General features: G+C 39.3%; 51 protein-coding genes and 2 riboswitches (1 of these 53 running past the window's edge). Of the genes, 38 read left to right on the top strand and 13 right to left on the bottom strand.

Translation table 11 applies throughout. From position 1 onward, the window contains the following. The 3 genes from DP73_RS17165 to DP73_RS17155 all read left to right on the top strand — a co-directional run. On the top strand, positions 1 to 471 hold the 3' portion of the coding sequence (locus DP73_RS17165; protein ID WP_034601275.1) for a hypothetical protein. 195 nt of this gene lie to the left of the window's left edge; the window shows 471 of its 666 coding nt (coding positions 196-666); its start codon lies beyond the left edge, outside the window; the stop codon is at positions 469 to 471. Between the two features lie 26 nt (positions 472 to 497). After that, positions 498 to 1136 (top strand): fumarylacetoacetate hydrolase family protein, encoded by a 639-nt coding sequence (locus DP73_RS17160; protein WP_034601135.1) that lies wholly within the window; start codon positions 498 to 500, stop codon positions 1134 to 1136. Positions 1137 to 1392: 256 nt separating this feature from the next. Continuing rightward, complete coding sequence (locus DP73_RS17155; protein WP_034601134.1) at positions 1393 to 2445, top strand: HD-GYP domain-containing protein; 1053 nt, start codon at positions 1393 to 1395, stop codon at positions 2443 to 2445. 32 nt (positions 2446 to 2477) lie between these two features. Here the strand turns inward: DP73_RS17155 and DP73_RS22140 are convergent, their stop codons facing one another. The 5 genes from DP73_RS22140 to DP73_RS17130 all read right to left on the bottom strand — a co-directional run bounded on the left by DP73_RS22140 (position 2478) and on the right by DP73_RS17130 (position 8238). Further along, positions 2478 to 4991 carry an HD domain-containing phosphohydrolase gene (locus tag DP73_RS22140; protein WP_052090796.1) on the bottom strand — a complete coding sequence of 838 codons (2514 nt, stop codon included), beginning with the start codon at positions 4989 to 4991 and terminating at the stop codon, positions 2478 to 2480. 269 nt (positions 4992 to 5260) lie between these two features. Continuing rightward, positions 5261 to 5446, bottom strand: a complete 186-nt coding sequence (locus tag DP73_RS17145; RefSeq protein WP_034601133.1) for a ferredoxin — start codon at positions 5444 to 5446, stop codon at positions 5261 to 5263. A gap of 54 nt (positions 5447 to 5500) precedes the next feature. Further along, positions 5501 to 6310, bottom strand: a complete 810-nt coding sequence (locus DP73_RS17140; protein WP_034601132.1) for a GDSL-type esterase/lipase family protein — start codon at positions 6308 to 6310, stop codon at positions 5501 to 5503. Positions 6311 to 6320: 10 nt separating this feature from the next. After that, positions 6321 to 7334: an ABC transporter permease gene (locus tag DP73_RS17135; protein WP_242865792.1), complete on the bottom strand. Its 1014-nt coding sequence runs from the start codon at positions 7332 to 7334 to the stop codon at positions 6321 to 6323. Continuing rightward, positions 7318 to 8238, bottom strand: a complete 921-nt coding sequence (locus DP73_RS17130; RefSeq protein ID WP_034601131.1) for an ABC transporter ATP-binding protein — start codon at positions 8236 to 8238, stop codon at positions 7318 to 7320. Before DP73_RS17130 ends, DP73_RS17135 begins: the two co-directional genes overlap by 17 nt. Positions 8239 to 8793: 555 nt before the next feature. Here DP73_RS17130 and DP73_RS17125 point away from each other — a divergent pair. The 4 genes from DP73_RS17125 (at position 8794) to DP73_RS17110 (ending at position 12707) form a co-directional block, all read left to right on the top strand. Beyond that, positions 8794 to 9120 (top strand): YnfA family protein, encoded by a 327-nt coding sequence (locus DP73_RS17125; protein ID WP_205623410.1) that lies wholly within the window; start codon positions 8794 to 8796, stop codon positions 9118 to 9120. A gap of 59 nt (positions 9121 to 9179) precedes the next feature. Beyond that, positions 9180 to 10127 (top strand): 2-dehydropantoate 2-reductase, encoded by a 948-nt coding sequence (locus tag DP73_RS17120; protein WP_034601130.1) that lies wholly within the window; start codon positions 9180 to 9182, stop codon positions 10125 to 10127. A gap of 344 nt (positions 10128 to 10471) precedes the next feature. Further along, positions 10472 to 11398 (top strand): arginine deiminase family protein, encoded by a 927-nt coding sequence (locus tag DP73_RS17115; RefSeq protein WP_034601128.1) that lies wholly within the window; start codon positions 10472 to 10474, stop codon positions 11396 to 11398. Between the two features lie 292 nt (positions 11399 to 11690). Continuing rightward, positions 11691 to 12707: a potassium channel family protein gene (locus DP73_RS17110; RefSeq protein ID WP_034601126.1), complete on the top strand. Its 1017-nt coding sequence runs from the start codon at positions 11691 to 11693 to the stop codon at positions 12705 to 12707. A 110-nt stretch (positions 12708 to 12817) separates the two neighbouring features. On the opposite strand, the gene DP73_RS17105 is transcribed toward DP73_RS17110, so the two are convergent. Then, positions 12818 to 13144: a DUF1904 domain-containing protein gene (locus DP73_RS17105; RefSeq protein ID WP_034601124.1), complete on the bottom strand. Its 327-nt coding sequence runs from the start codon at positions 13142 to 13144 to the stop codon at positions 12818 to 12820. A gap of 235 nt (positions 13145 to 13379) precedes the next feature. Between DP73_RS17105 and DP73_RS17100 the strand changes: the two genes are divergently transcribed. From DP73_RS17100 to DP73_RS17065, 8 genes are all read left to right on the top strand, one after another. Further along, positions 13380 to 13790 (top strand): DUF2089 domain-containing protein, encoded by a 411-nt coding sequence (locus DP73_RS17100; protein WP_034601122.1) that lies wholly within the window; start codon positions 13380 to 13382, stop codon positions 13788 to 13790. Positions 13791 to 13846: 56 nt separating this feature from the next. Next, positions 13847 to 14284 carry a hypothetical protein gene (locus DP73_RS17095; RefSeq protein ID WP_034601121.1) on the top strand — a complete coding sequence of 146 codons (438 nt, stop codon included), beginning with the start codon at positions 13847 to 13849 and terminating at the stop codon, positions 14282 to 14284. Continuing rightward, entirely contained in the window at positions 14274 to 14600 is a 327-nt protein-coding gene (locus DP73_RS17090) for a hypothetical protein (protein WP_034601120.1), read from the top strand. Before DP73_RS17095 ends, DP73_RS17090 begins: the two co-directional genes overlap by 11 nt. A 14-nt stretch (positions 14601 to 14614) precedes the next feature. Next, on the top strand, positions 14615 to 14953 hold the full coding sequence (locus tag DP73_RS17085; protein ID WP_034601271.1) for a phage holin family protein: 339 nt from the start codon (positions 14615 to 14617) through the stop codon (positions 14951 to 14953). 286 nt (positions 14954 to 15239) lie between these two features. Then, positions 15240 to 16553 carry an AarF/ABC1/UbiB kinase family protein gene (locus DP73_RS17080; RefSeq protein ID WP_052090793.1) on the top strand — a complete coding sequence of 438 codons (1314 nt, stop codon included), beginning with the start codon at positions 15240 to 15242 and terminating at the stop codon, positions 16551 to 16553. 177 nt (positions 16554 to 16730) lie between these two features. After that, complete coding sequence (locus DP73_RS17075; RefSeq protein WP_034601119.1) at positions 16731 to 17741, top strand: class I SAM-dependent methyltransferase; 1011 nt, start codon at positions 16731 to 16733, stop codon at positions 17739 to 17741. 66 nt (positions 17742 to 17807) lie between these two features. Next, positions 17808 to 18683 (top strand): ATP-binding cassette domain-containing protein, encoded by an 876-nt coding sequence (locus DP73_RS17070; protein WP_034601118.1) that lies wholly within the window; start codon positions 17808 to 17810, stop codon positions 18681 to 18683. 45 nt (positions 18684 to 18728) lie between these two features. Next, on the top strand, positions 18729 to 19535 hold the full coding sequence (locus tag DP73_RS17065) for an ABC transporter permease subunit (RefSeq protein WP_034601117.1): 807 nt from the start codon (positions 18729 to 18731) through the stop codon (positions 19533 to 19535). 90 nt (positions 19536 to 19625) lie between these two features. Here the strand turns inward: DP73_RS17065 and DP73_RS17060 are convergent, their stop codons facing one another. Next, complete coding sequence (locus tag DP73_RS17060) at positions 19626 to 20822, bottom strand: MFS transporter (protein WP_052090791.1); 1197 nt, start codon at positions 20820 to 20822, stop codon at positions 19626 to 19628. Between the two features lie 285 nt (positions 20823 to 21107). Between DP73_RS17060 and mutT the strand changes: the two genes are divergently transcribed. From mutT to ilvN, 4 genes are all read left to right on the top strand, one after another. Further along, positions 21108 to 21488 carry an 8-oxo-dGTP diphosphatase MutT gene (gene mutT / locus DP73_RS17055; RefSeq protein WP_034601116.1) on the top strand — a complete coding sequence of 127 codons (381 nt, stop codon included), beginning with the start codon at positions 21108 to 21110 and terminating at the stop codon, positions 21486 to 21488. A 28-nt stretch (positions 21489 to 21516) separates the two neighbouring features. Further along, complete coding sequence (locus DP73_RS17050; protein WP_034601114.1) at positions 21517 to 22680, top strand: benzoate/H(+) symporter BenE family transporter; 1164 nt, start codon at positions 21517 to 21519, stop codon at positions 22678 to 22680. Positions 22681 to 23151: 471 nt separating this feature from the next. Continuing rightward, a complete protein-coding gene (gene ilvB, locus DP73_RS17045; protein WP_034601111.1) occupies positions 23152 to 24852 on the top strand; it encodes a biosynthetic-type acetolactate synthase large subunit in 1701 nt (566 codons plus the stop codon). Further along, positions 24849 to 25346 (top strand): acetolactate synthase small subunit, encoded by a 498-nt coding sequence (gene ilvN, locus DP73_RS17040; RefSeq protein WP_034601109.1) that lies wholly within the window; start codon positions 24849 to 24851, stop codon positions 25344 to 25346. The genes ilvB and ilvN overlap by 4 nt, the downstream gene beginning before the upstream one ends. Before the next feature lie 106 nt (positions 25347 to 25452). On the opposite strand, the gene DP73_RS17035 is transcribed toward ilvN, so the two are convergent. After that, positions 25453 to 27675, bottom strand: coding sequence for a cell wall-binding repeat-containing protein (locus tag DP73_RS17035; RefSeq protein WP_205623409.1), 2223 nt, complete (start codon positions 27673 to 27675; stop codon positions 25453 to 25455). A gap of 211 nt (positions 27676 to 27886) precedes the next feature. Beyond that, positions 27887 to 28064, top strand: a riboswitch (cobalamin riboswitch). 218 nt (positions 28065 to 28282) lie between these two features. On the opposite strand from DP73_RS17035, the gene DP73_RS17030 reads away from it, so the two are divergent. The 3 genes from DP73_RS17030 to DP73_RS17020 are packed head-to-tail and all read left to right on the top strand — an operon-like array spanning position 28283 to position 33541. Beyond that, positions 28283 to 29656, top strand: coding sequence for a UbiD family decarboxylase (locus DP73_RS17030; RefSeq protein WP_034601107.1), 1374 nt, complete (start codon positions 28283 to 28285; stop codon positions 29654 to 29656). 25 nt (positions 29657 to 29681) lie between these two features. Beyond that, complete coding sequence (locus tag DP73_RS17025; RefSeq protein ID WP_034601106.1) at positions 29682 to 31787, top strand: hydantoinase/oxoprolinase family protein; 2106 nt, start codon at positions 29682 to 29684, stop codon at positions 31785 to 31787. Between the two features lie 2 nt (positions 31788 to 31789). Beyond that, positions 31790 to 33541: a hydantoinase B/oxoprolinase family protein gene (locus DP73_RS17020; protein ID WP_034601104.1), complete on the top strand. Its 1752-nt coding sequence runs from the start codon at positions 31790 to 31792 to the stop codon at positions 33539 to 33541. Here the strand turns inward: DP73_RS17020 and DP73_RS17015 are convergent. Beyond that, the gene (locus tag DP73_RS17015; protein ID WP_052090789.1) at positions 33519 to 34361 is read right to left on the bottom strand and encodes a site-2 protease family protein; all 843 of its coding nucleotides are present in this window, start codon (positions 34359 to 34361) and stop codon (positions 33519 to 33521) included. The genes DP73_RS17020 and DP73_RS17015 overlap by 23 nt on opposite strands. Before the next feature lie 306 nt (positions 34362 to 34667). On the opposite strand from DP73_RS17015, the gene DP73_RS17010 reads away from it, so the two are divergent. The 3 genes from DP73_RS17010 (at position 34668) to aguB (ending at position 37646) form a co-directional block, all read left to right on the top strand. Then, positions 34668 to 34955: a hypothetical protein gene (locus DP73_RS17010; protein WP_034601102.1), complete on the top strand. Its 288-nt coding sequence runs from the start codon at positions 34668 to 34670 to the stop codon at positions 34953 to 34955. A 772-nt stretch (positions 34956 to 35727) separates the two neighbouring features. Next, a complete protein-coding gene (locus DP73_RS17005; RefSeq protein ID WP_034601101.1) occupies positions 35728 to 36771 on the top strand; it encodes an agmatine deiminase family protein in 1044 nt (347 codons plus the stop codon). Beyond that, positions 36768 to 37646 (top strand): N-carbamoylputrescine amidase, encoded by an 879-nt coding sequence (aguB, locus tag DP73_RS17000; protein ID WP_034601099.1) that lies wholly within the window; start codon positions 36768 to 36770, stop codon positions 37644 to 37646. The genes DP73_RS17005 and aguB overlap by 4 nt, the downstream gene beginning before the upstream one ends. A gap of 104 nt (positions 37647 to 37750) precedes the next feature. Here the strand turns inward: aguB and DP73_RS16995 are convergent, their stop codons facing one another. After that, positions 37751 to 38092 (bottom strand): helix-turn-helix transcriptional regulator, encoded by a 342-nt coding sequence (locus DP73_RS16995; RefSeq protein WP_242865791.1) that lies wholly within the window; start codon positions 38090 to 38092, stop codon positions 37751 to 37753. Positions 38093 to 38262: 170 nt separating this feature from the next. On the opposite strand from DP73_RS16995, the gene DP73_RS16990 reads away from it, so the two are divergent. Together DP73_RS16990 and mch are read left to right on the top strand one after the other, a co-directional pair. Next, complete coding sequence (locus DP73_RS16990; protein WP_034601098.1) at positions 38263 to 38634, top strand: response regulator; 372 nt, start codon at positions 38263 to 38265, stop codon at positions 38632 to 38634. Positions 38635 to 38831: 197 nt separating this feature from the next. Continuing rightward, positions 38832 to 39800: a methenyltetrahydromethanopterin cyclohydrolase gene (gene mch, locus DP73_RS16985; protein WP_034601097.1), complete on the top strand. Its 969-nt coding sequence runs from the start codon at positions 38832 to 38834 to the stop codon at positions 39798 to 39800. 126 nt (positions 39801 to 39926) lie between these two features. Then, a riboswitch (cyclic di-AMP (ydaO/yuaA leader) is annotated at positions 39927 to 40074 on the top strand. A gap of 210 nt (positions 40075 to 40284) precedes the next feature. On the opposite strand, the gene DP73_RS16980 is transcribed toward mch, so the two are convergent. Then, entirely contained in the window at positions 40285 to 40866 is a 582-nt protein-coding gene (locus DP73_RS16980; protein ID WP_034601096.1) for a hypothetical protein, read from the bottom strand. A gap of 144 nt (positions 40867 to 41010) precedes the next feature. On the opposite strand from DP73_RS16980, the gene DP73_RS16975 reads away from it, so the two are divergent. The 7 genes from DP73_RS16975 to DP73_RS16945 all read left to right on the top strand — a co-directional run bounded on the left by DP73_RS16975 (position 41011) and on the right by DP73_RS16945 (position 48721). After that, the gene (locus DP73_RS16975; RefSeq protein ID WP_282432699.1) at positions 41011 to 42354 is read left to right on the top strand and encodes a citrate/2-methylcitrate synthase; all 1344 of its coding nucleotides are present in this window, start codon (positions 41011 to 41013) and stop codon (positions 42352 to 42354) included. A gap of 244 nt (positions 42355 to 42598) precedes the next feature. Further along, entirely contained in the window at positions 42599 to 44338 is a 1740-nt protein-coding gene (locus DP73_RS16970; RefSeq protein WP_034601094.1) for a HAMP domain-containing methyl-accepting chemotaxis protein, read from the top strand. Positions 44339 to 44580: 242 nt separating this feature from the next. Then, complete coding sequence (locus tag DP73_RS16965; protein WP_052090786.1) at positions 44581 to 44886, top strand: hypothetical protein; 306 nt, start codon at positions 44581 to 44583, stop codon at positions 44884 to 44886. 215 nt (positions 44887 to 45101) lie between these two features. Then, the gene (locus tag DP73_RS16960) at positions 45102 to 45551 is read left to right on the top strand and encodes a hypothetical protein (RefSeq protein ID WP_034601093.1); all 450 of its coding nucleotides are present in this window, start codon (positions 45102 to 45104) and stop codon (positions 45549 to 45551) included. A 539-nt stretch (positions 45552 to 46090) separates the two neighbouring features. Then, on the top strand, positions 46091 to 46675 hold the full coding sequence (locus DP73_RS16950; RefSeq protein WP_034601091.1) for an accessory gene regulator B family protein: 585 nt from the start codon (positions 46091 to 46093) through the stop codon (positions 46673 to 46675). Positions 46676 to 46684: 9 nt separating this feature from the next. After that, positions 46685 to 46807, top strand: coding sequence for a cyclic lactone autoinducer peptide (locus tag DP73_RS22760; protein WP_081963074.1), 123 nt, complete (start codon positions 46685 to 46687; stop codon positions 46805 to 46807). 102 nt (positions 46808 to 46909) lie between these two features. Beyond that, entirely contained in the window at positions 46910 to 48721 is a 1812-nt protein-coding gene (locus DP73_RS16945) for an ATP-binding protein (protein WP_242865790.1), read from the top strand. Positions 48722 to 48740: 19 nt separating this feature from the next. Here the strand turns inward: DP73_RS16945 and DP73_RS16940 are convergent, their stop codons facing one another. Next, positions 48741 to 51989 (bottom strand): DEAD/DEAH box helicase, encoded by a 3249-nt coding sequence (locus DP73_RS16940; protein WP_034601090.1) that lies wholly within the window; start codon positions 51987 to 51989, stop codon positions 48741 to 48743. A 364-nt stretch (positions 51990 to 52353) separates the two neighbouring features. Here DP73_RS16940 and DP73_RS16935 point away from each other — a divergent pair, with 364 nt between their 5' ends. Beyond that, the gene (locus DP73_RS16935; RefSeq protein ID WP_034601089.1) at positions 52354 to 52959 is read left to right on the top strand and encodes a hypothetical protein; all 606 of its coding nucleotides are present in this window, start codon (positions 52354 to 52356) and stop codon (positions 52957 to 52959) included. A gap of 93 nt (positions 52960 to 53052) precedes the next feature. On the opposite strand, the gene DP73_RS16930 is transcribed toward DP73_RS16935, so the two are convergent. Beyond that, on the bottom strand, positions 53053 to 54210 hold the full coding sequence (locus DP73_RS16930) for an amidohydrolase (RefSeq protein ID WP_034601087.1): 1158 nt from the start codon (positions 54208 to 54210) through the stop codon (positions 53053 to 53055). 206 nt (positions 54211 to 54416) lie between these two features. Here DP73_RS16930 and DP73_RS16925 point away from each other — a divergent pair, with 206 nt between their 5' ends. From DP73_RS16925 to DP73_RS16915, 3 genes are all read left to right on the top strand, one after another. Continuing rightward, a complete protein-coding gene (locus tag DP73_RS16925; protein ID WP_034601085.1) occupies positions 54417 to 55187 on the top strand; it encodes a phosphatase in 771 nt (256 codons plus the stop codon). Positions 55188 to 55559: 372 nt separating this feature from the next. Further along, on the top strand, positions 55560 to 56951 hold the full coding sequence (locus DP73_RS16920) for an aspartate kinase (RefSeq protein WP_034601083.1): 1392 nt from the start codon (positions 55560 to 55562) through the stop codon (positions 56949 to 56951). Positions 56952 to 56968: 17 nt separating this feature from the next. After that, on the top strand, positions 56969 to 57427 hold the full coding sequence (locus DP73_RS16915) for a YbaK/EbsC family protein (protein WP_034601081.1): 459 nt from the start codon (positions 56969 to 56971) through the stop codon (positions 57425 to 57427). The last annotated feature ends 244 nt before the right edge of the window (positions 57428 to 57671 follow it).

Below are 57671 nucleotides of genomic sequence, written 5' to 3'. Positions count from 1 at the left end.
CAAACTAAAGGTATGGATTTAGCGGGTGATGCTCCGAGATCGGAACTTGCAACAGAGAAGGTGCAGCAAGGAAATGCAATAAGTGATACTGCTACCGATGGGAATCAAGGGAGCTTAGACAAAGAGATAACTAAAGAGCAAGTAATCAGTAAGTATCAACCCAAGTTTAACAATTTGCAAAATGCAGCCTTGGGTCGCTTAGATACCTTGTATACTGCTGCAGCTAAGGAATACGAACAACTCCGCAAGGCTGGTACTCTAAACCGGTCAGCATTGGCTCAAAAATATATCCAGGCGGGGACTATGCTTGAGGCTAACGTGGACAACCAATTTTATAGTACTCTTAATGCAATGCAGGCCGAATTAGAGGCTAATAAACTGCCTACTGATGTAATAGCTTCCACTAAGGCAGCTTATGAACAGGCTAAGTCAAATAAAAGAGCACAGCTTTTGTCTAAAGTTCGTAATTAGTGTTAAAAGCACAGCAGGAGGCGGGTATGCAAGAAATAAAAAACATAATTTGTGTTGGTCGCAATTACATTGAACATGCTAAAGAACTTAACAATCCACTTCCTCAAGTTCCGCTATTGTTTACTAAGCCAACCCATTCTCTAGTTGAGGCTAATGGAAGTGAAATAGTACTTCCTGGAGATAGGGGTGAACTTCAATATGAAGTTGAACTTGTATTCCATATTAACAGAAAATATGAGCCGGGAATTAGGCTTGAAGACCTAGTTGACAAAATAGCTGTGGGTATTGATTTTACATTACGTGATGTACAGTCAGAGCTGAAAAAGAAAGGTTATCCCTGGGTGATTGCCAAAGGCTTTAGGAATTCCGCAGTGCTTAGCTCTTGGCACCCTTTCCCAGGTCTAAAAGGGTTGATGGAGGTTGACTTTTCTTTGGAAAGGAATGGAGAAGAAGTTCAACGGGGAAATATTAAAAATATGATTTTTGACTTACAGACTGTTGTAGAGTATACGGCCCAAAATCTTGGACTTGACCATGGGGATATTATTTTTACTGGCACACCGGCAGGAGTGGGGGCCGTCCTTGACCAGGATTTTTTCTCGTTAAAATTAGCTGATCTTGAATTAGGAAGCTGTCTAATAAAACTCTTAAGGATCAACTCTTAAAAGACACCTCAAATAGCCCACGTCTTGAATATTAAGACGTGGGCTATTTGATATTGTGTTTTATGATAAAGTTATTAGACAAAAAGACCTAAAGGAGAATTCAATTACCATTTTTAATCACTAGTACTAATCAGTCTGCAAAAACGAAGTCTTTGCATGAAGGATATTGGAGATTCATGACGAAATACTATAGTGTTTAAGAAAAATGTGTCGATTAACCATGAAATGGTGACTATAAGGAAGAGAGGAAAAGGACTTGCGAGAAATCAGTGTTAAGCGCCTTAAAGAAGGAGATGTGCTAGCAAAAGAGATCTATTCCTCAAGTGGTAAGATACTTCTTGGCAAGGGCGTGGTATTAAAACCTCAGTTTATTGATAGATTAAAGCAAATGGAAATGTATAGTGTTTATATTGAAGACGATTTAACCAGTGATATAATTATTGAAGATGTTATATCGGATAAGCACCGCTTTGAGGCAATGAGTGCCATTGAAAAATCGTGCAAAACAATTCAAGATGACAAGAATAAAGAAATCAATATCAAAGAGGCAGTAAGTAACATTGTCCAAGATATTCTTTTTCAGAGAGAAATAATAATTAGCCTAATGGATATGCGAAACATGGATAATCAAGTTTATGCTCATTCTGTTAACGTCTGTGTATTATCATGTGTATTGGGTAAAGGATTGGGTCTCCCAGTGGAGAAGCTTAATGAGCTTGCTCAAGGTGCCTTGCTCCATGATGTGGGAATTGTGAATTTGCCTGCTGAGATACTTAATAAAAGAAGTAAGCTAACTGATGAGGAAAGAGAATTATATAATAATCATACCACTCAGGGCTATGAGCTGATTCGTAACAAAGCACAAACGAGTATTATTGTTGCTCATATGGCCTATCAACATCACGAATGGACAAATGGCAAAGGATATCCTCGACAATTAAAAGGTACTGCTATTCATCCCTTAGCGGAGATTGTTGCTATAGCGGATTTCTACGATTGTCTGATCCATGGGTCTCCGGGAATTCCCAGAGTATTACCCCATGTTGCTTGCGAAATACTTATGGCTAACGCTGGAGTGCGTTTTCGCAAGGAGCTAATCCATATCTTTTTACAATATATCGCTGCCTATCCTACCGGATACACGGTTAAGCTTAATAACGGAGATACCGGGGTTATTGTCGGACAGAATAAAGGACTACCTATGCGACCAATCGTGCGTGTTTTTGAGGGTAAACATCGCCAAGTGCGGGTTACGGAGTATGATTTAGCAAAAGAGCTAACTTTATTTATTAACTACGTAATTGAATAATTGTTATTGATATACAAATACAGCAGGAGAGCTTATAGCTCTCCTGCTGTATTTGTAGGATTAACTTGAATAAGTGATTCTTCATCTTCATGCAATATGGTCAAAAATTGCTCAACCATTTCAGGGTCAAACTGCTTCCCAGAACAGTTTTTGATTTCCAGAATTGCACTTTCTCTGCTCATTGCCTGCTTATAGTGTCTGGCATGTGTCATAACATCGAAGGAATCTACAATAGCCAGTAATCGTGAAAGCTTAGGAATGGCTTTTCCTATTAAACCTTGGGGGTAGCCAGAGCCATCGTATCTTTCATGATGAGATAAAATCTCAATAGCAACATGAGCTAGGTCAGGCGTCGAGACTGCAATACGATAGCCAATTTCAGAATGGGTTCTCATTATTTCCCATTCGTCTTTGGTTAGTTTATCGGGTTTCATTAAGATAGCCTCGGGTATACCAATTTTTCCGATGTCATGCAGAAGGCTTAATAAAGCTACCTCATCAAGTTCCTCTTGTGAAAGGCCCATTCTTTTACCTATTTGACCACACATTTGCGCAATTCTTTTAGTGTGTTCTTCTGTCTCAATATGTTTAGCATGCAGAGACTGTCCAAGCAAACTTAAAAGCGAATTCTTAGCACTGCGGCTCTCAAGAAGCTTATTGCGGTACATTCGTTCTTCCGCCAACTTTATTACTGAGTTTAAATCGGTATGCAGCCGATCTTTGGTAGCGCGACCCCAAGATAGACTAATTGTGGTTTGATAACCGGATAGATTTGCACACTCATTATTTATCCTCTCAAGTAAGTCATCTACATATTGAGCATCGTTGTCTTTAACAAAAATAAGAAATTCGTTACCGCTCCATCGGGCGGGAACTGCATTGCTGGTACAGCACTTATGAAGTATTACTCCGATATCATGTAGAAGCCGATCCCCTTCAAGGTGTCCAAAGGTATTGTTAATTAATTTGAGTCCATTAATATCCCCCATAATAATCCAATTATTGGAAGATGGGGATTGGTCGGCCTTTTTCATTAGAGATTCGATATAGGTTCGGTTCTTTAACGAGGAGATCATATCTGTTTGGCTTAAATAAAGGTTTTCTTCCTCGAAATTTTTACGCTGAGTTATATCTGTAATAGTACCGATTAAACGCCTTGGATTGTTAAAATCATCATATTTTACGACTTTTCCTCGGCATTGAAGCCATAACCAGTCTCCTGAATTATTTCTTACTCTGTATTCAATACTAAGCCTCTCAGCTTTACTATTCAAACAATCCCTCAAAGCCTCTTTAAAGCGGGGTTTGTCTTCTGGGTGGATTATATTCAGGACTTGATCATAATCTAGGTAGCCATTAAGGTTTTCGTATCCTAAATACAGTAATAAATCAGTGCTGACCTTGAATTTATTCATTAAGAGATCAGTGTCAAAATACCCATCGTTGGTTGCTTCCATAATTAGCCTGAAGCGTTCATCATTGGTTTTAATTTCTTTGTAGTAACAGTCTAATTCATGCAGCATATTATTGGCGCTTATTGCGAGATTTGATATTTCATCTTTGCCGGGTAAAGAGATTCGGTCTTCCATCGTCTTTTGGTTTCTAACAGTATTCATAAATCTATCTAGTTTTTCTATCCGACGAAATACAGAGAATTCTAAAACCAATAGGCAAATCACTGAAATGGTTAGAAAGGTTACACTGAATCCAATACCTGAGTAATGGATAATAGCCAGTCCTTCTCGATATATGGGTCGAGTAGAATTTAATTCCATAATAGCTGAAGAGTTATAGTTGGGATTATCAACTAATGCAAAAGTGGCTATAGAATCTGCTGTCTTTTTAATGTATATAACAGTGTCACCATAGGTGAGCCTTAAATCATTCTGTTTTAGGGCATTTAATAACTCAGAATCTTGAGTGCTATGTAATTTAACGTTAACCTTTAAGATTTTACTAAGATAATCTGTGAAATTTTCATCGATTAACTTGCAAAAGACGATTACTCCATTCGTTGGAACATCCATGTTGGATGTTGTTACAGGTGACATGGAAAAGAAAAATGGTTGTCCGGAAATTACTAATAGTCCTGTAAGGGGAGTAGGGCTTAATAGTAATTTTTTGAAATAATCATTTTTTTGAAAAGTGGCTAAAAATTCTTCTTTAACTGAACTCGCTAACGTTGCATCCATTCCATAAGCTTTTTCAAAAACTTCAACCCCATTAATATTATAAAAACCCATATAATTAACGTTCAAGAAAGCTAAAGTGCTATCTTGTAGGTTTACATCAATATATTTGCTATTACTACCTTCGAGATAGTAGAATGTATCATCCCAATAGGCCCAGTCCTTAACCGTACTTTCTAAGGAACCTTCTTCCCGTTCCATAATTGACATAGCACGGTCAAAATTCTGGCCGACAATTTCATTTTCAGTTTTATCAGCATAGTCCATGAATAGAAATCTAATTAAAAGACCTGAGAATAGTGCTATCAGAAACAGACCTGAAATCGCAATCAGAGAAATCTTATGCCTAACCTTCAATTGAATCACCTCGTGACTTTTCTGAAAAAAGTATTTGTTCTGCTATTTCTTCTACATTTTTCTTTAGATACCTCTTTTTATAGACATTCCATAATATTACTAAGTCTTAAAGGGAGGTTTGGTAAAGTTTGTCGTGATTACTGAAGGGTTAAGTTAGGGGAGCAGAGAATCTCTAAAGATAAAAGAAGTAGGTTTTTAATAGAAATAACCCTAGGTTAACCTAGGGTTTAAGGGGGATAGTCAGTTGTTTTGTTACAGGAGAAGGAGAACTATTCTAAAATTATTGCAGCTACTGGGCAACTCTTAGCGGCTTCTTTAGTTGATTGTTCGGCCTCATCAGGAACCGGATTCTTGTAGGCTTCAGCGATTTCATAATCATTCATTCGGAAAACTTGAGGGCAAATTGCTTCACAAGCACCGCAGCCAATACAGTCAGAACTTACGGTAGCGTACATAAATTCACGATCCTTTCTTATTAATTAGTCTTGTTAAGATAACCTAGAATTTACTTATAATCCTGCAATGATCATTTCCAGAGATCTACTAATTCTATTAGAAATAGCCTGATATCCAGCTGAATTGGGGTGTAGGCCATCTTGAGCTATAAATCTTCCTGTGTTGTACTTAAAAAGATCATAGGTCGGGATGAAAATTGCTTTACCGTCTGTTTCTACTAGCTGTTGAGTATTGAAGTTCCAGCTGTTTAGTAGTTGGGAATCCTCAAGATTTGTTACCTTTTCATAAGGGTTATACAAACCTAAGAAAATAATGGTCGAATTGGGGTTGGATTTTCGCAGTTCCTGGAAGGTTAACTTTAGGTTACTCAAGTATCTATCCAGCCTCACCTTGAATTCGTTTTCTTTATCAAAAGAATTCAGAGTGAGAATACTGCGGATATCGTTACCTCCAATTGAAACTAAGACTATATCTGTATGCGTAAGTTGTTGCTCAAGCCGACGGCTTTGGAGTTGTTCCAGTAATCCGGTGCTTTCCAGTCCATCAATTCCCACATTATCAGCAATAATTTCTTTAGAGGTATTGTTTTTAAGATACTCCGATAAATAGCCTGAAAAACCTTTGCTCTTTTCGTCTCCTGTCCCTTTAGCGACAGAATCTCCTAGGATGAGCATTTGGATAGTGTTTGGATTCTTGGAGCTTGGGGTTAAATCTGTTGTCGATTCAAGGGGTGCTGATTCCGAAGTTGGTTGAGGATTAGCCTGTGTTGTGACGAGGATAGCTTGGTAGAAACCGTTAGCTAGAATAACGAAGCCAACAAAGGCAATCACAAGAATTGAGTACCACATGCTTTTTTTGAACATTTTTTACTCCTTAGACTAAAATGTCTTTTTTTGTGAAGTAGACAAAACTTATTATGATTGAAGCAGAAGCCCATCCCAGCAGAACTAAGATTGAGAAAAGCAAAGTCATACCTTCGATAGGCTGAAAGGATCCTGATAAATAATCTGTCAGTCGTAGATTGACCATGAACATGTAGCGTGTGATTTTCCAATCAGAGAGAAAGTAACTTATAAAGTTACCCGCTACAAGGGTTGACATAATAATCCCGATTGAAGCTGCTGTACTTCTCACTAAGACAGAAATCATAAATGAGATGCTCCCTACAACAAAGGAAACAAAAAAGGCTAAAGAATAAACCATGAGAGTGTAGCGCCACTGGGGAACATTTAGGACTGAAGAAGTGTCTAACTTTCCAGCAACTAGTTTGAAACCAGTCGCCACAGGAGCATTCCATCCTCCGAAGCCAAAGAACAGGCCTGAAATAATTTCGGATAACACAAAAGCAAAAAATAGCACAATAATCTCTAACATAATTAACGTTAAGAACTTACTGAGCAAAACTTTCCATCTTGGTACGTTCCTGACGAGAAGAAGTTTAATAGTTCCGCTAGAGGATTCTCCTGACACCATATCTGAAGCTAACATAATGATAAGAAGAGGTAAGAATAAGAAAATCGATTGTTCCATAAATTTAGTGGTGAATTTTGCCGCGGACTGTTCCAATGGATTAATATCGTTATCAAGATTATATTGCAGTTGTTCTATTCTTACCCTGAGTGCTGACTTATCTTTCTCATCTCTATAAGGACTATCTAACCTGTTTTTGAGCTCGATCAGTTGCTGGTCAGCTATTTTGTGCCAGTCGGTAGTTGCACTAATTCCCATTCTTTGAGAAAGCTGAGTCTTTATTCTTTCAGAGGCATGGTGTTGACCATAAGCAAAAACTGAAATTAGGGCAACGAGTATTGCTATGACAAACAAGAGACGTTTCTTAGAAATCATTTTGATAACTTCATTTTCTATGAGACTAAACAATTTCGTCACCTACCGTTAGGTCTAAAAATAGGTCTTCTAAAGTATTACCCGTTGCAGAACAATAGGTAAGTGCCAACCCCTCAGTAATTAAAAATTCATTGAGTTTAGCAAGGGGATGCGGACCTATGTTAGCACTGATAGTATTTTTCTTTAACTGACTAGCTTGAATATTCCAATGCTCTCTTAAAAGCGAGATTGCCGTCTCAGGATCACTTAATTGCCACTCAATCTTGTCATTATCTTGGAGAAGATCTTGGATATTGGCTGTTTTGACGACACTTCCTTGTTTAATGATCGAGACGATATCACACATTTGCTGTATTTCTAAAAGTATGTGGCTTGAAACAAAAACAGTCATCCCTTCCTCATAGGCAAGTTTTCTGATTAGATTTCTAAACTCAGTAATTCCGGCAGGGTCAAGACCGTTAGTAGGTTCGTCCAGGATCAAGAGTTTTGGTTTTGAAATAATAGCTTGGGCAATACCCAGACGTTGGCGCATACCTAGAGAATAAGTGCTAACTTTGTCATTGACTCGATGTTGAAGCCCAACCATTTCTATAACATCTTTAATACGCTGCTGACTTATAGCTTTATTCATGGCAGCAAATTGAAGCAAGTTTTCCATGCCTGTTAAGTATTGGTACATGTCCGGGCTTTCTATGATGCAGCCGACATTGGATAAGGCTTTGACAAATTCGTGAGCAACAGAGTAGCCGCAGATTTTGACAGATCCTTCAGTAGGCTTTATTAAGCCGACGATCATCCGGATTGTCGTCGTTTTCCCGGCACCATTGGGCCCGAGGAACCCAAAAATTTGGGAAGGATAGAGAGTGAGGTTTATCCCTTTAACGATGTCCTTTCCTTTAATTGTTTTTCTTAAATTGGTCAATTCCAATACTGGTGGTTGCTGCATGATTTCTCCTTCATCAAGTGATTCTTAGCTTCAGATGGAGTTTGCCTAAGAGGAATACTTACTCCATCTGAAGCTTAGAAGAACTTATCCAGGGACGTAGCAGCCGTTATCTCATCCTCACCGCTAAAGTTGTTCTGTGTAGTTTGCGGTTCGGCGAAAGCAACCTGCGCCGTTATGCTTTTCTTTGGAGTAGGCGGCTTGGGCGAAACCCTCACCCGGGTTTCGTCACTGGATGCTTTCGTACTTATAGAAGATGGGAGTCTTACGGCTGGTAGTCATCGGATAAAACTTCTTGTTTGCTTATTTTAGAGAGGAATAGTATTCAGGGCTGATCTTCCTTTTATTATAATTAAAAACTATGTTAATAGGAAGTTTGAGTACTCTTATTTCGAATTTTTGATTGAGTCAATTTGCTTTGTATTAAGCTAAATGATCTATGCAGATAATGATGTTGATTTCACAGAGATAACGTTATATTGTTAAAGTACGACTTCTTTGTGGCACTTAGGCCTCTTTTTAATATGCGGCTACTCAAAAAGGAGGGAGAATATATTCATGCTTCAGGCTGGTTTTCTATTTGTTCTGGCGGGTTTGGCTGAAATAGGCGGAGGCTATTTAGTATGGCTTTGGCTCAAAGAATCTCAGCCTGTTTGGTATGGGGTATTGGGCGGATGCATCCTAATCTTATATGGCATCATACCAACTTTACAAAATTTCCCAAGCTTTGGGAGAGTGTATGCAGCTTATGGAGGGATATTTATTGTTCTTGCTGTTTTATGGGGATGGGCAGTTGATAAGAAAATTCCCGATACCTACGATTGGATAGGTGCTGCCATATGTATTGCAGGGGTTTCTGTAATGCTATGGGCTCCTCGTCCTTAATACATAAAAACAAAATAAAAGTTCTATCTCATTAAAATGAAAAGATCGGAGAAGATAGCGTGAAAATATTAGTCGTTGGATTAGGAGCTTTGGGTACAGTTTACTCTTGCCTACTGAGCTTATCTGGTCATGAGGTAACGGGATTAAGTAGAGCAGCAAGTATTGAAAGAATCAAGGAGAAGGGAGTCAAGGTATCTGGAATTTGGGGAGATCACTCTGTTAGGCTCTCTAACGTTGTAGCTAATGTCTCTGAACTTAGGCAGCAGACCTTTGATATGATAATTGTTACGGTAAAGTCCTTTGTCACTGAAGAAATTGCCCGGGAGATTGCGCCTCTAGTAGGAGATAAGACCTTCGTCTTCCTACTACAGAATGGGTATGGAAATTTTGAGGCTGCTGCTAAATCAATCACGGAGGAGAAGCTTCTTTTAGGACGGGTGATTTTTGGGGCTGAGACCTTAGCCCCTGGAGAGTCTAAAGTGACTGTCATCGCGGATGACGTAATTATTGGATCTCCTAAAAATCTTATTAACTCAGAGGTATTAGAAGAATTCGCTGAGATTTTCCGCAAAGCTCATATTCCCACAAAAGCATCTTTAGAAATTATGAAGTACATATGGGGAAAGATTATCTACAATTCCGCTCTTAATTCCCTAGGTTCCATCTTTGAAGTGAGTTATGGCCAATTAGCTCAGGAACCGGTTACACGTGACCTGATGAATAAGATTATTCGAGAAATCTTCGACTTGCTTAGGGCAAGAAATATTTCGATGTTTTGGCCCGATGCAGAAACTTATTTAGCCGATTTTTATGAGAAGTTAATTCCTCCAACTTCTGCCCACCATGCTTCAATGTTACAAGACATTCAGAACGGTCGTCGAACAGAAATAAAAGCATTAAATGGAGCGGTTGTTAAACTAGCTCACGAATCGAGGCTCTCAGTCCCTGTTAACGAAGTAATAGTGGCAATGGTGAAGGCAAAAGAAAGCTTTAGCCTACGGGACTAAAGGAGGATGCATAAACACCCTTAATATGTCAGTGAACTGACGTATTAAGGGTGTTTTTTTTAAAATTTTACTGTAAAACTGAAGCTGGCCCTTGGACAACATCATACATATTACCAAGAGATTGAGACACTACGGGGTCAGCAGCCTTAAGTGGATAATAAAGGCCTGCCAGCTGGGAGTAATTTATGTATGTTTTAGTCCCTATTGTACATCCTTTATGATATAACAAAAAAAGTGTAGAAAAGAGGTTGGTGGGCTTATGCACCCTATCCATCAAAAGAATATCTTTATGGCCGATAGTGTCGCTCTGGAGGCTTTTAACTTTGAGTTGGGATTGGGCTATTATGAGTAATTTAAAGCAAGAATATGGGAACGAAAAGTTAGCTCGCTTAAGGAAAGTTTTGCTGCATAACCCGGTTGAGTCTCTAGCTTCTGTTAATCTATCAAACTATAAATATCATTTATTCAATAACGTTCCGAAGGTTGATCAGTATCATAAGGAACACGAAGAATATGCTCAGTTGTTAAAAGCTCATGGTGTTGAAGTCTTGGAACTTAGAAATTTCGTCGGGAAAACGAAAGATTTATTAGAGAAACTTCCCAATTTGGCGTATCTTAATGATGTTGCAGTAATAACGAGTAATGGAGCAATTTTATCTAAGATGTGTCCGGGCACCAGAACCGGAGAGGAAGTAGTAGTAAAAGAAGTTCTGCATAACCTAAGTATCCCTATCTTTCACGAATTTGGAGATACTGACGAATTCGAGGGGTGTATGGCTTTTTCGCCAAGAACATTGATTATAGTTGACACAGAAAGACTGAAAACCAGTACCATAGAGAGCTTTTTTGCTAAAGCCCTAGAAATTTTTGAAGAAGTAATTTATGTGAAAACTCCTCAGGAGCGAAGGTTTATGCATGCCGATATGATTATTAATAGAATCGGCGAACAATTAGGAGTCTATTTTCCGCCAGCATTTCTGGAAGCATTTTTAATTACCAAACATAAGCGGGTAGAGATCAATGTCCGAGAGTTTTTTGCCGAACGGAATATCGAACTTATTGAACTGAGTGATGTAGAGCAGCAAAATTGGGGGTGCAGTTTTGTCACCTTACAGCCCAAGGTTATTATTCATTATGATATTGCCTTGAATAATCAGACAAAGAAACGCTTGCAGCAGCGTGGCGTTGATGTCATTGAGTTTCACCCTCAAGCACTTTTGGCTGGAGGAGGAAGTCTGCGATGTCTTACCTTAAGATTGTGGCGGGCTTAATTTTCGTAAGAAAGTGAATAAGGGGGGACGGTTTAGCGTTTAACTAAACCGTCTCCCTTTCTAAGTAGTTAATACTATGTAAGGATTGGCTATCATAGCAGTGGTATTTTATTGAGCTTTTTAAAGGAGAACTAGTGAAATTTGTAGAAGTATAGCATATAGCTTCCAGCAGGTTTTTAATCGAGATAAATATAAATATTCAAGCATCTATTAGAAATATGTTCTTACGAGAAAAGCCTGTGTTAAACTAATTAGTAAGAACCATAACATATTTTGTAGGAGGAAAAACCTTGTGCACTTTTTGCTTCGCTTATCAATGAAATTAGTGAAAATGAAGAATACAGCACTTGCAATTGGATTTATTGCTTTTGTACTGAGCGCATCAACATTTGCTTATATGATTGAGCCAGAGACATTTGAAACTTGGTTTAATTCTCTGTATTTTGTTTTAACAACGATGGCGACTGTTGGCTATGGTGATTATTCGCCAAGCACTTTTCCAGGAAAAGTGCTTACTATCTTCATTTATGTATTTGGAATTGGTTTGTTAAGTTTAGTCATTGGTAAGATTATCGATGCTGTTGCAGATTTTAATAGGAGAAGGGAGGCTGGGCGCTTGAGATATCAAGGCAAAAACCACGTTATCATAGTTAACTGGAGTAAAAAAGCACAATATGCGATAGAAGAAATTCTATCTACAGACCCCAATATTGAGGTTGTAATTATTGATGAGATTGACAAACATCCTTATGATAAACCTAAAATTCATTTTATTAGTGGTGATCCAAGTTCCATCGATATACTGGAACAGGCAGACATTAAAAATGCTCGTTCGGCAATCGTTTTTGCCGATGCAAGAATTGATGAGCCCTCTCTTGTTGATGGGAAATCGTTACTTTTAGCTTCAACTATAGAGAGTATAGCTCCAAAAGTACATACCACAGTTGAAATCATGATGGAGAAACATATTCAAAACTTCAAACACGTTAAAGTTAACGATTTTGTTCTCTCCCACGATGCTGTATCTAGATTAGCTGTAAGGTCAGCACTTAATGAAGGAAGCCTAGATATTTTCACCCAATTATTAAGTCGCCAAAAAGGAGCTGATGTCTATCACGTGACTATCAGACCTGAATGGAAAACATATGAGGATGCTTTTTTAGCCCTTATCAAGCAAGGGGCTACATTAGTATCAAACAAGAGTGATATGACAATAAACACTAAGTTAAATGAACCAATTCCAACAGATGCGAAATTATTTGCGATTTGTGATGTTGAAGTATACAAAAAAATTAACAATGTGAGATAAAATGAAGCACTTAACCTTAGGCTGATCAGATCCTCTCAAGGAGGGAACTTGAGATTCTCTTACACTATCCTTAATTTAATTAAGTTAATCAAAGTGCTCAATGGCCATATCTAAAAATGTTCGCCGTTTTCGTAATAGCGAACTTTATCTAAAACGGTAAACATAATATCTACGCTGGCGTACCCGGCTTGATTAATTATACGACTGATGGCTTGGGCAACTTGGTCTTGAATGTCTTGTCCGCGGTCAAACCAGGCAACTTCGATAAATGGATACCCCTGCACAACCTCCTCATCGAGGATGAAAGTAGAGTGAATCACTTCTAGAGTAAAGTCGTTCCTTGGAGATTGAATTAGTGCTGATAGCTCGTCGAGCATGATTTTACTTACCTTACGTATTGTGTCTGTCTCGATTCCTCGTATTTTTATTTGTGGCATAAATAGCCCCTCCTCATTTTAATTTGGTAACTAATGCAGCTAGTCTTTCCGAAGACGGGCTGCATTATAATTTTACTAGAGTTTCAATTAAGTTGCACCTATAAATACTCAACAGCTGACTTAATAATATTCATTGCCACCTTAAATAAATTAATGAACATATTGACAATATTAACAAATGGGTTTATTATCTAAGCACAGAAGTGCTTTTGTAATTTGATTAGAGGTGATGACCTTGAATTATAAGATGCCCCATCGGTGTCCGGTGTGTGATCAGGAAATGAAAATAAGTAAGCTTTCTTGTACACATTGTCCTACAAAAATCGAAGGAGAGTTTAGTTCCTGTAAATTTTGTCGGCTGCCAGCCGAACAATTAGTTTTCATGGAGGCATTTATTAAATGTCGGGGGAATATCAAAGAGGTAGAAAAAGAGTTAGGTATCTCCTATCCGACGGTAAGAAGTCGCTTAGATAGTGTCATTGAGGCCCTAGGTTATGGAGCTGAGAAGGGGAAAGAGAGTGATTATGAAAAGTCAAAGTCTTCTGAGGAAAGCTTGCGTAGACAGGAAATTCTAGAAGCCTTAGAACGAGGTGAGATATCGGCTCAGGAAGCTGCCCTTCAGATGAGAAAGTCAAGTAAAGATTAGAACTAGCTGGTTCAGCGTTGATTATAAAATTTTATTTTGAAAAGGGGAATGCAAAAATGAGCAGTGAAAAGATGAAGATTCTCGAAATGGTTCAAGAAGGCAAACTGACAGCTGTCGAAGGTTTGGATCTCTTGAAGGCTGTCGATGAAGGAAACTCATATAAAACCAGTACGCAGATTTTTGAGCGGGATTTTGTGAAAAAAGAGGGGGAACGTTTTTTACGGGTTCGTGTACAAGGGGAGAAGACACTTAAGGTTAATGTAAATGTTCCTTTGACTTTGATACGTTCTGCTTCAAAGATTGTGGTATATGCAATGAGTTTTGTGCCTGAGGATAAGAAGGCAGAGTTGGAGAAGAAAGGCCTAGATTTAACAGATCTGGATGTAGAAGGCCTTGCTCGAATAATTGAAGAGAGTCTTGATGGTAAGATTGTAGATGTAGAAGTGGCCGATCCCGAAGAGGGAAGAATCAAGGTTGAAGTGTATGTGGACTAAATCCGCTTTGTTTTTGCTGGTTCGAGTCAAAGTTCAAAAGCGTAGGGGATTCACCTTTCCCGTACCGATGTGGGTGGTTGATGAATTTCTCACAGCACTTACAGACTTAGTTTGGGTGGGGGAAATGGCTCTCAAACGAATTCCGCTTCCTAAAGATGAAACCTCGCGTCAGCATATGAGTTGGATTAAAAGTGTTTCTCCGAGTGGTATTATAGCTGCAACCCAGAGGGTTATCAAAGATTTATCTAAGCATAAGGGCCTGGACATAGTTGATGTTAAGACTTCAGAAGTTCAGGTGAAAATAAGCCTAAAATGAGTGGAGGTGAAGAGTTGAAACGAAAGATCTATCGTGTTCTAGTAAATGCACTGGCCTTTTTTATTGCGGCCCAATTCTTGCCTATGGTTGCATCAACTCCACTTCATTTCTTATGGGCAGGGATAGTTCTGGGTCTTGTCAATCTAATGATTCGGCCGTTGCTGATTTTACTGACTATCCCTCTCAATCTTTTAACTTTAGGAGTTTTTACACTTGTTATTAATACCTGGATGATTATGCTTACAAGTGGGCTGCTGCCGGGATTTTCTGTGCCGGGATTTGGAGTGGCTTTTCTTGTCTCGGTTATCGTGTCTTTGGCCAATTGGGTTTTTAAGGAAATGAGATCCGAATGACAACATAAAAGGAAGCGTAATGTCTGGCTAGCACCGAAGTCTTATGACTTTGGTGCTAGCCATTTTATTTTGCTACTCTGAAAAACCATCCGACAGGAGAGGGTTCTGACGGGCTCTGGAGGGAGCGTTTTTTAGCTCTGTTAACCCGTGGGAAGACGGTGTCTTCGTTATAGCGGCATGAGGGTCTACCATGAAAAGCATGAGTATTGTTAGGGATTAGCTCAGTAACATTATGTTTATCGTTCCATAACTATATAATAGCTTTGAAGAAACGGAGAGTTTCATTATGTTTGGAATACCGGAGAGACATATTGCTCGTTACTACGAGATCCTTTCCGTACTGCTTAAACATGGACTTGGTTACTTGTTTATCCCTGGAAATCTTAACAAAATAGAGCACAACGATTTAGCACTTCTCGGTGTTCATCTGAGAGGGGCATTAGGAGAACTTGGGGCAACTTTTATTAAGGTCGGCCAAATGGCGAGTACCCGATCTGATTTGCTTCCACTACCGATCATTAAAGAATTAGAAAAACTCCAAGATCGTGTTAATCCGCTGCCCATTAGTATAGTACGTCGAGTAGTCGAAGAGTCTTTAAAGGTTAACTTAGAGTCAGTCTTTAAACATTTTAATCCAATCCCAGTGGCTTCGGCCTCGATTGCTCAAGTGCATGAGGCAGTTTTGCATAATGGAGAGAAAGTTGCCGTAAAAGTGCAACGCCCATTCCTTCACGAAAGAGTTAAGACAGATTTGGAGATCTTCCAGGTGCTTGCAGAACGAATTGAGCTGAATACAAAGTGGGGTAAAGGCTATCCGGTTCGCTTGATAGTTGAGGAGTTTTCCGACACTATCATAAAAGAGTTGGATTTTGTTCATGAAGGAAAAAATGCAGAGAAAATCTTTAAACACAGTAAGAAGAACTCCAATATTGTGGTTCCAAAGATTTATTGGGAATTAACGAACTCTATGGTTCTTACCATGCAATATATCCCGGGGATCCCGTTACATCAAATCTCTTGTTCAGAAAAGCACTCTAAAAATGTTTGTAAAATTGCCAATCACTTAAGCAAAGCCTTCCTGCAGCAAATACTTCGGGAAGGATGCTTTCACGCTGATCCTCACCCAGGAAATATACTCATTCTTCCGGATGGAAAAATTAGCTTAATAGACTTCGGAATTATTGGGAATCTCTCAATCCCCATGAAGGCTCAGCTATCTTCATTGGCTTCTGGAATAATTCGTGGAGACGATGCTGTACTTTTAAAGACTCTTTATGAGATGGGTATAACATCATTCGTTGATCGGGATTCGTTCCAAGCGGATATTCACAACTTGCGCCATAAGTATTTAAGTCAAAAACAAAAGAAATTTACTATAGGAGAGAGTATCCAGGATTTTTTTGCCATCATCTCTAAGCATGAAATTCATATACCTCCCGAGTTTGTGCTTGTAGGCAAGACTTTTCTTACCTTGGAAGGAACTTTAAGAGATTTATGCCCTTCTTTAAGTCTGGTGGAACAGGCCAAACCATTTAGTAGAAGGTTTATCTGGAGAAGTCTCTGTGTTTCAAAATTATGGAAAATAATACTGAGGAGGTAGGGAGACAAACACTACTGCTCACTTAAGCACATATAAAAGTAGTAAAGATTTTAATCACTATGGCGATTGTTCATTAGCATTAGTATTAGCGCCGACGCTTAAAGGCTTGGCGCTATCTAATTTTCTTTTGGAGCTCCTTGATTAAAGGGATAAGAACAAAAAGATGAGGTGAAAACCGTGGATATAGGAATGCTATCGCTTCTCGGAAAAACCATTTCTCTCATGGAAAATCTAGGGTTTCTCTGGCTTGTACACACCGGGTACGAGCTTAATCTTTGGGAGGGTCTCCTGGAAGAAAGGAACAAAGAGGATTTCCTGGCCGAAAACCCGGATTGGGATCCTCTTTTGCTCGAGCATTGGCTTGAACAAGCTAGAATCCAAGAGCTTGTCGTTTTAACTAAAGGAAAATATAAGCTTAGTAAAACAGGGAAGGCCATCCATGGTTATCGTAACTATGGTTTAGAGGCTATGTATAAAGAGTTTGCTCTCTATTGGGGGGCTAGTTTTGCACAATTGCCGAAACTAATAAGACGGGAGATTCCCAGGCTAAAAATGGATAATGAAATGGAAAATGAGCTTATATCAAGAGCCTCAAAAGCTTCAGAGTACTTTGTCTGGCCTGTGCTTAGAGGGAAATGTGAAAAGGAAAAATGGCATTCTGTCTTAGATATTGGTTGCGGTGAAGCAGTGTTACTACGCAGATTGGTTGAAGAATTTCCGAATTTAAAGGGCGTGGGGCTGGAAGTTAATCAGTCGGTGGCTAATCGTGCCGCATTAGAAACAGAACTTTTTCAAGGGCGTATTCGAATTGAGGCGACAAATGTTTTTGATTTTAGAGATACTTTAGAAACTTATGATTGTTGCCTGTTAAATAATCTTATTTACTATTTCACTGGTCAACAGCGGTTAGATCTTTTGAAAACTGTCATGGATCTCTTAAAACCAGGCGGCCAAATTGGAATTTTGACGGCTCTAAGGGGAGTTAGCCCGGCATTCCAGATTTTCAAAACCCATATTCCTCAAAATTTGATGAGTTTTTTCCTTTCTTGTCATGATGGCTTTGAGGGACTGCCTTTGGAAAAAGAGGTGCTGAATCTATTAGAACAAGCTGGGTTTAATGAGGTTGAGGTTATTCCTTTGCCCTTTAAAGTATCTCATTATTTTTTTGCCAGAAAACCATTAGCCTAGATTTGCATCAATAATTATTAGTTTCTAATCATTGAGAGTCTGCCCCTTATAGAAAGTAGGGAGGAAATGATCGAGGTAAAAGAACTGAGCAAACTATACCGGGAAGGACGAGGGATAAAGAAAATTAGCTTTGAGGTTAATCAGGGAAAGGCATTTGGTTTTTTAGGTCCCAACGGAGCAGGGAAAACCACGACAATACGCCTTCTGATGGGGTTTTTAAGGCCTGATTCAGGGCAAGTAACGATTAACGGCCTGGACTGTTGGGAACAAAAAACAGAGGTTAAGAAGCTGGTCAGTTATCTTCCCGGTGAACTTCATTTTGTGGAAAGCTTAACAGCCTTGGAATTTCTTAGTCTTATAGCTGGTATGCATAGGAACCGTTTCCAGATCAAGAAGAACCAAAAGTATTTAATAAATGCTCTCGATTTAGATTCGAAAATTCTAATTCGGAAAATGTCTAAAGGAATGAAGCAAAAGTTAGGGTTAATTGCAGCCTTGATGCTGGATGCTAAGGTGCTCATTCTTGACGAACCGACATCAGGATTGGATCCATTAATGCAAAGAGTATTCATTGATTTAATCCTGGAGGAAAAGAAAAGGGGAAAAACCATATTTATGTCGTCCCATCAATTTCCGGAGATTGAGCGAACCTGTGAACAGGTGGGGATAATTCGAGAAGGTAAACTTCTGGCCATAAAAAGTATCTTGCAGCTTAGAGAAGCAGAGTATCAAACATTTCAAATCGAAGTGGAAAGTGATGAGGATTTAGAGCTCCTAAAAGAGAGTCAGCTGAATCTGATCCCATTACAAGGCAGATCATGTATCATTCGTGTTGCCGGCGAATTGGATAGTCTGTGGATGGCATTGGGTCAAGTTCAAGTAGTTCGCTTTAAGCAACACTCCTTGGAGCTTGAAGAAGCCTTTTTGGATTTTTATAAATAGATATTAGTTCTGATGAGAGATGATTAGACTTAAGGTGGGGTGACCATGAACAGAGCATTATTTAGGGCAATGTTTAAGCAACACAGAAAAAAGATTGCTGTGATTTCAACCGGGATTGTTCTCTATGAAGGACTTTTAACTTGGGTTTATCCAGTGATTGCTGAAAATCCAGCTGTTACAGAGATCGCAGTATCGTTACCGACTGCTGTAAAGACTGTGTTCGGAGTTCCTGAAAATGCACGTACTGATACATTTGAGGCCTTTATATCCGGACAGTTTTTTGCGAGGATTTGGGTTATGCTCATGGCTGTTTATGGAATTCAAACAGCCAATAACTTATTAGCTAAAATGGTGGATGATTGCTCTATAGCCTTGCTTTTATCAACACCCATATCGAGAAGTGAGATACTATCAACTCAAGCTGCCGTCTTGATCTTTTTGGGGGGCATATTGGTCACCGTAACAATTCTGGGACTCTTCTTTGGTGCATCCCGCTCAGGGATTACCATCTGTCACGATAGGTATGTACGCTTAGGGCTTTTAGGATTCTCATTTTTTTCCTTAATCGAAATCTACAGTCTTTTTTTCTCGGTCTGGTTTGTTGAGGAGGAACGGGCCTTAACCTATGCTGCAGGGTTAACTCTTATATTTTATTGTTTAGATATTGTCGGAGGGCTAAGTAATAAATATTCCTGGCTGAAGAAAGTCTCTCTTTTTCAATTGTTTCAGCCTCAAGAAGTATTAGAAGGAAGTAAAAATCCAGCTGGTTCCATTGTAGGACTTAATCTGGTTTCAATGATTCTATGGCAGTGGGCAAAAAGGGTGTTTGAGTCACAGGATCTTGCTATATAATCATAAGAAACTACCCTCCACAAGTTGCCTATTGAAAGCTTATTTAGTGGAGGGTGGTTTTTAGATTCATATTAAGTTGAAGGATCACTTTTAACTAAGAAATTCTCGGTTCGTCGGAATATTTTTTCGAAGAAAGGAGAAATACATAACCAATGCTAATAATGCAAAAATTACAGAGCTGCCGTACATATATGCATATCCTAATTCTTGTGCTATGAACCCGAGAATAACTGCCCCAAGTCCAATGCCCAGATCCATAGCCACTGCAAAAGTTGCATTAGCGGCACCTCTCCGCTCAGGTGGTGATAAGGTTATAACCAAAGCGTTTAAGATGGGCTGCACCGTTCCAAACCCCAGTCCGTATAGGATGGCAACCAGTAAAAACATGGGCAGGGAAGAAGCTATTGACAGAAGTACCAGAGCAGCGACAAGCATAAGAATTCCTGGGACTAAAAACATTCGTGGGCCATACTTATCCGATAATTTCCCGATAATGGGACGACCCAATAATAAGACAAGGGCATAGACGGTGAAGAATATTCCAATGTTATCTACCCCTCGGAAGCCTGCGTAAGCAGGTAAAAAACTTACTATTCCCCCATAGGTCAAAGTGATAAAGAACAACACCAAGGCTGAAGGAATCGCAGTTATTTCCAAGATGACTCCCTTTACATGCGGAACTTTGCTCTTGTCCTGTCTTTTGTTAGAAGTCTCATAATTAATAAAAAAAGAGCCTATTAAACCAAGACCTGCCAGGAGAGCTGAGCCTGCGAACAAGAGTGAGTAACTGTTATACTTAACTAAATATAGTCCTAAAGCTGGGCCAAGAGACATTGCTATAGTAGCAGCTATCCCATAATACCCCATTCCTTCTGCACGCCTGGCTGCAGGGATAACGTCTGAAGCCATTGTTCCGGTAGCAGTTGTAGAAGCTCCCCAGCCAATACCGTGAACTGCTCTTATTGTTAACAGAGAAATAATCGTAAAGGCCAGGTTGTAAGCAATTACAGAAACTAGAAAAATACTGATACCGATTAATAGGATTAGTTTTCGCCCCCTATAGTCAAGCAGGTTCCCGAACCAGGGGCGAACTAGTACTGCTGAGAGTGTAAAAATTCCAACGATTGTTCCGGCAATAGTTTCATTGCCACCAAGACTTTGAGCATATAATGGAAGGGTTGGGAGCAGCATGTACATTGACATAAACATTAAGAATGAAACTAGGAGAATTAAAAAAAAGGTCTTACTCCATATCTGTTCGTTTTGTGAGGGATTAGCCTTGATCATTTGATGACCTCATCTCGCTTTAATTATTGAGAGATAGCTTCGTAACAAGCTCCTAAACTCAATATACTATTTAAATGTTGTTATGACAACTAATATTATGAGAATATCTAATTGCTTTTCAGGGAATTTATGACTGTAAGAAATCAGTGAGTAAAATCAGTAATAGTAAAATACAAGTAATAATTTTATTAATGCAGGAATTTTCCATTATATAATCAAATTTATAATAGATGATATTTGAGAACTGAAGTTAGTTGCACGAGGAGAATAAGAAAGGTCGGTAGTATGAAAGAAGTTACAGCTGCAATAATTTTCAAAGATGGTCAAGTTCTGATTGCCCAGCGGTCAGTCGAAGACAAATTGGCTGGAAAATGGGAGTTTCCAGGTGGCAAAATAGAAGTAGGAGAGACCCCGCAGGAGTGTTTAAAAAGAGAGATAAATGAAGAATTAGGTGTTGAGGTAGAGGTTCTGGAACCTTTCGGAGAAAGTATTTATGAATATGAAAATGGAATTATCAAGCTTATAGCTTTTTGGTGTAGATGGACTGTCGGAGGATTTTCTAATCGAGTACATAGCCAAATCCGTTGGGTTTATCCAGTGGAATTAGATAGCTATGAATTTGCTCCTGCAGATGTCCCTTTAGTGGAAAAGTTAAAAGATTCCTAAAGAATTAGTAAAAGTCAGGAGCTTAATAATGAAGTGTAATTTAGCTGATCTAAATCATAAAAACGTTGCTGCAGGTATTGCTTCAGGGCTTTTGGCAGTAACTGGGCCACCGGTGATTATTTTAGAGGCAGCGTCTAAGGGTAACTTTACTCTGACTCAAACCATTCTATGGATGTTCTCGGTCTATGTGATTGGCGGAATTTATAGCATCTGGATTCCACTATATTATCGAATGCCTATTGTAGGTGCTCACTCAATAACAGGTGTTGCTTTTTTAGCCACTGTTACCGCTCAATTTAGTTATCATCAACTAATCGGTACCTATATTATTTCGGGTGTCTTAATGCTGGCTGTTGGGCATCTGGGAGTGTTTTCAAAGCTAATTGATTACGTCCCCAAACAAATAATTTCCGTGATGTTAGCTGGAATGATAACTAAGTATATGGTTTCTTTTGTGTCTTCGATTCATCAACTTCCTATGGTTGGTGGAATTGCAATTGTTGTTTATCTGATTTTTAACAAAAAAAAGATGTTTGTTCCTCCAATGGTTGCTGCTATTTTGGCAGGTTTTATTATGTTACTTTTGACACAACCCTTGAGCGTAGATATCCTACCGGCGGGGTTTATAGTTCCAAGGGTTCAAATTCCTGAATTTAACGTTTTGAGTTTTCTTTCCGTTTCCCTTCCTTTAGCGTTGCTTATTTTGAGTAATGACGCTGCAGTAGGGATTGGTGCCTTAGAACAGAATAATTATCGCCCGCCGGTGAATCGAATTGTAACCTTAAGTGGAGCCTTTTCGATTATTACAAGTTTTTTTGGCGGTCAATCAGCTAATGTAGCGGGAATGATGACAGCAATTTGTTCTGATGAAGAGGCAGGACCCCATGAATCACGCTATATGGGTGCAGTTGTCTCAGGGATTATCATAATTATATTTGGCTTGTTTTCATGGCGGCTAGTTCCTTGGATTCAGGCATTGCCGGCAGGGTTCGTTTCCATACTTGTAGGGATTGCGTTGTTGGGTGTTTTTGGGAACAGTCTTTCTGTAGGATTTTCCAAACCATCCATGAAATTGAGCACGGCCTTTACCTTTATCATTGCCGTATCAAATTTTTCTATTGTTAATATTAGTTCCCCAGTTTGGGCATTAGTGGTAGGTACGATTATTGCACGTTATGTTGAGGAAACTTAGAGTTAGCAACTCAAAACTGCAGATTAGAGAAAAGGTTTTTATCCAATAAAGACAAGGTGCCTCGTCAAAAGCGAAGCGCCTTTTACTTTTTTCTACTCAACGCTCACAAAGAACCGGCTGGCTCAGGAGATAATGACTGCTGTTCCCTCTCAATTTGATACTATCTGATTCGTTTAAGTAGTTATTGTTTCTTTTATAGTATAGAAAAATTTTTTGTAATCTATTATAATATTGTATAAATAATTCCACGTTGATATTTCTAGAAACAAAGGGATAATTAGATCAGTCCATCTTAGTCCGCTCAGATGTATTCTTTATGTTATAATTATGAGGAAGTGCGAGTTGCGAAGCAGCACGCAAAAATGCGTGACGAATTTATGGATATTTTGGTCAAGCTGTTCAAAAGATGAAGATTATTTGATATATTTAAATAATATATTTGCGCGAGAAGAGAAAGTGAGGGTAACTAATTTGATAATTACAGGAGCAGAAGCGATTATAGAGTCTCTTAAAAACGAAAATGTTGATGTGGTATTTGGCTATCCTGGTGGTTCAGTGTTGACGCTTTATGATGCTTTGTATCAAGCAAAGTTTAGACATATTCTCACCAAACATGAACAGGGAGCTGTCCATGCTGCTGATGGTTACGCCAGAGCTACAGGGAAGGTAGGAGTTGTTATCGCCACCTCTGGCCCAGGAGCAACAAATCTTGTAACTGGGATTGCCACAGCTTACATGGATTCTATTCCTTTAGTGGCTATTACGGGTCAAGTGTCTGTTCCTTTGATTGGGAGAGACTCCTTCCAGGAGGCTGATATTCGAGGAATCACAACCCCGATAACTAAACACAATTATTTGGTAAAAAAAGTTGAAGATTTACCCGGTGCCCTTAAAGAAGCCTTCTATATCGCCCGCACAGGCAGACCTGGGCCGGTTGTTGTTGATATTGCGAAAGATGTTTTTGCCGCTTCCTTTGATTACCAATACCCTGAAGAGGTCAAGTTGCGTGGTTATCGACCTGTATTTGAGGGGGATTCAAGTATCCTTGATAAGGTTCTGGCAGAAATGAGATTAGCGCAAAAGCCCCTTATCTTTGTGGGGGGCGGTGTCAACCTATCGGATACTTCTAAAGAACTTAAAGAGTTGATAGACCTTAGCGGATTTCCGGTGATTTCAACCTTAATGGGCTTAGGTTGTTTACCAAACGACCATCCCCAATTCCTCGGAATGGTTGGAATGCACGGAACCTATGCGGCAAACATGGCCACAACAGAATGTGATTTGCTGATAGGAATCGGGGTGCGTTTTGACGATAGAGTGACTGGGCTCTTGAGCGAGTTTGCGGCAAAAGCCAAAATTATTCATTTTGATATTGATCCCGCAGAAATTAATAAAAACGTGATAGCAAACTTGCGTGTGGTTGGAGATATGAGATGGTCGATACCAGCTCTTAACCAAGAAGTTAAGATGGTATCTGATGAGCTGAAAGGGCAAGTTCGACCTTGGTTGGAGAAAGTGCGTAATTGGTACAAGGAGAAGCCGTTAACTTATGTGCAAAACTCAGATTCTGTAATGCCACAAGCAGTTGTTGAGAAAGTGAGCCAATTAACCCAAGGTGATGCGGTTATCGTTACTGATGTAGGACAACATCAGATGTGGGTGGCCCAATTCTATGGTTTTAAAAATCCCCGCTCACTGCTGACATCGGGCGGTCTGGGCACAATGGGTTATGGTCTTCCCGCAGCCTTAGGAGCTCAGTGTGGTCTTCCGGATAGACCGGTTATTCTCTTTGTAGGTGACGGTGGATTCATGATGAATTGTCAGGAACTGGCTGCTGCTGCAGAATTTAATTTTCCTGTGAAAGTTTTAATTCTAAACAATCAATGCCTGGGAATGGTAGCTCAATGGCAAAGAATGTTTTATGGAGGACGCTATTCCCAGACGAGTTTAAAAGGGTCGGCTACGGATTTTGTGAAATTGGCTGAGGCTATGGGTGTCGCTGGACTAAGAGTGTCTAAACCGGAGGAATTAGAAAAAACCTTGCAAGAAGCTCTGGCAATTCCCGGTCCGGTGGTGGTGGATATCCGGATTCCTGAAGTACTGGATGTCTTTCCAATGGTTCCAGCCGGTGCCTGTTTGGACCAGATGATGTTGGGAGGAATAGAAGAATGAAGCATACACTTGCTGTTTTAGTCGAAAATAAACCGGGAGTTTTAACACATATATCAGGTTTGATAAGCCGTCGGGCTTTTAATATTGAGAGTATTGCGGCAGGTTACACTGAAGAAGCTGATACTACAAGGATTACTATTGTGGTAGAAGGGGATGAAATCGAACAAGAACAGGTTGTAAATCAATTGTCAAAGCTTGTAGATGTTATAAAAATCAGTGATCTAACTGCCGTTGAATCAATTCAACGGGAGTTGGCCTTGATTAAGGTGAAAGCGAGTGCAGCAACCCGATCGGATATTATTAATATTGTAGAGATTTTTCGAGCAAGCATTGTCGATGTTAATAGAGAAACAATGGTCATAGAACTATCTGGAGATGAAACAAAGATTGATGCACTGTGTCAGGTATTAGATGACGATCATGGAATTATCGAAATCGCGCGCACGGGAAAAATTGCTCTTTCTCGAGGACCTATTCCAGCTAAAGATCAGTAACAAAAAAATTGGCAGGATTGTATAAAAGAACAGGGTGTTTCGCGAATTAATGCGAAACACCCTGTTCTTTGTGATTTTACGAAGTGCGGTATTGATTTGATTTAGTTTATGCCTTAGGTAAGGGGTTTTTATAATAGTTATAGATCCCAATCAAAATAGAACTGGCAACGTTCTTATGAAAGTTAGGGTTCTGTAACCTAGCTTCCTCATAAGGGTTAGATATAAAGGCTGTTTCTAGAAGGATTGCAGGCATGGTGGTGTTACGTAAAACATAAAATCCTGCTTGTTTAAGTCCTCGGTTATTAGATTTAATGGTACCGATTACAGCAGACTGGATGCTATTGGCTAAATGTTGGCTGGCAAAGTTTTGAGGGTTATCTTGAGAATAATAGGTTGAGGTTCCTTGAATATCTGATTTTGTATTTGCATCATTATGGATGCTGATAAATAAGTCTGGCTTTGCGTTATTTGCTAGGTTAACCCGTGCTTGTAGATCTTCAATTTCAGAGTAGTTTTCACAAGGTGAGATATCTTTATCTCTGGTAAGGATAACGGTAGCGCCGGCTTGTTTCAGGGTGTCCCGTAAGGCTAGTGCTATCGCTAAAGTGTTATTTTTTTCATAGGTTTTAGAAGGGCCGATTGCCCCAGTATCCGGGCCGCCGTGACCGGGGTCAATCATGATTGTTTTACCGGACAATGCATTGGCTGGAATTCCTTCAAAAGGATTGATCAGTATTTCTGTGGAAGGGTCATAAGTTGTTGCGGGAGGAGGATCAGAGGGATTAGTGGGAGGAGTAGGGACATCATCGTCTCCCCTCGAAGGCTCTTTAATTACTGAAGGCAAGGAAGGAAAAGCCTTCAGATTGTCAGGGTATTTGGAAGGAGACTTTCCTTCGATAATATTTTGAGAGTAAGAGCCGATAATACCTGTTCCCCCTAAAATATAAACTTTACCATTGGGACTTAAATTAATGGGGGTAGAAGTTGAAGGCGTTTCTGTATTTGTTCCGGCAAGTATTACATATTGAGCGGAAATCCAACCGGTTTGAGATTGGTAGGTTGTCTTATACCAGTCCCCTTGCTGTTCGATAAGCTCAACAGATGCATCTTTGGGTATTGTGACAAGCATTTTCCCGTCGGAAGAGGGCGTTTCTCTAAGATTTAAGCCCCCGGAAGCACTGATAAAACCCTTTTGTGATTTAACGCTGAGATAGTTAGCGGAGACCCAGCCTGTTTTCGATTGATAGCTTGCTTTATACCACTGGTCTTGCTTTTCGATTAGATTAATTGTCGTTCCTGTAGGAATCGTAATAAGTACGTTGCCGCTGGAAGAGGGTGTTTCTCTAAGATTTAAACCGCCTGAAGCCGTGACTGTTCCTTGATTAAGGGAGGTATTATTTGAAGATCCCTGAGTTGGTGGTTCGACTTTCATATGTTGACGCATTATACTGTAAACTGCAGGAGGAATATCGTCTTTTTCTGTAAGTAAAAGGGGTGCATTAGATTTAGAGGCAAGTACAGTCCCGGCTACAGCATCCGGAAATGTGATACCCGAAGCTAAGAAAAGATCATTAGATTGATAAGTGTCTTTCATAAAGGAGACAACCTTAGCATTGGTTTCGTACCGATCATAGCCGCCTAAACGAGTTTCAATAACGAAGCTATGCTTGGATAATTCTTTAGAAGGAACAACTACTTCTCCTCCTATTACGATTAGATGTTTTGGAGCATTATCTTGATAATATTTTATGACTGAATCAGGAAGAGTAGCAGAGGTAAGAACGATAGGGATCTGTTTTATTCCCGCATAGGTAGCGGCGGATAAAGCATCGGGGAAATTATCTCCGTTGGCAAGAATCATGGAATCACTGTATAGCTCCTTAGCCAGAAGAACTGAAGTTTCATAACGATCTTTTCCTCCGATTCTATCCCAGTGTAAAGATAATCCTTCAAGTTCTTTTTCAATAGCAGGTTGTAAGCAAGCAGTACCGCCTAGGAGGATTACTCTATCCGGTGACAAACGCTGCAGCTCTTTTATAACTCGAGGATCGATTGTGTCGCCTTTAGTCAATAAAATAGGGGCATTTAAGCTTACAGCAAAAGGAGTTGCTGCTATCGAATCAGGATAATCGTTATACTCACATAAAATTACGGTTAGAGCTGAGTTCCATCCTTTTTGTGATATCTTAAGAGCTGTTTCAACTCTGTCTTGTCCTGCAATACGTTCAGCAGTATAGGCTAAAGGGCTTGCTTGTGTAATCAAAGGTGTGCATAAGGCGAATGCAAGCGTAGTTATGACGGAAAGAATTAGCTTTTTCAGTTGGTCCACCCTCTCTTATTATGAAGTTACGTAGATTATACCATAAAAGCTAACAGGGTTTGATGAATTTAGATAAAGTTCATCTAAAAATAGGACGAAAGCCCCCCTTGGTTTTAAACAAACATCGACAATATAGATTAAACAAAAAATTATTAAAAAGCAGGAAATACTAACTCAATGTCGAAGGATATATCGAAATATACTAGCTAAAACAATATCAAACCGGTAAACTATTACAGGTGCCCTGCTAGGGAGAATAGGGAATCAGGTATTAATCCTGAGCGGACCCACCACTGTGAGAAGGGAGTCTCGTACATTGGCCACTGGCTTCGGCTGGGAAGGCGTGCGGTGATGATGAACTTTGAGCCAGAAGACCTGCCTGTAGTATACGATAAGCCTGTTTTCAGGCTTTGGTGGACGATGGTAAAGCCCCCCAGTCAATGACTGCGGGCTTTTTTCTATCGTCTTTTTTTGGTTTTTCGTAAGGTCTCTTGAAGAATTGGATTTGCCTGGGAGGTGTTAATTATTCGGATCATCCGCGTGCTGGAGATGGATGGGGGGAATTAGCAGGGATTATCGGTTCAAATGAGTCAGGAAAAAATAGGAGGCGTTTATTTTGGAACAGGATCTGAGATCGTTTATAGAGCGAGTAAAGCAGCAAAATCCCAGGGAGGTTGTTCATGTCCAAGAGGAAATCGACCCCAAGTATGAGATTAGTACTTTAATCATGGAATTAGAAAAGGCTCGGCGTTATCCATTGACGATATTTGAAAATGTCAAAGGACATGATATTTCGGTAGTTACGAATGTTTTAGCTCCCCGTGAACGTTTAGCGTTAGCAATGGGGGTTCATCCCAATGATTTGGCCGCTGAATTCTCCAAGAGGATTAATCAAAGGATTGAACCTGTTGAAGTACGGGAAGTTCCTTTTCGAGAGAATGTTTTTGTGGGCTCGGAGGTTGACCTGTACAAGCTGCCGATTTTAACACACTTTCCCATCGATGCAGGGCCATATATCACAGCCGGATTAGTGATTGCTAAGGATCCACTGACGGGTGCTGATACCGCAGGTTATCACCGGATGCAGTTAAAAGGGAAAGATAAATTAGGAATTAGCTTACATTCCCGGCAACGTCTGTGGGAGTATTTTCGACGCTCTGAAGAACTGGGGAAATCATTGGAGGCAACCATCGTACTAGGTATTCATCCCAATATTTCCATGGGATCAATGGCTTTGATTCCTTATGATCTCGGTAAATTCGCAGCAATGGGAGGGCTATTCGGGGCTCCGCTGGAGGTTGCTCGTTGCCATACAGTGGATCTAATGGTTCCGGCCTATGCTGAGGTGATTATTGAAGGGGAAATCCTAGCCGGAGAACGAGAATCGGAAGGGCCTTTTGCAGAATTTACGAATTACGCCTGTTACCGCAGTACAGAAAATATCTTTAAGGTAAAAGCGGTTCAGTATCGAACCAAACCCCTCTACCAAGACATCACACCGGGTATGAGTTCGGAGCACATTACTATAGTTGCAGTACAGAGAGAAGGGGATGTGCTAAATGCCTTAAATAGGACTCTTCCAAACATTAAAAGTGTTCATGCTCCTATATCTGCCTGCGGCCTGTTTCATTGTTATATTTCCATGAAAAAGATTGCTGAAGGACAGGCCCAACAGGCCATTTTTACGGCTTTCTCGGTTGATCATAATTTAAAAATGGTTGTCGTGGTGGATGAAGATGTAGACATCTTTGATGAACGTCAGGTGTTATGGGCTATGGCTACCCGGCTTCAAGCTGACAAGGGAGTGACGATTATCCCACAGCATATGGGCATGGGATGTACTCTAGACCCATCAAGTGATGACCTAAGTCGGACTGCTAAGATGGGGATTGATGCCACTAAACCACTTGAAGGGTTTGCCCCTACTGTTACAATGTCAGTTGAAGTGCAGAATCAAGTTCGTCGTTTCCTGGGGTCATTTGGACTATAATTGACTTGAAAGAAGAGGAGAATAGATGTTTAAAGTTGCAGTCGATGTAGGCGGAACCTTTGCTGATTTTATTGTTCGTGATGAGGGGGGATGTGCCGCTACTGCAAAGATTCCGTCTAGTATTGAGAACCCCCTTGAACCAATCTTCCGTGGTTTAAATGAACTTGCGGAACAGTTCAACATTACACTTGAAGAATTCCTTGCCCAGACCGAAAAGTTTACTCACGGAACCACTGTCGGTATAAATGCTCTGCTACAGGGTCAAGGAGCAAAAACGGCCCTAATCACAACTGAGGGATTTCGTGATGCTTTAGAATTACGGCGTTCACGTTTAAATGAGCAATGGGATTTTAGTGTTTCTCTGCCTCCGGTTTTAGTTCCTCGTCATCTGCGGATTGGCTTAAGGGAACGGATGGATTACCGGGGCGTGGCAGTTAAACCTGTTGACAAAACACAAATTCCTATGCTTGCGGAATTTCTCCGTCAAGAAGAGGTGGAAGCTGTCGCGGTTTGTTTGCTGTTTGCTTGTCGGAATCCGAAGCATGAAGTTGAGTTTAAAGAACATCTTCAGGAACTTTTGCCAAATGTATTTGTCACACTCTCCTCGGAATTGTCTTCTCAGCTTGGAGAATATGAACGTACTTCGACAACCGTCTTAAACGCTCGTTTAAGCCCTATTCTCGGAAAATACTTACAAGATTTGCGGGCGCATTTGCGAGCTAAAGGACTTCGGGTTCCTCTATCGATTGCTCAAAACAACGGCGGCCTTACTGACTTAACTCAAGCAGGCAGGCGTGCAGTAAACACTTTGTTTTCTGGTCCGGCAGGTGGAGTGAAAGGAGGTTGGATACTGGCCCGGGAGCAAGGGTTATCTCATTTGGTGGTTGGAGATATGGGGGGGACGAGTTTCGATGTTTCTTTAATTCGGCAAGGTATGATGGAATTAACCCCTCAAGCAGAGATCGCAGGATACCCTGTTCAGCTTCCTATGCTAGATATTCATACTGTAGGGGCTGGCGGAGGGAGTATTGCCTGGTTGGACAAGGGAGGGATGCTGAAGGTCGGTCCACAATCTGCAGGTGCTAAGCCCGGTCCGGCATGCTATGGGTTAGGTGGTCAAGAGCCGACGATTACGGATGCGGCCTTGATTATGGGGTTAATCGATGATCGAAGTTTTTTAGGTGGTCGGATGGTCTTAAATAAAGAATTAGCTTATGCATCAATCGAAAAGAATGTAGCCAAACCATTAGGACTAGGTGTTCCGGAGGCAGCCTATGCTATTTATCAAGTAGCACTTTCCTTGATGGCAGATGCTGTTTACTTAATGACTGTTAAAAAGGGATATGACCCGCGATCCTTCGCCATGGCGGCTGTTGGAGGCGCTCTGCCCTTATTTGCAACTCCATTAGCTAAGGGAGTGGGGATAAGGCAAGTTGTGGTTCCGGAACTTGCCCCGGTTTTTTGTGCTCAGGGGTTGTTTCACTCGAACTTTCAGTTCGAGGGTTTGCGCAACCTTTATGAAGTGTTAGGCGAAGTCCCCTGTCTAAGTTGGAGTAAGGCTATGCTGGAATTGAGATTTCAAGCAGATGAAGAACTATCTCGTTTGGGGTTAGGTGAGGATCAGCGTGAATACATCTGGTCTGTAGATCTAAAGTACCCGGATCAACACCACGAAATCAATATTCCCGTCAAAGGTATTTTAAGCGATCAAGAGATTTGGCCCCAGCTTTCTAAGGAGTTTCATGAAGCTCACGAGAGGCTTTATGGTTATTGTCAGCCCGAGAAGTTATTAGTTTTAGTTAATCTCCGACTGGTTGCTCAAGAAAAGGAAAGGTTGCCTCAGAGCGGAATAGATCCTAGCTTTGAGGAAAGCTTTATAAATGCAAAAAGTATAGTAGGAGAAAAGAATATTGCTTCAATACCAAGTATTGAAATGAAAATGGTCTATCTACATGGGGGCTTTCGAAAAGTGAAAGTATTCCATTGGAAAGATTTAAAGAATGGAATGGAATTACCAGGTCCCGCCCTGATAAAAAAGGAGTATACGACTATTTTATTAGAAGAAAATTGCCAGGCAAAACTAGATAAGGCCAAGAACTTAATCATTAATATTGGAAAGGACAGGCATTAACTATGATGGCCAAAATAGATGAAGTAATCGAGCGGGCAGTGATTGCCAATCGTATGGACACCATCACCAAAGAAATGGGCTATGCTTTAGAGCGGTCGTCCCGTTCTCCGATATTTGCTGAGGCATGTGATTTCGCCTGTGGAATATGTAACGGTGATGGAGACTTAGTATCACAGATTAATGGTATTCCAATTTTAGCGGCTGCAGGGACCTTTAGCATAAAAGAAGTGATTCGAAAATACTCAGGGCAAGTTGAAGACGGGGACGTCTTTATCATCAATGATCCCTACCAAGGAGGCAATCACCTTCCTGATATTGGGATTATCACTCCTTTGGTTGTGGATGAAGAAGTTATCTTCTACTGTGTAAGCAGGGCTCATCACGGAGATATCGGTGGGTCTGTGGCTGGGAGTTACAATGCCAAAGCAACGGAGATTTTTCAGGAGGGTCTTCGCATTCCACCCATTAGACTTGTCAGTAAAGGGCAGGTTATTAGTGAGGTGATGGATCTCATCACCCGAAATGTTAGAAATCCTGACATGCTGCAAAATGATTTATGGGCGCAAATAGGCGCCAACAAGATCGGGGTAAGGCGCCTGAAAGAATTAATTCATACCTACTCTCCCTCTAAGGTAAAGGAGACGGTGGGATATCTCTTAAACCATGCTGAAAGACTCACAAGACAAGCCATTAAAGGGTTGCCGGATGGGGACTATGTGGGTGAAGAATGGGTGGATGATGATGGTTTTCAACTAAATCCCATTAAAATAAAGGTTACGGTTAGAATTCGTGGAGAAGAAATGACCCTTGATTTTGACGGTACTGATCCTCAAGTCAAAGGCTTCGTCAACTCAGCATTTGTGACAAGTACAACTGCAGCTTGGATTGGTGCTCTTTGGGCATTAGGTTCTGATATCCCTCGAAACAGTGGAGCCTTTCGAGGGATTAAGGTAGTATTACCGGAGGGTAGTTTAGTCAATCCTAAAGATCCGGCCCCGGTTACTTTAAGTACATTAACCCCGGCAAGTGAAATAATAAGTGCCATATTTAGAGCCTTAAGTTCGATTGAAGGGGTACAATTGCCGGCAGGGTTTGGACGTTATTGTGGGCCGTCATTTTACGGCCTTGACCCTCGCACTCAGGAATTTTATGTAGGGTTCGCTTTTTGTGCATTAGGTTCAGGGGGGGGGACCGGGAGCAGGGATGGGTATCCCTATATGGCCCCTTTATCAAACTATGGAGGAGTACGTGCTCCCAACATTGAAGCCAACGAAATTCAATACCCACATCTAACTTTGTGTCATGAAATGGAAAGCAATACCGCTGGCTCCGGAAAGTGGAGAGGGGGGGCAGGAATTCGTTATAGCATATTGTTTCAAGGGGAACCGACTAATATTGTGATGTTCGGGGATGGGATGAAAATCCCACCGTTTGGAGCGGCCTCAGGAATGTCAGGAAGTTTAAACTACGTTGAAATAAAAACTGTGCAAGGAGAGACAATTTGTCTTGCCAGTAAAGAAAGTACCCGTTCCTTAGCACATGGTACGATCCTAACCGTTGTCTCATCCGGAGGCGGGGGCTGGGGAGATCCTTGGCAGAGAGACCCTGAGAGAGTATGGCGAGATGTCTTGGATGAAATTATTACAGTGGATAAAGCTGAGCAAGACTATGGGGTTTTGATAGGGCAAGAGGGTGTGGATTGGGCAGGAACCAATGATCGTCGGTCAGGAATCAGAGGTAAAAAGAATCAGTAAAAGACTTTGAGATATCTAATGAATACATCATTAGAAAGGCCAAAGCAGCAATTAATAAAAGATAAGAAATACCGATCTTTAATCTGAAACTGGGTTCTACAAAAAGATATTGGGCAGTTTCTGATTTTTTTTGATACATTGTGAAGACTTCATAAATTCCATAGAATACGATTATCAACAAGATGTAAGCGTGGAGCTTCCAAATTAGAATGAGAGCCATAACTAACCCAATCCCCCAAATAAAGGGTGAGATTGCCTTGGAAATTCGGCCTCCATCTAATGAACCAAAGGGAAGTAGGTTGAAGAGATTTATGAAGGCACTAACATAAGCTAACCCTGCCCAGTAATGGTTATTTGTTAGCATATAAAGTCCAATACACACGAGAGTTATAAATGCTCCTGCTGCTGGTCCGCCAATGGCAGTTATTGCTTCCTCACGAACACTTTTAGGCGGAGTCTTCATTTTTATGAAAGCACCAAGGAAGGGAATAAAGGTTGGGGCCGAGACGTCCAATCCAAGTCGCTTACTTGTCAGGTAATGCCCCATCTCATGAACGAAGATGACAGCAACAAAGCCCAGTGCAAATAACCATCCATAGAATTGAGCATAGAGAACGACGGTCAAGCCCATACTTATGAAGGTTCCTGCAAACTTAGAGGCTTTAAGCAGTGTAAAAAGCAACTTGCCGATTACTGCCAATTTACTGAAATTGAGTAGTCCTAGTAGTGCTGTGATAAGAATACTAAAGATCGTTTTAGAATTCTTCTTTCTAGGTTTTAATTGGTAATCGTCTTTGAATTTGTCCTCGTCGTTTAGCATTTTTAAATAGTCACCCCTTAATATCACATACTTACTAGTTTTATCTCTTATTCCTAAAAAGTTACTGGTATGCAGAATTAGTTGGTTGTAGGTTGATAGTGATTATTCATAATCAATTAAGTTGGAAGTTGCTAAAGATTTTGTTATTATATTACTAATGTAGATCAGGCTAGATTTCTTGATTAGAAGCAGTTCTAAACTTAGCTTAGCATAAAAACCAAGAAAATTAAAAGACTTAGCTTATTTCTATTAGCAATAGTTTTTTGAGAGAATATTAGTAATTGTTAAAAGAAGAGGGGTATATACATGTTTAAAATAACCGAAGATTGCCTAGAGAAAAAGACCTTTACAGAATACTTCAGCTCAGATGCCCAGAAAGGAACCGAGGAATTTGAAGAGCTGATAAGAAAGTTTGAATCAGAGCCACAGTACAAATTTCGTATGTGTGACTATGATGGAGAAGTCTTCTATATTGGCTATTCTGATGATTGTACTCATAAGAATGGTTTTGATCCCCTTGATATGTATGGAGAATATTATGGTTGTAAGGATATCCAGTACTTAAATGAAAAGGGAGAGTATAAAAGACTCTAAAACTTTTGCCTCTCCCATCACCCCCATTGAGATTAACTGAGTAAGGTATCTCAATAGGGGTGATTTTTTGTCATTGTGACATTTCAGGGAGAAGAAATATGATCGGAACGAGAAAAAGTTTATAATTTGTTAATAAATTGTTTAGATATAATAAAGAAAATTAGTTTAGAATAACAAGTAAGGACTCCTTACATTGGGGAGTTATTCCAACTAGTCCTGGTATCAGGCCTGATCCATGACTCAGTTGGATATCTGAGCGGCAAGTCCAGACGTGGATGATACCGCTCAGTGGTCAAGTTAATAAATTCTTAATATATGGTTGCACTAGATTATGGTTAATTGAAAGGGAGGGGCTCGTATGGAAGGACTGGATTTTTTGTTGACTGCTATCTGTTTTTCAGTTTTAGGTTATGGATTATGCTATATGACTCTTTCAGTTAGTCATAAATCTGAAACTCAAAAGGTGAAACCAGAGAACTCATTACAAAGATAGTGCAGTTAATTAAAAAGGTTTAGTTCAAATAATAACTTTAACCTGTAATAAGAGGGCGTAACAAGGTTTTGCTTTGTCACGCCCTCTTTGATAATGGTACAGAGAGAAATACTGGGAATGATTAAAAATATTGAGGCTCTATGCTATAATATAGTCTTGACTGATTCAGTATACGAAACGAACTTTTCAATGGGCTGAAATTTCAGATTGGAAGGTTCCAGACGATATCATAGATAAGTACTGGATTGGTCATAAACTATGAATTACGAGGGAATATACATGCATCCAAATATTTTAAACTATAAAATGCCTCCGGAATGGTCTGAACATGCACGAACATTTATTTCTTGGCCTATAAAAACGTCTATGTGTTATCCGGAAGAATACGAAGCTGTCTGTGAAGGTTATAGTGAAATCATCCGGGCAATTTCCGAATTTGAGCCGGTAACAGTTTTAGTGAATGCAGATGATTATTGGGCGGTGTCCAGTAAGCTTGGTTCTAAGAGGGTGGAAATTTTATCTGTTGAGCATAATGATGCGTGGCTGAGAGATAATGGGCCGACATTTGTTATTAGTGAAGATGGAGATATAGCCGGAGTCAACTGGAGATTTAATGCTTGGGGAGGAAAATATGCTCCCTGGGATTTAGATGATTTAGTAGCCTCTAAAATTATCAATCACCTTGGCTTAAAACAATTTGATGCTCCCCTGGTTATGGAGGGCGGCTCTTTTCATGTGGATGGGGAAGGGACACTTCTGACCACTGAGCAATGTCTCTTAAACGTTAATCGTAACCCCCACTTAACAAAAGATCAGGTGGAAGCTGAGTTAATGAAGTACTTGAGTATTAGAAAAGTTATTTGGCTAAAAAAAGGGCTAGCCGGGGATGAGACGGATGGTCATATTGATAATCTAGCCTGCTTTGCGGCTCCGGGTAAAATACTGCTCCAGGTTTGTGAAGATCCCTTGGATGATAATTATGAGATAACTAAAGAAAACCTAGAAATACTGCAAAAGGAGAGAGACGCACAAGGAAGGAAGCTTGAAATAATCCCTATTCAACAGCCTCCCAAGAGATACGATTCTGTCTCAAAGGCTCGGTTAACGTTGAGCTATTTAAACTTTTACTTTGTCAATGAAGGAATTATATTGCCGGTTTTTGGAGGAGATTCTAATAAAACTGATGAGTTAGCGGCAGAAGTATTGAGTAAGACATTCCCTAAGAGGCAGATTCGCCGGGTGAATGGGATGGGGATTATCCGAGAGGGTGGAAATGTCCATTGTACAACTCAACAGATGCCTATAGGAGGAATTAAAGTATGAGAAACGTTAAGGTAGCAGCAACTCAAATGAGCTGCACTCAGAGTGTCGATGAAAACATTTCAAAAGCAGAGGGGTTAGTAAGGAAAGCGGCTAGTCAGGGGGCGCAAATTATTTTGCTGCAAGAATTATTTGAAACTCCGTATTTTTGTCAGAAAGAAAAATCAAGCTATTATGGATATGCTACAGAACTTGAACAAAACAAAGCGGTTAATCATTTCAAAAAGGTTGCTAAGGAGCTTCAGGTTGTGTTGCCGATTAGCTTCTATGAGAAAAAAAACTATGCCCGTTATAACTCTCTGGCAGTGATTGACGCTAATGGAGAAGTGTTGGGAAAATATCGCAAGAGTCATATACCGGACGGCCCTGGGTATGAGGAAAAGTTTTATTTTAATCCGGGAGATACAGGGTTTAAAGTGTGGAATACTCGTTTTGGAAAAATTGGAGTCGGAGTTTGCTGGGATCAGTGGTACCCTGAAGCAGCTCGATGTATGGCACTTATGGGCGCGGAAATGCTTTTTTATCCCACAGCTATTGGCTCAGAGCCCCAAGATGGCCTGATCGATTCTAAAGAGCATTGGCAGAACTGTATGCTTGGGCATGCTGCCGCAAATCTAATGCCAGTGATTGCCTCGAACCGAATCGGAGTTGAGGAAGATGATGAATCAAGTATTACCTTCTATGGATCATCTTTTATTGCTGGCCCACAAGGAAATAAGGTTATTGAAGCTGGCCGTACAGAAGAAACTGAAATTATTGCGGAATTTGATCTGGATCAACTTGAAGTTCAGCGTCTTGAGTGGGGAATTTTTCGAGATCGTCGACCTGATTTATATAAAATTATTGGGACCTATGATGGTGAGATAACAATTAAATAAAATTTTCACAATTTGTATTCCCCCGGCTATTGCCGGGGGTTTTTGTCTTATTTCCTAATTACATAATGAGTTTACATACAATGAATGGGATTAAACAATAATGATTAAATGGAATCGCTGGTAGATACAAAATAGGCCATTGCAACTTCATAAAGAAAATTGATCGATTTAGGGTTTTTCCCCACTAAGAGGGCATTGAGCTTTTTTAGGGTTGGATCAGAAGCATTTTCGGTAGTATAGAGTAAATCGGTAGGTTCTACTTCCAGAGCGATGCCTATTCTTGCTAGCAAGTCTAGCGAAGGGGCTCTAAGGCCGCGTTCAAGATAACCTATATAGGAACTACTGACATTTACTAATTCAGCAAGTTTTTCTTGGGTGAGGCCTTTTGTCTGTCGAAATAAACGTATATTTTTCCCAGCAACCTCTTGTATGTTGTTAGACAACACTATCACCTCTCCATCATTTTAAGGTAGTCGCCATAAACATCTTACCGACTGTGTGTATCTAATTATGTTGAAAAAGAAGACATATAGTTATAGAATATGATATTAGTAGTCAATATATAGAAACAATAAGAAATTAATAATAATAACTAATTTTGATGGGAGGAAGAAACTTGTCAGGATATATTTTAGTTGTGGATGACCAGTTTGGAGTGCGACTTCTTATCCATAAGGTTTTGGAAGAATCTGGATATAATGTAAAGGCAGTAGAAAATGGACCGGAATGTTTGAAACTTGCAATATCCTTAAACAGACCTTCTCTAATTTTACTAGACAATAGAATGCCGACAATGACGGGACTTCAAGTATTATCAATACTCAATCAAGATGAACAAGCTAAAAATATACCTGTCATAATGATAAGTGCTGAGTCTGATATTGAAGAAACCGCGCGCTGCTTTGGAGTGCGGGATTTTTTAAGCAAGCCTTTGGACTTGAGCGTTTTGCTTAAAACTGTTGAGGAGACCTTGAAGTGTGCAATTTAGGATCTACTTCTTGCTGAAAATATTTTTTACCACAAAATCCAATTTGATCCTGTTTTTAAGGATGTATAGTGAAAACATCTAGGGTTAATTTTAGGCTATTTAGTATCAAGAATAGGCGAATTTAGCGATACAAGACAAAAAAATAGGGTATGCTAAAAACATGTATATTCTAGAACGATGAAAAAGGAAGAATAAACATGTTTTTTTCGAATACCCAACGATCGAAACTAAGTCCAAATCAGTTAGCATTTTCTTTCGTCAATGAATTGATCGCAAAGAGTGAACTTCTGCGAGTCAAAGTTCAGAAGATTAATGAGGCAACTGTTGTTGACTGCGGAGTTGAAGTCCAAGGCGGTTGGGAAGCAGGAGTGTTGTTTGCAAAAGTTTGCCTAGGTGGGCTGGCGAAGGTTAATTTATATTGGTCAGAGTTTAATGGGTTCCGCTGGCCTACAGCTGAAGTTGTTACAGATCATCCAATTCGAGCTTGTTTAGCGTCCCAATATGCTGGTTGGCCAATACAGAATGGAAGGCAAACAGCTATGGGTTCTGGCCCCGGGCGAGCCATTATACATAAAGGGAATATTTATGAAGTGAACGGCTATGAGGACTATTCCGATACGGCTGTTCTATGTCTGGAAAGTGAGGAACTTCCAACAAATGAGGTAGTTAGATTTCTCTCAAAGGAATTAGGATGTAATCCGAAAAATCTCTATATAATCGTTGCTCCCACTGCTTCTTTAGCAGGTTCAGTACAGATAGCTGCCAGAGCCTTGGAAACAGGTCTATCTAAACTTAATGTACTTAGTTATGATTTAGAAAGAATCGAATCAGGTTGGGGAACTTGTCCAATCCCTACCGTAGCAAGCACCCAACTCGACGCATTAGGCAGGTCTAACGATGGGATTCTTTATGGTTCGACGGTACTTTATAACCTTAGGGATGAAGATGAAACCCTAAAAGATCTGATAGGGCAGCTTCCGTTTTGTTCTTCACAGCATTATGAAAGGTCATTTGTTGAAATACTCAACGAATCAGGAAGTTTTTATGACATAGATCCAGGGGTTTTTAGTGCAGCGAAAGTATGGTTGTGTAACTTGAATAGTGGTCGTTCATTTCACGCCGGGGTTTTACGACCCGATATTTTGTGCAGTGCATTCGGTCTTTGATATTGTACAATTATATGAGACAAAAATAAGGTTGACTAAGACGAATTAACTATGGTACAATTTAATTTATACTATAGTTGGAATTTAAGGCATAGGACTTTCATAAAATCAATAAGCCACAATTTAATATCTCTGTCGCTTAATTCTATCATGAAGCGGGGAAACCATTTTTGGGGTGAATCCTTCACATTATTTGACTCTGAGTTTGTGAAGGTAGGGTTACTTTTCAATCCGAATCCGTCAGCTAACTTCGTAAGCGTTGAAAGGAGATACTGGCAGCATGCCTTAGCCTTGCTTTGCCGTTCGTATTGCTTTCAATTGGCTGAAACCCTAGACTTTATGGTCAAGGGTTTTTTTGTACAGTCAGAAAGTATAAACTTGCGTTATATACTGCAAGAAGATTTAATACGTGCGAAGACAGTGTCTTCGGGCGCTAGCCAAGTTTTCTAAATACCTCACAATAAAAAGGGTGCAATTTTCCGGATTAATCAAGTAATTGATGGGTTTTCAAATAGTGTTCTATATTCGATTTTTCATTCATTTCGACATGAATAATAGGTTGCTGTTTGTAATCAACAACTCCCGCCCACTTGAGATAAATTGTCTGATTATAAGATTTGTGGACAATTGGGTCGGAATATTTAAGACTAATGATAATGAAATGGGGACTGATCTCCTTTAATTCTTTGGGAAAACTATTGACTTTTAGGTTGAGGAGTAAACTTGTAGTTGAATCCCGAGGGATATCATTAACAACGGTGTAATCATCAATAAGAATTGGCTTTTGTAGCAATTGTTGCTCAAAGATTAATGTCCTGCTTGATAGGTTTGTGGCCGGATGGGTTCCGACATTTTTGAATTTGAATTCAAATTCAAAACCTGAATTCTCACTAAAGTTGAGTGAAGGAGACTCTATAAAGGTTAGATACGGACGTGCTGCTTCACGTTGTGTTTGCCAAGTTGTGACAGAGATATAGACAGAAATAAGTGAAACCAAAGCAAAGATTGCTGTCGATATGGTAACAACGGAGTCTGACCAATTCCATTCTCTAATATTCCAAGTCATTTTTTCCCCCTATCGTGTATTAAGCTGAGTATCAAGATAATAATCAATAATTATGAGCAAAAATAGGAAGTAAGAACTCCATTTGTTGATTGATTTAGAATAAGAATTTAGAAGAGAAAGGGTGATTCTATGAATAATTATGATATGGAATCTGAAGCCTTGAAAAAGTTGAGTAAAATGGCTGAAGAAAGCGGTTACATTAAGCCTGAACTATATCGTAGATATGAGGTAAAACGTGGGTTGCGTGATTTGGACGGAAAAGGGGTATTGGTTGGTCTAACTGAAATTGGGGAAGTCCATTCGTATATTATGGATGAGGGCGAAAAAGTTTCTGTTCCAGGGCGGTTAATATATCGCGGGATGGATATTAGAGATATTGTTAAGGGCTTTAGTGAGGATGACCGCTTCGGTTTTGAAGAAACAGCCTATTTGCTGCTCTTTGGAAATCTCCCGGATCAAAACGCTGAAAAGGAATTTTTGCAACTTCTTTCACTTTATGAAAGGCTGCCAGAAGATTTTACTCGTGATGTAATATTAAAAGCCCCAAGCAAAGATATTATGAATACTTTAGCAAGAAGTGTTTTAGCACTTTACTCTTTTGATGAAAATGCTGATGATACTTCAATGCCAAATGTATTAAAACAATGCCTTAAACTTATTGCTTGCTTTCCGTCCTTAGCTGTTTATGGCTATCATGCATTTAATCATTACCATGGAGATCAAAGTCTTTATATTCATAGCCCGAGGGCCGATTTAAGTATTGCTGAGAACATTTTGGCGATGCTAAGGCCGGATAGTAGTTATACTAAGTTAGAGGCAAAACTGCTTGATTTGGCACTTGTGCTTCACGCCGAGCACGGTGGAGGAAATAACTCATCTTTTGTTACTCATGTTGTCACTTCAACGGGGACGGATACTTATTCGGCAATTGCCGCAGCCATTGGAGCGCTTAAAGGACCCCGTCACGGAGGAGCTAATATTAAAGTTGTTCAAATGTTTGATGACATGAAAGAGAAGCTAAAAAACTGGGATGATGACGAGGAAATTGAGCATTATCTTACTCAAATACTCTCTAAGAATGCCTTTGATCGTTCGGGATTAATTTATGGTGTCGGACATGCGGTTTATTCCATATCAGATCCTCGAGCGGTTATACTTAAAGGCTATGTTGCACAGCTTGCTCAGGAAAAAGGTCTGGAGGACGAGTTTAATCTCTATGCTAAGGTAGAGAACCTTGCCCCACAGGTAATTGCAAAGTTTAATACTATGTATAAAACTGTAAGTGCTAATGTGGATTTTTACTCAGGTTTTGTATATAAGATGCTTAATATACCCATGGAAATGTTCACTCCAATTTTTGCGATTTCCAGGATCGTTGGCTGGAGTGCCCATAGAATTGAGGAAATTGCTAACTGTGGAAAGATTATTCGACCAGCTTACAAAAGTGTGGCACCAAGGAGAAGTTATCTAAAGATGGATGAGAGATAAAACTACTTTGCAATCATTAAAATCGCTATTTGCAGTATGTGTTAGGGGGGCCAATTAACCCTCCTAACACATTTGTTTTATTAAACGATTTATTAAATCTTTTTGAGAACAACTTAGTGCGGTTTCACCAAAAACCTACAAAGATTAGGAAAAGATGATTTCTCTTGTTGAAAAAGAGGATATTTATGTTTTTTGTAGAAAACCAATTTATAGAATTATTTGATTAAGAAAATGAGGCGCTGATATGGACAACAAACTTATTACTTCCAAATCCTCAATAAACTATGGTGTCCGAATTAAATTATTGTTAGGGTTTCTGGTGGTTTTACTCTTGACCGCGTTGGTAGGTATTGTTGGTTACTATGGTGTTTACAAGATAAATCAGGAAGCTGAAGACTTAGGTGACCATTGGTTGAAGGCAACAACCTCACTAGCTAAAGTCATTGAGGATACCGAAGATACTCGTCGCTATCTTTTGGGTGGATTTCTGATGCGTGCAGATGCCCAGGCCTTTCAGGAGTACAAGACAAAATTTTCAATCACAAAAGTCAAATGGGAGCAAGATTTTTCTGATTACAATAACTATGTTACAACTCCAGAAGGAATAGCAAAAAGCGAGGAGATGCGAAAATCCTTCAATACTTTTATAGAGGATGCAGAACAGGTCTGGATGTTGACTCAAGTTGGAAAGGATGTAGAGGCCAGACCAATTCTGACCCAAAAGAGTAAAGATAGTTTTGATCAGTTACTCAAGAATATGGAAGATCAGATGACTTCTATGGCTGCCGGGGGTGCCGCGGCAACTCATCATGCTCAAACTACTAAAGATTCCGTTGTAAAGCTTCTGATAATTTTTGTTGTTCTTGCAGTTTTAGTTGGAGCAGTCTTGTCGTATGTATTGGCACAGCATATCAGTAAGCCCCTTGTCGCTGTTACGAAAGTTGCTCAGTCTGTGGCCGAAGGGGATCTGAGCATGGAAATTCAAGAGGTTAAGAATAAAGATGAAATCGGTGTCTTGTCTCAAGCAGTCAGCGAAATGGTTCACTCGCTGAGAGCAGTTATTGGGGAAGTACTAACTCAATCTGAAAGTGTGGCTGCAACGAGTGAGGAATTATCAGCAGCTTCAGAGGAAGCAACTGCTTCCAGTGAGCAAATGGCTGAAAGTCTTGGTTTAGTTGCAGCGAGTTCAACCCGTAATGCTACTTCCATGGCTGAGACTGTTAACGTTATTGAAAAATTGTCCGCTAATGCTCAACAAGTAGCAAAAAATGCTGAGACTGTCAGTCAAAGTAGTGAAAAGGCAGCTCAGGCTGCTGAGTTGGGAGCTTTCCAAGCGGAGAATGCTGTACACAAGATTGAAGCAGTTCGCGAGGTTTCGGCTCAATCTGCGGAGGTAATATCTCGATTAGGAGATGAATCAAAGCAAATCGGACAAATTGTTGATGTAATCAGAGGGATTGCCGATCAGACTAATTTACTTGCCCTTAATGCAGCAATTGAAGCTGCCAGAGCAGGAGAGCAAGGGCGAGGATTTGCGGTTGTTGCAGAAGAGGTTCGTAAATTAGCCGAACAATCGTCTAATTCCACTGTTCAAATTGCTAATCTAATCGAAAACATTCAAAAGGAGACAGAACTTGCCATTGGAGTAATGGAAAAGGGTAAAGTTGAAGTGGCTGCAGGAGTTGAAGCGGTTAATTTGGCTGGAAGTTCTTTTCAGACCATTGTTGCTGAGGTTAATAAAGTTGTTCGTCAAATTGAACAGATTACTGAGGCTACCCAACAAATGGCTATGGGAACCTCAGCAGCAGCAAAGTCTATTGAAGATATTGGTTTGACCTCTCAGCAAGCAGCATCCAGCTCGCAAGAAGTTGCCGCTGCTTCAGAGGAACAGGCAGCAACGATGGTATCCGTTAGTAAATCAGCAGAAGCTCTTGCCGCGCTAGGGGATAGATTAATGAGTGCAGTTGTTAAATTCAAGCTATAAACGGGAGTAAAAAATAATAACAAAATCTTTTATGAAATCCTATCCTTGAATTGTAAAGGATAGGATTTTACTGTGTTTTACATATATAAACAAACATTGTTTATTGGAATCGGGCAATAATAATTGAGGTTAAAAAACTGAAGGTGGTTGTTGTATAACAACAATACGAAAGACGGGATTAGTGAATTGAAAAATTTGGCTGTGCTCGGACTGATATGGAGGTAGCTGAGGAATTAGGACAGTTGAAAGACCAATTTTATCGCATGGAACAAGCTTTTTCCAGTTACAAAAACCAAGCCCATCAGAACCAGACTCAAGGACAACAACAGACCCAAGCTCAAGGACAACAACAACTAAATCAATTAGTCCAACACATGACCCAGTTTAAGGCTCAATCACAACAACAGCAGCAACAAGGACAAGGTGGTCAAACTACTCAAAGTTATGGACAGCAAGGACAGAATCAGCTGCTTCAAGGCCAGGGCCAGGGTCAAGGACAAAGTCAACAAATGCACGGTCAAGGTGGTATCAATAATCTATTAATTTGATCCATATATAAGGTCTAAATGGAATGCCCCAAAGCGGTTATAGCTTTGGGGCATTTGTTATTTTTTAATTGGATGAAATTTAGCAATAAATGCTAAATTAGAAACTTTCAGTTACAGGATTTACGCGATTTCGACATATAGTGTATGAGATAATATCAGAAAATAATGGTTTTCATAAAAGGATTAAATCAAGCAGAGGAGTAAATTGAAATCCTATGATTGTTTTACTATTGCAAGGTATACCTGAAGGGATAGCAATTACAACTCTAGCTTTTGTTATATCTAGGATTCCTTTAACGCTTATTCAAATTGTTCTTGTAGGCATAATACTAGCCGTTTGTGCTTCCGCATTTAGACTATTACCGATTCCTTTAGGGATACATACCATACTAGTTATCTTTATATTATTTATTGTACTTACTTACTTGAGTAAAGGGGATGTGAGTCTATCTTTTATATCAACTATATTAAGTAGCTTAGTTCTTATTATTTTCGAGACAGCAAGTTTACCTTTGTTTGAGCAAATATCTATACTCACGCCAAAAGCTTTATATCCTTTCCAGGTCGCAAGAATTATATTAGGTGATATCCATGTAATAATCCTATTCTTAGTAGCTTATCTCCTTAATACATTCTTATCAAAAAAAGATTACTTAAAATATTAATAAATTTTGTTTCATCATGGACAGGAGTGATTTTTGTCCATTTCTTTATAGGTTCTCTTTATTTTATAAAAGAGGGTGTTTATTTATTAATATTCCATTAATTGCATTTATCTTACAAGGTATACCTGAACTTATTGCGGTAGTTACTTTAGCCTTTGTAATTGTTAGGATACCTTTAAACTGGAAACGGATTGTAGTAATTGGATCTGTAATAGCACTTATCTCTTACACTGTTAGGTTGTTCCCAATCCCTTTTGGGGTACACACGATTTTACAAGTTGTTTTACTATTCTTGATATTAACGTGGTTTGGAAAAGGAGATTTTAGCTTATCCATAATTGCTAGTCTATTAAGTTTCTTGTCTTTAGGAATCATGGAATATTTCTGTTTATCATTGTTGATGCCGGTTTTTGGAGTAAACCCTGAAGAATTGTTTTCGAATCTACTCCTAAGAATCATTATTACCGAACCCCAAGTACTGCTGATGTTTGCTTTCGCTTATATGTTCAATAAATTCACAAAAAGAAGAGGTAATTACAATGAATTCTTCTGAAAGAATTAGCAATAAACTTACTGAAATAGTAACAAATGAATTAGACATAACTAATGATAAGAAAGAAATAATTGCTTATGCCATAGAAAATTTACTGTTATTTTTGGTAGGGGTATTTTCCTTGGTGCTTTTGGGAGTTTTTTCAAAGGCATTAATGTCTATACTTGTCGCTGCAACCTTCGGCGGATTATTGCGGAGAGTATCCGGAGGAGCACATTTTAGTACACCCTCAAAATGTTTAGTTTTTGGTTCGTTTATTTATACTTCTATCGGAATTTTAGCCAAAAAAATTATTGAATATAACCTATTAAGTTCTGATAAGGTACTTTATATAATTTTGGGAGTGTCTATTTTAATTATGATTTTTTTAGCCCCAGTTGATAGTGAATCAAAGCCAATTAATTCTATGCAACTTAAGCAAAATCTAAAAATAATGTCAATAGTTTTTATAATAATGGCATTCATAGTTGTTCACTTTACAAAAAATCAATTATTTAGTGTTAGTATTGTAATGGGTGTATTTTACCAATCCATTACCTTACTTCCCATATTTAATAAAAAATGGAGGTGATAAAGGAGTATGAAAAAAAATATTTTTACAATACTAGCAACATTATTAATGTTGCTAGGCAGTGCTTCATCTGTATTTGCTTGTGCTATTTGGGCTTATCAACCAAAAACTCCAAAATCGTTGCAAAGATAGTACGAATATTTGGAAGCCAACAATATTAAAAGCTGAGTTGGAAAACTCAGCTTTTGATGTTTAAAAGCCGTCTTCAATTAATTTACTGCTGGAGGAACTATGATGGCTAAAATAATAAATATCAAAGAATATTTGGTAAAACAATCAATTATTCAAATTACTCTTTTTAAAGTTATAGCTAGTATTTTTTTATTTCTTATCTTATTTATTCTTTTTTATGGACAAAACTTTTGGGAGAAACAAGCTATTAAATTTAATTATGAATTATTATCGATTGTTTCACATGTTCAAATTAATACACAATCACGAATTTTGGAAATTGAAGCGTTAAAAAATGATACTAGTTTATCGAAAAATGATAAAATAGAGAAAGTAAATATTGTTTTCCAGTCGATAATCCAAGAACATAATAATTACAATTACATTATAGGTTATTACGATAATGAATTAAACTTGTATTTTTTAGATAATCATAGAGATATTATTGCACTTGAAGATATTAAGTCAGAATTAACTCTAAGTAAGATTAATAGTATTTCTAAAGATAATAAGATAATCAAGGTTAGTCTTCCAATATATGAGCAGGGAAAATTAGTGGGTTACGTTTTTGCATATGCACAGAATTCTGACCTAGTACTCACATCATTTAATGTTTTGAGTGCAATCATCATTCTTGCTTTAAGCTTATCAGCGTTGATAATGATTTCGATCAGAAAACATATGAAGCAGCTTCAGTGGTATTTGGAAAAATTCGGACAAATAATAGTGCATGGTGATAGTGGAAACGAAGAAATACTTAATAAATTGCCGGAATTAAAACCAGTTTTAGAGAAAATTGCAAGTTTCACAAACGATTTAAAAGAAGTAAACATAGCGTTAGAAACTTCTAAGGTAAATTTCATTAAAATTATGGAAGGTATTTCTGATGGTTTTTATGCAATAGATCGTAAATGGCAATTTACCTTTGTTAATAAGGAAACCCAAAGGTTTATGGGGAAGAGCAATGTAGACCTTATGGGGAAAAATATATTGGAAGTATTCCCGGAATTCAAGGATTCTATATCTTATGAAAAAATCCACAAAGCTATGGATGAAAATCAAACGGTTCATTGGGAAGCAGGAGGATTGGCAAATTCTAATCAAGATCATGAATTTCATGCTTACCCGTATAATGAGGGTTTAACAGTTTTCTTTAGGGACATTACAGAGGCAAAGCGTCAACAACAAGAGATTGACAGGCTGGAAAGACTTAATTTAATCGGTCAATTGGCTGCGGGGATTAGCCATGAAATCCGTAATCCTTTAACTACGGTCAAAGGATTTTTGCAGTTTTTTGGATCGAAGGCGCAATACCAAAATGATAAAGAATATATGGATTTGATGATTGCGGAAATTGATCGGGCAAATATAATAATTACTGATTTTTTATCCTTAGCTAAATCAAACTCAGATAATGTTAAGTCTCAAAACCTTAATGAAGTAATTCACAAAGTGTTACCAATGTTACAGGCAGATGCCTTTAACAATAATAAAGAAGTTGTTGTGAATTTAAACAACCTCCCCAATATAATGATTAACGAAAATGAAATAAAGCAGCTTATCTTAAATCTTGTTCGAAATGGACTGGAAGCGACAGCGGAAAACGGGTGTGTTAGGATTAGTACCCATTTAAAAGAGGATAGAGTTGTATTAGAAATCAAGGATCAAGGGAAGGGGATACCTCATGCAATTCAAGAAAAGATAGGTACTCCTTTTTTTACTACCAAAGAAAGCGGAACAGGTCTAGGGCTGGTAATATCTACAGGTATTGCCCAAAGACATAGAGCAAGCTTTGATTTTAAAACAGGGTCTGAGGGAACAACATTTTATACAGCCTTTCCCGCTATACTGGCCAAGGGAAAAGATCTGATATAATTGCACCGCTTTAATTTTATTAAGTTATTTCAAAAAGCTCTCGCAATTCTTGTTCAGTAAGCTTAGAGATCATAGTTTCTCCCGGTTGGATAACGGAATCAACCAGTGTTTTTTTTCTGGACTGCAAGGCGATGATTTTTTCCTCAATTGTACCTTGGCTTATTAACTTTATTACCTGTACAGCTTGATTTTGTCCAATTCGATGTGCTCGGTCTGTGGCCTGATCTTCCACAGCAGGATTCCACCAGGGATCATAATGAATAACCATATCAGCTCCGGTAAGATTTAATCCGGTACCACCAGCCTTTAAGGATACCAGGAAGACTTTTCCCTGACCAGCATTAAAGGAATTGGCCATGTTCAGGCGTTCTGCTGCTTTAGTAGAACCAGAAAGATAGAAATGCTCAATGTTATTGGTATTTAAGTGGTTTTGGATGATATCCAGCATGGTTGTAAATTGTGAGAAAATCAGAATCCGGTGACCGCTGTCCAGAGCGTCTGTAAGAATTTCTTGTAATAGAAGCATTTTGCCACTCTCTCCTGAGTAATTCTCAATGAACATAGACGGATGGCAACAAATTTGTCTAAGCCTGGTTAAGGCAGCTAGAATCTTAATATGACTTTTGTTAAAACCTACGGTAGCTATTTCTTGAGCGATTAATCCTTTGGCTTCTTGTAAATAAGCAACATATAGTTTTTTCTGTTCTTCAGTCAAGGGAGCGCTTAGTTGGGTCTCAATCTTGTCAGGAAGTTCTTTTAGTACGTCCTTTTTTAAACGTCTTAAAATAAAAGGGTTGGCATGTCGACTTAATTCTGCAATAATAGTCGCATCTTCCCCTTTAATAATTGGGATTTCGTACTTCTTTTTAAATTCTTGATGAGAGAGAAGATAGCCTGGCATAACAAAATTAAAGAGCGACCACAGCTCAGACAGAGAGTTTTCAATAGGTGTCCCTGTTAAGGCAAAATATCCTTTCGCCTGAATTTGTTGAGCTGATTTCGCATTCAGTGTTTGTGGATTCTTAGTATGCTGTGCTTCATCTAAGAAACAGTATGAGAACTCGGTATTCGAGAATTCCTCAATGTCCCGCCTTAAAATAGGATAAGAAGTAACGACAAGATCCCACTGTGTTTCTTCAAGACCCTTTATTAGGGCATGTCGTTCTTGGGGGGGGCCATCTAATACGAGAACTCGCAAGGCGGGGGTGAATTTTTTAGCTTCTTCTTGCCAATTATAGATTAAGGATGTGGGGGCAACGACAAGTGCCGGGTTATTAGCATTAGGCCTTTCAGATAGTATGAATGAGAGAACTTGCAGGGTTTTCCCTAATCCCATATCATCAGCCAGGATGCCTCCCAGGCCGTAGGATGCTAGAGTCTTTAGCCACTTAAAGCCTGTTTTTTGATAATCTCTTAAAACAGGTTGGAGTTCCTCGGGGATTTCGAATTCCCCATCTTGAGGTTCAAGTATACTTTGCACTAATTGCTTAAAAGCTTTATTTCGGTGTACTCCTGGCAGGTTAGCGTTGCGCAAATAACTGTCAATATACATTGCTCGGTACTTAGGTAAATTGAGTGTGTTTTGATTTAAGTTATCTGCACTGAGATTTAAGTTATCGAGAAGCTCTGAAACGTTTATTAGTTCAGGTTGGTTTAAATCAAGGAATGAACCGTCACGAAGACGATGGTATTTCTTTTTTAAGTGGAGGGAGTCAAAAATATTGGCTAATTCATCTTGTGGAATATCAGTATATTGAAAAGATATTTCTAAGATGTCCAGTGATTCATCTAAGCGTACTTGCCCCGAAAAGCTTGTTGAAGTTCGTACTTTGAGCCTAAATTGATCTGAGTAAAATAGTTCTGCCAGTTCTCGAAGTTGGGGAAGCCAGTTAACGGTAAAATCGAAGATTTTCTCATCATCCATAAGGTGTATTTTACCTTTAGAAACAATAAATTCGGCGTGTTCGAGAATACTAAGAATCCTGCGCTCTTGTTCAGAAGAACGTATCAGGATCATGTCATCATTGCCAACAACACTATTGTTTTCTCGTGTCGAAGCAAAGGGGTTAATAATAATATCCCCGTATTGAAATTCTAAGCGAGCTGTAATTCCCATATCGATTGCCCGATCAAAGTAGATCTTGGCATGTAGACTTTCGTGAGAGAATTTCTCGTCTAATAAGGGGTCTATCGAAACTTGCCCGAGCTTTCCGATCAACGGTAAGGCTTCAGAGGCGAAATACTCTTTCTGCGCAGCAGGAATAACGATCTGGGTTGAAGCCCCTTCACGTAATGTTTTTATGAGCGTAGGTACTAAGTCTTTCTGTGTGGATGATGCTTGGAATATTTTATCCTGATAAACATAATACCTGCCGTCAGGCGTCAATAAAATCGGCAATTCGTCTGTGTCAAGAGATAAGGAAAGGTCTGAGCCTTGAGGCTGTAATAAGAATTCCATAGGAAGACCTTGTCTATTAATCTGCGTAGGCTCTAGAGAAGAGGAACCGATTCTCCAAAGAAATACCCTGTCCCCTAGTGCGTCCAAAAACTTAGATAAATAGTAGCCCGTTAAAGGCAAGGTCTTTTGGTTTAACAGTGGGGTGTAATAATAGGGCCCCTGCATTTCGGCGATGGCTGCATGTTGGTCGTACATCTCTTGCAACATGGTAATAACGGTGCGATCTTCATCTTTGAAGGTTTGCCTTGAAGGTTCAAAGGTAAATTGCTTGCCGAATTCGATGGATTGTCCGGTTTTGATTGCCTTGAGCAATTGTCCGATGTCTTTAACTACATAAAGACGTTGCAGACCTAGTTTTAGTTGCAGGTGAGTGGAAAGTCGATGAGAAGGAATAGTTTGAACTTCAATGTTTAAAGTTAGTTTATCCTGTATGGATTCTTGAGGGTGATTAGCGAAGGCGTTTAGAAGTTCGTTTACTATATGGTTTGAGGGGATAGGGCTAGGCCAGTCGGAGGGTATTTTTTGCTGAGAAGCTTTTAACACTGCAATGACATGTTTGCATGCTCCAGGACTATCTGTAAAAGCTGGACAGGTACAGCGGTAAGAACGAATTGTGCCTTCACGATTAAAGGCAACCTGTACAATGTAACGTAAACCTCCTATGACAGAGGCATTAACAATTCCCTTTTCGCCTGAAAAAGAGAAATTTATAACTCTGCCTGCAGTGTAATAAGCTTGGCCTAGTTTATACACACGATCACTATCCGCTAGTTCAAGAATTAATTGTTCAGTAAGAGTAAAACGAGACATATAATACTCCTTTGATCGATTTTAAGGAAATGAAGATCACTTAAGCATAACATAAACCAAGGCTATCCGTCTAATATGTGGATGTAATTGTAATTATATGGAGGAGAGTTTTTAGATTTGATATACCGTTTACATAGTAAAATTAATACAAAATTCGCATTAATCATCTAAGCGTTCCCGTCTATTGACGTAATAATTATTTCGCATTATTAAGTATATACCTTAATGGCAGTTAACTTTCTTCAATATAGTGTCTAAGTTGTAAAGGAATGTCGATTATTGTATCATTGAATATAGAGGAAATACTACACTTGTGCAGAATTACTAGTACATGCTAGAATACGAAGCTTAGGGGGGATGTTCCTTGCTTATCACCTGCGATAATCACATGCAAATGGGTTATATCTACCTAATGCCAAATGACTCTGTTGAAGAGTATACCCTCGATAAGAGCGAAATCGGTCTTTTTTACGATGTAAGCAGTCTTAGCATTCCAAGGATTAAATGGCTCAGTATGGGGCAGAGTTTGAGTCAAATGCGTTTAGCTACTAAAACTTATAGAGAAGCAGTGGATAAAGCATTTCATTGTGAATTTTGGAATGATCTAGATCAAGAAGGTTACATGATGGGGATCGAGCTGTATTTGCCTGAGGACATGTTTCTCACATTAGTTGCCCATCAAGCCTTTAAACTTTATGATACTCGTTGGCGTAATCAGGATTTTCGGGTGCTTACCTTAGATGCTTATCATGATGTATTTAACAAAAATAATATAATCTATCCATTAACTGCAGCAAAAGATGTATTTGTAATCTTAGCTATTGATCCATCTACAAAGATTTCTAAAATTATGGCTCTTATTTCCTCGAGAGATGACTTATACCCAATTGAGTACCTGCGTAATCCACTTTTCATGCTAGCTAATTCCAGTCGCTTTTATAATGAAAATGAGAGTTTAGGTATGACATGATCAAATATTTCCCTGATCGCAAGAAGGGTCTGAAACGTTTTAGCGTTTCAGACCCTTCTTGCGCTTAACCAGAGGGTGTGTATGAACTCGATATTAATCCTTCTGATAGGCAATTTTCCCGTTTATAATAGTCATTATTACCTTGGACATTGAGTTGAAGGGGTTTTCAGAGAATACAGCAAGGTCTGCATCATACCCTTCCTTAAGTTGTCCCAATCGATTGTTACAATCCAATACTTCCGCAGGGTGGACTGTCAGGCATTTTAACGCATTAACTTGGGATAATCCTTCAGAGATAGCTAAAATTGCGACAGTTCTAAGTTGGTCAATAGAATTGTAGGGATGATCAGAAATTAAGGATACTTTTACTCCAGCTTCAGTAAGCTTCAAAACTGAATTGTAATTGCGGCCCTTTAACTCCATTTTAATTCTAGGGGTAAGCATGGGGCCAAATGCTACAGGAACGTTCCTTTCAACTAAGTAATCTGCAACTAAATGGGCTTCCGTACCATGCTCTATGACAAGCTTTTTTATTTTAAATTCTTCCGCAATCCTGACAGCGGTGACAATATCATCAGCTCTATGGGCATGGGCCCGCAAGGAAATATCCCCAGTTAAGACGGGGATTACTGCTTCTAACCGAATATCCCGGTATTTAAGCTTACCTGCTTGCTTTAATTCAAGATAATCTTGTGCTCTCATGAAAAGATCTCGAATCAGCCCGGTTATACCCATTCTCGTAACTGGGCATTTTCCATGGGCCCCATAGGTACTCATGGGATTTTCCCCAAGTGAGATTTTTAAGCCTGCGGGATTTCGGACAATCATTTGGTCAATAATGCTTCCCTGGGTTTTAATCACTAAGTTTAATCCTCCAACAGCATTATTACTGCCTGGTCCAGTCATGACCGTTGTTACTCCTGCTCGTAAAGCATCAACAAACGCGATATCTTGTGGGTTGATTGCATCTAGCCCTCGCAAATGAGGTGTGACGGAGTCGGAAGTCTCATTGTTATCGACTCCAATTTTACCGGTGGCCTCTTCTATGATGCCCAAATGGGTATGGCAATCGATTAATCCAGGAAGGACATATCGTTCTCCGATTTCGATTGTTTTGCATTGTGAGGAGGGCTTTTCGATAGTTGTAGAAATTCTGCGAATGATTCCGTCTTCGATCAGAATATCCTTAAGTTCTTTATTGCCCGTTTTCAGGTCAATTGTCAAACAATTTTTTAACAGAATGCTATTCATTGGACACCTCATCATTTCGTAAGGATCATTGTACACTAACAAAATAGTTATTCCCTGAATTCACTTGAATAATGCTATAGATTATCAATAACCTTAATCTTTAACTTAAACTTTACCAAGTGATAATACCTCATTAACAATTATCCTTTATGATGGGTATTAGAAGGATTAATGTAATTAATTTGAGAGATAATGAGGTGTTTAGAATGGAAATGTTAGTTGATTTGCATACTCATACCCTTGCAAGCGGACATGCGTATAGTACTGTAACAGAAAATGCGCTGGCGGCCTCACGTCGAGGACTTAGACTAATGGGGATGACAGACCATGGTCCGAGTATGCCGGGTGCACCTCACCTTTTCCATTTTGAAAACTTAACAATTATCCCTGATCAGTTATTTGGTGTAAAAATCATGCCGGGGGTTGAAGCAAATATCATCAATCCTGAAGGGGAATTAGATATGCCCTTAAAATATTTAGAGACGTTGAGCCTTATCCTTGTTGGGCTGCACCCTATCTGTTATCAAGGTGGAACATGTGAAGAAAATACTCAAGCTTATATCAAGGCAATGATAAATCCATATACGGATATAATGGTTCATCCCGGACGACCAGATTTTGAAATGGATCTTGAAAAAATTGCCTATGCTTCTGCCTTACTAAATGTCCCACTGGAGGTCAATAATAGCTCACTATCAACAATACATGAAAAAGATGCAGCTCGAAAAAATTGCAAATCGATTGCTCGCTATATAGCAAAGTACAGAAGTCCGGTAATTTTGGGAAGTGATGCTCACTACTGTGATCGAGTCGGTGAGTTTAGTGAAGCCATAGAGTTGGTTCAAGAGGCTGGAATATCGGGACAACATATTCTTAACACTTCTCCAGAGCGAGTCCTGGATTATCTGGCGGCACGTCGCATACGACGTAAAGATATAAAACCTTCTATGCTTATGCATAGGTTATCTATTGCTTAAGTTTAACAAATAGATGGGGTCTCCCTTATAAGTGAGGGATCCCTTACAATCAGGAGGCTATCGAATGTGTTTTAAGCACATTTTGATGGCCTCTCTTGTTTAGTTGAGCAAAATATAAGCGAATTTTCGAAATTGGCGTTTTTCATTCTTCTATGATGAGTTAAATTTAGGTTGATTTTATGAGTGATTTTGTTTTAGAATTGGATCAATGAGAATTTTTAGCGTATAATTGGACACAGTCAGAAGCTTGTTATCTATAACAGGATCATTAAATTATAAAAGCTTGAAGGATTGTTATGAGTCTCGACGAATTATGATAGTTTAGAAATAAAAAAGAAATAAGAAATACAGAAGAGGGGTTCGAATTAGATTATGCTAACTGTGGAAAAAATCGGCGGAACATCTATGCTGCAATTTAAAAATGTTTTGAAAGATATTATCGGATACCCAAGTTCAGATGGTTTTCGTTATGGAAGAGTGTTCGTTGTCTCAGCGTATGCAGGGGTAACCAACATGCTTCTTGAAGATAAAAAGACAAAGGCACCGGGTATTTATCAGCGTTTCATCAAAGGTGAAGATTATGAAGCAGCCATGGATGACTTGTTAAGTATGGCCTTAAATATCAATGAATCCTTTATCGAACTTGGGTTAGATCAAAAAGTATGTCGAGATTTCTTAGTTGAACGTGTTGTACAAACAAAAGCATACCTCAACAGTATGGAGGATATTATAGCATCTGGTTATGTAGGCAGAGACAGTATCTATTCTGCAGCAAGAGAGTTGCTGGCATCAATTGGAGAAGCTCACTCGGCCTTTAATACCGTAAATATTCTTCGCAATAATGGTATTTTGGCAGAGTTTATGGACCTTACGGGTTTTCGTGATTCTAAACAACTTTCAATTAGTGATCGGATCGAGAAATCATTCAAGAATGTAAATCCTCATGAAGCAATCATTGTGGCAACCGGTTACACCAAAGGAATCGAAGGGATAATGCGAGAATACGAGAGAGGTTATTCAGAAATAACCTTTTCGAAAATTGCCACTCATCTTCATGCAGATGAAGCAATAATCCATAAAGAATATCACCTATCTTCAGCTGATCCGAAAATTGTAGGTGTCGATAAGGCAATTCCCGTCGGTAGAACAAATTACGATGTGGCAGATCAGCTTGCTGACATAGGAATGGAAGCCATTCACCCCAACGCTTCTAAACCACTAGAAATGGCAGAAATAAACCTACGCATCAAGAATACTTTTGAACCGAGCCATCCGGGAACGGTTATTTCGAATGATTATATTGGACCTGAGGCCAAAATTGAAATCATTGCCGGTTCAGATCGAATTATGATCTTAGAAATTCACGATACATCTATGGTTGGCGAACCTGGATTTGACCTGGGAATCATGGAGAAGTTCAAGAAATATGATATTAGTTATATCATGAAGACGACGAATGCTAATAGTATTTCTCTGGCAATTTGGCAAGCGGATCTCGCTGAATTATTGGTATCCGAATTAATAGCTGAGTACCGAACCGTAACTGTTCAGGAGGCTGCAATTGTTTGCGTTATAGGCTCAAATATTGCAATGCCTCGGATTCTAGCCAGAGCAGCTAATGCCTTGGCGAAAAATAATATCAACATAAAATGTGTCTCCCAATCTCTTCGCCAGGTGAACATGCAATTTGTTATTGATCGTGCCATGTATTCGAAGGCAATTATCTGTTTAAATGAAGATCTGTGTTGGGGAAATCATATTTAAATTGGAGGATTTTGATCATGTCTGTGGACTCAGTGGCGGTCTTTTTGAACCAAAATAAAAAAAATATCGAAATTTTAAGATTTGAGGATACAAGTACGGTAGCAAAGGCGGCGGATTCACTAGGAGTAACCCCGGGTGAGATAGCTAAGTCCTTGCTCTTCAAAGTTAAAGACGATTTTGTGATGGTTTTAATGGCCGGGGATAAACGATTGGATAACAAAAAGTTCAAAGAGATATTTCACAGTAAAGCAAAGATGCCCGAGGCCGAGGAAGTTTCTGAAGCTACCGGGCATCCGGTTGGGGGAGTATGCCCTTTTGGCTTAAAGAATCCGATCCCGGTTTTTTTGGATTACTCTCTACAAGCCTATAGCTTTGTTTTTCCCGCTGCAGGAGCCTCAAACACAGCTATTAAGCTGACTGTAAATGAGTTAGAAGAACTTACAAAGGGTCAATGGGTTGACCTGATTCAAGCTTAAGAAGATAGTCTATATTGCTATTAAAGAGCGGTCTGTTTTCACAGTCGAAGTGGAAGAGATCGCTTTTGCTTGTTTATAGAAGTGAAATGTTAGGATGTAAAATCAAAGTTACAAGTTTAGGACAGTCTCTTAAAGTTGGCTAGAGGTGCTTAGATCAATTGAGGTATGAAGGGTTTTAGAGAAAGTAATATCAAGTGGGTTGACACTCAAAAATTAATTGACTATAATTCTAGCAGTAGATATT

It is taken from the genome of Desulfosporosinus sp. HMP52 (assembly GCF_000765145.1).
In the GTDB taxonomy this organism is placed as follows: domain Bacteria; phylum Bacillota; class Desulfitobacteriia; order Desulfitobacteriales; family Desulfitobacteriaceae; genus Desulfosporosinus.
The sequence above is the reverse complement of the archived record's forward strand: the minus strand, read 5'-3'. Positions and strand labels throughout refer to the sequence as shown.

Coding starts and splice junctions, on each gene's coding strand:
- DP73_RS16930 (WP_034601087.1), bottom strand. CDS start 54,210: ATGAATAGCATTCTGTTAAAAAATTGTTTGACAATTGACCTGAAAACG.
- DP73_RS17065 (WP_034601117.1), top strand. CDS start 18,729: ATGAACAGAGCATTATTTAGGGCAATGTTTAAGCAACACAGAAAAAAG.
- DP73_RS17005 (WP_034601101.1), top strand. CDS start 35,728: ATGCATCCAAATATTTTAAACTATAAAATGCCTCCGGAATGGTCTGAA.
- DP73_RS17115 (WP_034601128.1), top strand. CDS start 10,472: ATGAGTAATTTAAAGCAAGAATATGGGAACGAAAAGTTAGCTCGCTTA.
- DP73_RS17060 (WP_052090791.1), bottom strand. CDS start 20,822: ATGATCAAGGCTAATCCCTCACAAAACGAACAGATATGGAGTAAGACC.
- DP73_RS17010 (WP_034601102.1), top strand. CDS start 34,668: ATGTTTAAAATAACCGAAGATTGCCTAGAGAAAAAGACCTTTACAGAA.
- DP73_RS16940 (WP_034601090.1), bottom strand. CDS start 51,989: ATGTCTCGTTTTACTCTTACTGAACAATTAATTCTTGAACTAGCGGAT.
- DP73_RS17080 (WP_052090793.1), top strand. CDS start 15,240: ATGTTTGGAATACCGGAGAGACATATTGCTCGTTACTACGAGATCCTT.
- DP73_RS16920 (WP_034601083.1), top strand. CDS start 55,560: ATGCTAACTGTGGAAAAAATCGGCGGAACATCTATGCTGCAATTTAAA.
- DP73_RS16925 (WP_034601085.1), top strand. CDS start 54,417: ATGGAAATGTTAGTTGATTTGCATACTCATACCCTTGCAAGCGGACAT.
- DP73_RS16945 (WP_242865790.1), top strand. CDS start 46,910: ATGGCTAAAATAATAAATATCAAAGAATATTTGGTAAAACAATCAATT.
- ilvN (WP_034601109.1), top strand. CDS start 24,849: ATGAAGCATACACTTGCTGTTTTAGTCGAAAATAAACCGGGAGTTTTA.
- DP73_RS17070 (WP_034601118.1), top strand. CDS start 17,808: ATGATCGAGGTAAAAGAACTGAGCAAACTATACCGGGAAGGACGAGGG.
- DP73_RS17090 (WP_034601120.1), top strand. CDS start 14,274: ATGTGGACTAAATCCGCTTTGTTTTTGCTGGTTCGAGTCAAAGTTCAA.
- DP73_RS17020 (WP_034601104.1), top strand. CDS start 31,790: ATGATGGCCAAAATAGATGAAGTAATCGAGCGGGCAGTGATTGCCAAT.
- DP73_RS17145 (WP_034601133.1), bottom strand. CDS start 5,446: ATGTACGCTACCGTAAGTTCTGACTGTATTGGCTGCGGTGCTTGTGAA.
- DP73_RS16950 (WP_034601091.1), top strand. CDS start 46,091: ATGAATTCTTCTGAAAGAATTAGCAATAAACTTACTGAAATAGTAACA.
- DP73_RS16915 (WP_034601081.1), top strand. CDS start 56,969: ATGTCTGTGGACTCAGTGGCGGTCTTTTTGAACCAAAATAAAAAAAAT.
- DP73_RS22760 (WP_081963074.1), top strand. CDS start 46,685: ATGAAAAAAAATATTTTTACAATACTAGCAACATTATTAATGTTGCTA.
- DP73_RS17125 (WP_205623410.1), top strand. CDS start 8,794: ATGCTTCAGGCTGGTTTTCTATTTGTTCTGGCGGGTTTGGCTGAAATA.
- DP73_RS17015 (WP_052090789.1), bottom strand. CDS start 34,361: ATGCTAAACGACGAGGACAAATTCAAAGACGATTACCAATTAAAACCT.
- DP73_RS16980 (WP_034601096.1), bottom strand. CDS start 40,866: ATGACTTGGAATATTAGAGAATGGAATTGGTCAGACTCCGTTGTTACC.
- DP73_RS16970 (WP_034601094.1), top strand. CDS start 42,599: ATGGACAACAAACTTATTACTTCCAAATCCTCAATAAACTATGGTGTC.
- DP73_RS17050 (WP_034601114.1), top strand. CDS start 21,517: ATGAAGTGTAATTTAGCTGATCTAAATCATAAAAACGTTGCTGCAGGT.
- aguB (WP_034601099.1), top strand. CDS start 36,768: ATGAGAAACGTTAAGGTAGCAGCAACTCAAATGAGCTGCACTCAGAGT.
- DP73_RS16960 (WP_034601093.1), top strand. CDS start 45,102: ATGATTGTTTTACTATTGCAAGGTATACCTGAAGGGATAGCAATTACA.
- DP73_RS17025 (WP_034601106.1), top strand. CDS start 29,682: ATGTTTAAAGTTGCAGTCGATGTAGGCGGAACCTTTGCTGATTTTATT.
- DP73_RS17130 (WP_034601131.1), bottom strand. CDS start 8,238: ATGCAGCAACCACCAGTATTGGAATTGACCAATTTAAGAAAAACAATT.
- mch (WP_034601097.1), top strand. CDS start 38,832: ATGTTTTTTTCGAATACCCAACGATCGAAACTAAGTCCAAATCAGTTA.
- DP73_RS17160 (WP_034601135.1), top strand. CDS start 498: ATGCAAGAAATAAAAAACATAATTTGTGTTGGTCGCAATTACATTGAA.
- DP73_RS17095 (WP_034601121.1), top strand. CDS start 13,847: ATGAGCAGTGAAAAGATGAAGATTCTCGAAATGGTTCAAGAAGGCAAA.
- DP73_RS16975 (WP_282432699.1), top strand. CDS start 41,011: ATGGAATCTGAAGCCTTGAAAAAGTTGAGTAAAATGGCTGAAGAAAGC.
- mutT (WP_034601116.1), top strand. CDS start 21,108: ATGAAAGAAGTTACAGCTGCAATAATTTTCAAAGATGGTCAAGTTCTG.
- DP73_RS17105 (WP_034601124.1), bottom strand. CDS start 13,144: ATGCCACAAATAAAAATACGAGGAATCGAGACAGACACAATACGTAAG.
- DP73_RS17140 (WP_034601132.1), bottom strand. CDS start 6,310: ATGTTCAAAAAAAGCATGTGGTACTCAATTCTTGTGATTGCCTTTGTT.